This window comes from Ursidibacter arcticus (assembly GCF_009761375.1).
GTDB lineage: Bacteria > Pseudomonadota > Gammaproteobacteria > Enterobacterales > Pasteurellaceae > Ursidibacter > Ursidibacter arcticus.
In genome coordinates this window covers 1-54873 of record NZ_LEKM01000194.1, presented here as the reverse complement: position 1 = coordinate 54873, position 54873 = coordinate 1, and the positions used below count along the sequence as shown (strand labels likewise).

Annotated in this window: 50 protein-coding genes, 3 tRNA genes and 1 rRNA gene; 21 read left to right on the top strand and 33 right to left on the bottom strand. The window is 37.6% G+C overall.

The genetic code is table 11. The features are described from left to right. Positions 1–197 precede the first annotated feature (197 nt). The 11 genes from murI to folB all read right to left on the bottom strand — a co-directional run bounded on the left by murI (position 198) and on the right by folB (position 9859). Positions 198–995, bottom strand: coding sequence for a glutamate racemase (murI, locus tag A1D25_RS08980; RefSeq protein WP_157395345.1), 798 nt, complete (start codon positions 993–995; stop codon positions 198–200). A 31-nt stretch (positions 996–1026) separates the two neighbouring features. After that, the gene (locus tag A1D25_RS08975) at positions 1027–1548 is read right to left on the bottom strand and encodes a chorismate--pyruvate lyase family protein (protein ID WP_157395344.1); all 522 of its coding nucleotides are present in this window, start codon (positions 1546–1548) and stop codon (positions 1027–1029) included. Between the two features lie 4 nt (positions 1549–1552). Next, entirely contained in the window at positions 1553–2146 is a 594-nt protein-coding gene (locus A1D25_RS08970) for an SGNH/GDSL hydrolase family protein (RefSeq protein ID WP_157395343.1), read from the bottom strand. 41 nt (positions 2147–2187) lie between these two features. Further along, entirely contained in the window at positions 2188–4269 is a 2082-nt protein-coding gene (recG, locus tag A1D25_RS08965; RefSeq protein ID WP_157395342.1) for an ATP-dependent DNA helicase RecG, read from the bottom strand. 71 nt (positions 4270–4340) lie between these two features. Further along, positions 4341–4646, bottom strand: a complete 306-nt coding sequence (locus A1D25_RS08960) for a type II toxin-antitoxin system RelE/ParE family toxin (RefSeq protein ID WP_420825114.1) — start codon at positions 4644–4646, stop codon at positions 4341–4343. Beyond that, positions 4630–4809 carry a hypothetical protein gene (locus A1D25_RS08955; RefSeq protein WP_157395341.1) on the bottom strand — a complete coding sequence of 60 codons (180 nt, stop codon included), beginning with the start codon at positions 4807–4809 and terminating at the stop codon, positions 4630–4632. Before A1D25_RS08955 ends, A1D25_RS08960 begins: the two co-directional genes overlap by 17 nt. Positions 4810–4910: 101 nt before the next feature. After that, on the bottom strand, positions 4911–7019 hold the full coding sequence (gene spoT, locus A1D25_RS08950; RefSeq protein WP_157395340.1) for a bifunctional GTP diphosphokinase/guanosine-3',5'-bis pyrophosphate 3'-pyrophosphohydrolase: 2109 nt from the start codon (positions 7017–7019) through the stop codon (positions 4911–4913). A gap of 101 nt (positions 7020–7120) precedes the next feature. Further along, positions 7121–7402 (bottom strand): DNA-directed RNA polymerase subunit omega, encoded by a 282-nt coding sequence (gene rpoZ / locus A1D25_RS08945; RefSeq protein WP_157395339.1) that lies wholly within the window; start codon positions 7400–7402, stop codon positions 7121–7123. A 288-nt stretch (positions 7403–7690) separates the two neighbouring features. Then, the gene (gene arcA / locus A1D25_RS08940) at positions 7691–8407 is read right to left on the bottom strand and encodes a two-component system response regulator ArcA (protein ID WP_157395338.1); all 717 of its coding nucleotides are present in this window, start codon (positions 8405–8407) and stop codon (positions 7691–7693) included. A gap of 177 nt (positions 8408–8584) precedes the next feature. Continuing rightward, positions 8585–9478, bottom strand: a complete 894-nt coding sequence (gene cdd / locus A1D25_RS08935) for a cytidine deaminase (protein ID WP_157395337.1) — start codon at positions 9476–9478, stop codon at positions 8585–8587. Between the two features lie 30 nt (positions 9479–9508). After that, positions 9509–9859 (bottom strand): dihydroneopterin aldolase, encoded by a 351-nt coding sequence (gene folB / locus A1D25_RS08930; protein ID WP_157395336.1) that lies wholly within the window; start codon positions 9857–9859, stop codon positions 9509–9511. A gap of 77 nt (positions 9860–9936) precedes the next feature. Between folB and plsY the strand changes: the two genes are divergently transcribed. The 5 genes from plsY (at position 9937) to bioB (ending at position 14093) form a co-directional block, all read left to right on the top strand. Then, positions 9937–10533 (top strand): glycerol-3-phosphate 1-O-acyltransferase PlsY, encoded by a 597-nt coding sequence (gene plsY / locus A1D25_RS08925; RefSeq protein WP_157395335.1) that lies wholly within the window; start codon positions 9937–9939, stop codon positions 10531–10533. A gap of 184 nt (positions 10534–10717) precedes the next feature. Continuing rightward, on the top strand, positions 10718–11203 hold the full coding sequence (locus tag A1D25_RS08920; RefSeq protein WP_157395334.1) for a Dps family protein: 486 nt from the start codon (positions 10718–10720) through the stop codon (positions 11201–11203). Positions 11204–11355: 152 nt separating this feature from the next. Continuing rightward, entirely contained in the window at positions 11356–11973 is a 618-nt protein-coding gene (locus A1D25_RS08915; protein ID WP_157395333.1) for an L-threonylcarbamoyladenylate synthase, read from the top strand. 56 nt (positions 11974–12029) lie between these two features. Then, on the top strand, positions 12030–13040 hold the full coding sequence (rluB, locus tag A1D25_RS08910; protein ID WP_157395332.1) for a 23S rRNA pseudouridine(2605) synthase RluB: 1011 nt from the start codon (positions 12030–12032) through the stop codon (positions 13038–13040). A 48-nt stretch (positions 13041–13088) separates the two neighbouring features. Next, entirely contained in the window at positions 13089–14093 is a 1005-nt protein-coding gene (gene bioB / locus A1D25_RS08905) for a biotin synthase BioB (RefSeq protein WP_157395331.1), read from the top strand. Between the two features lie 57 nt (positions 14094–14150). Here bioB and ung read toward each other — a convergent pair whose 3' ends face one another. Then, positions 14151–14834, bottom strand: coding sequence for a uracil-DNA glycosylase (ung, locus tag A1D25_RS08900; protein WP_157395330.1), 684 nt, complete (start codon positions 14832–14834; stop codon positions 14151–14153). A gap of 214 nt (positions 14835–15048) precedes the next feature. On the opposite strand from ung, the gene grcA reads away from it, so the two are divergent. Beyond that, positions 15049–15432, top strand: coding sequence for an autonomous glycyl radical cofactor GrcA (gene grcA, locus A1D25_RS08895; protein WP_157395329.1), 384 nt, complete (start codon positions 15049–15051; stop codon positions 15430–15432). Between the two features lie 414 nt (positions 15433–15846). Here the strand turns inward: grcA and A1D25_RS08890 are convergent. From A1D25_RS08890 to gloA, 5 genes are all read right to left on the bottom strand, one after another. Beyond that, positions 15847–15933: transfer RNA gene (locus A1D25_RS08890), tRNA-Leu, on the bottom strand. Positions 15934–15947: 14 nt separating this feature from the next. Continuing rightward, positions 15948–16023 (bottom strand) — tRNA-Gly (locus A1D25_RS08885). Positions 16024–16184: 161 nt separating this feature from the next. After that, a complete protein-coding gene (gene mfd / locus A1D25_RS08880; RefSeq protein WP_157395328.1) occupies positions 16185–19646 on the bottom strand; it encodes a transcription-repair coupling factor in 3462 nt (1153 codons plus the stop codon). A 187-nt stretch (positions 19647–19833) separates the two neighbouring features. Next, positions 19834–20475 carry a ribonuclease T gene (rnt, locus tag A1D25_RS08875; RefSeq protein ID WP_157395327.1) on the bottom strand — a complete coding sequence of 214 codons (642 nt, stop codon included), beginning with the start codon at positions 20473–20475 and terminating at the stop codon, positions 19834–19836. Between the two features lie 55 nt (positions 20476–20530). Continuing rightward, positions 20531–20935 carry a lactoylglutathione lyase gene (gene gloA, locus A1D25_RS08870; RefSeq protein ID WP_157395326.1) on the bottom strand — a complete coding sequence of 135 codons (405 nt, stop codon included), beginning with the start codon at positions 20933–20935 and terminating at the stop codon, positions 20531–20533. Between the two features lie 92 nt (positions 20936–21027). Between gloA and A1D25_RS08865 the strand changes: the two genes are divergently transcribed. From A1D25_RS08865 to A1D25_RS08855, 3 genes are read left to right on the top strand one after another with little or no spacing between them, the layout of a single operon-like run. After that, entirely contained in the window at positions 21028–21840 is an 813-nt protein-coding gene (locus A1D25_RS08865) for a hypothetical protein (protein WP_157395325.1), read from the top strand. Between the two features lie 2 nt (positions 21841–21842). After that, positions 21843–24554 (top strand): YdbH family protein, encoded by a 2712-nt coding sequence (locus A1D25_RS08860; protein ID WP_157395324.1) that lies wholly within the window; start codon positions 21843–21845, stop codon positions 24552–24554. A gap of 10 nt (positions 24555–24564) precedes the next feature. Beyond that, the gene (locus A1D25_RS08855) at positions 24565–24780 is read left to right on the top strand and encodes a YnbE family lipoprotein (RefSeq protein ID WP_157395323.1); all 216 of its coding nucleotides are present in this window, start codon (positions 24565–24567) and stop codon (positions 24778–24780) included. Positions 24781–24888: 108 nt separating this feature from the next. Here A1D25_RS08855 and dcuC read toward each other — a convergent pair whose 3' ends face one another. Together dcuC and pepT are read right to left on the bottom strand one after the other, a co-directional pair. Next, positions 24889–26250, bottom strand: a complete 1362-nt coding sequence (gene dcuC / locus A1D25_RS08850; RefSeq protein WP_157395322.1) for an anaerobic C4-dicarboxylate transporter DcuC — start codon at positions 26248–26250, stop codon at positions 24889–24891. Further along, complete coding sequence (gene pepT / locus A1D25_RS08845; RefSeq protein WP_157395321.1) at positions 26247–27512, bottom strand: peptidase T; 1266 nt, start codon at positions 27510–27512, stop codon at positions 26247–26249. Before pepT ends, dcuC begins: the two co-directional genes overlap by 4 nt. Positions 27513–28031: 519 nt before the next feature. On the opposite strand from pepT, the gene ompA reads away from it, so the two are divergent. Further along, positions 28032–29126, top strand: a complete 1095-nt coding sequence (ompA, locus tag A1D25_RS08840; RefSeq protein ID WP_157395320.1) for a porin OmpA — start codon at positions 28032–28034, stop codon at positions 29124–29126. A 68-nt stretch (positions 29127–29194) separates the two neighbouring features. Here ompA and selA read toward each other — a convergent pair whose 3' ends face one another. Further along, entirely contained in the window at positions 29195–30577 is a 1383-nt protein-coding gene (gene selA / locus A1D25_RS08835) for an L-seryl-tRNA(Sec) selenium transferase (protein WP_157395319.1), read from the bottom strand. A 66-nt stretch (positions 30578–30643) separates the two neighbouring features. Between selA and A1D25_RS08830 the strand changes: the two genes are divergently transcribed. Further along, positions 30644–30738: transfer RNA gene (locus A1D25_RS08830), tRNA-Sec, on the top strand. Positions 30739–31411: 673 nt separating this feature from the next. Here the strand turns inward: A1D25_RS08830 and A1D25_RS08825 are convergent. From A1D25_RS08825 to acpP, 4 genes are all read right to left on the bottom strand, one after another. Beyond that, complete coding sequence (locus A1D25_RS08825; RefSeq protein WP_157395318.1) at positions 31412–32422, bottom strand: YeiH family putative sulfate export transporter; 1011 nt, start codon at positions 32420–32422, stop codon at positions 31412–31414. 68 nt (positions 32423–32490) lie between these two features. After that, positions 32491–33075 (bottom strand): porin family protein, encoded by a 585-nt coding sequence (locus A1D25_RS08820; protein WP_157395317.1) that lies wholly within the window; start codon positions 33073–33075, stop codon positions 32491–32493. A gap of 108 nt (positions 33076–33183) precedes the next feature. Next, positions 33184–35523 carry a ribonuclease R gene (gene rnr / locus A1D25_RS08815; RefSeq protein WP_157395316.1) on the bottom strand — a complete coding sequence of 780 codons (2340 nt, stop codon included), beginning with the start codon at positions 35521–35523 and terminating at the stop codon, positions 33184–33186. 223 nt (positions 35524–35746) lie between these two features. Further along, a complete protein-coding gene (gene acpP, locus A1D25_RS08810) occupies positions 35747–35977 on the bottom strand; it encodes an acyl carrier protein (RefSeq protein WP_006249478.1) in 231 nt (76 codons plus the stop codon). 356 nt (positions 35978–36333) lie between these two features. Between acpP and proS the strand changes: the two genes are divergently transcribed. Next, positions 36334–38049 (top strand): proline--tRNA ligase, encoded by a 1716-nt coding sequence (proS, locus tag A1D25_RS08805; protein ID WP_157395315.1) that lies wholly within the window; start codon positions 36334–36336, stop codon positions 38047–38049. A gap of 61 nt (positions 38050–38110) precedes the next feature. On the opposite strand, the gene A1D25_RS08800 is transcribed toward proS, so the two are convergent. From A1D25_RS08800 to A1D25_RS08780, 5 genes are all read right to left on the bottom strand, one after another. Then, positions 38111–39409: a sulfate adenylyltransferase subunit 1 gene (locus A1D25_RS08800; protein ID WP_157395314.1), complete on the bottom strand. Its 1299-nt coding sequence runs from the start codon at positions 39407–39409 to the stop codon at positions 38111–38113. A 29-nt stretch (positions 39410–39438) separates the two neighbouring features. Then, positions 39439–40359: a sulfate adenylyltransferase subunit CysD gene (cysD, locus tag A1D25_RS08795; protein WP_157395313.1), complete on the bottom strand. Its 921-nt coding sequence runs from the start codon at positions 40357–40359 to the stop codon at positions 39439–39441. Between the two features lie 11 nt (positions 40360–40370). Continuing rightward, positions 40371–41105: a phosphoadenylyl-sulfate reductase gene (locus A1D25_RS08790; protein ID WP_157395346.1), complete on the bottom strand. Its 735-nt coding sequence runs from the start codon at positions 41103–41105 to the stop codon at positions 40371–40373. A 244-nt stretch (positions 41106–41349) separates the two neighbouring features. Next, positions 41350–42813: a siroheme synthase CysG gene (gene cysG / locus A1D25_RS08785; protein WP_157395312.1), complete on the bottom strand. Its 1464-nt coding sequence runs from the start codon at positions 42811–42813 to the stop codon at positions 41350–41352. After that, positions 42810–43802, bottom strand: coding sequence for a sulfate ABC transporter substrate-binding protein (locus A1D25_RS08780; protein ID WP_157395311.1), 993 nt, complete (start codon positions 43800–43802; stop codon positions 42810–42812). Before A1D25_RS08780 ends, cysG begins: the two co-directional genes overlap by 4 nt. A gap of 287 nt (positions 43803–44089) precedes the next feature. On the opposite strand from A1D25_RS08780, the gene cysT reads away from it, so the two are divergent. From cysT to A1D25_RS08740, 8 genes are all read left to right on the top strand, one after another. Then, positions 44090–44920: a sulfate ABC transporter permease subunit CysT gene (gene cysT, locus A1D25_RS08775; protein WP_157395310.1), complete on the top strand. Its 831-nt coding sequence runs from the start codon at positions 44090–44092 to the stop codon at positions 44918–44920. An 18-nt stretch (positions 44921–44938) separates the two neighbouring features. Next, positions 44939–45805 carry a sulfate ABC transporter permease subunit CysW gene (gene cysW, locus A1D25_RS08770; protein ID WP_157395309.1) on the top strand — a complete coding sequence of 289 codons (867 nt, stop codon included), beginning with the start codon at positions 44939–44941 and terminating at the stop codon, positions 45803–45805. Position 45806: 1 nt separating this feature from the next. After that, on the top strand, positions 45807–46877 hold the full coding sequence (locus tag A1D25_RS11300) for a sulfate/molybdate ABC transporter ATP-binding protein (RefSeq protein WP_157395308.1): 1071 nt from the start codon (positions 45807–45809) through the stop codon (positions 46875–46877). 243 nt (positions 46878–47120) lie between these two features. Further along, a complete protein-coding gene (frdA, locus tag A1D25_RS08760; protein WP_157395307.1) occupies positions 47121–48908 on the top strand; it encodes a fumarate reductase (quinol) flavoprotein subunit in 1788 nt (595 codons plus the stop codon). 6 nt (positions 48909–48914) lie between these two features. Further along, a complete protein-coding gene (locus tag A1D25_RS08755) occupies positions 48915–49685 on the top strand; it encodes a succinate dehydrogenase/fumarate reductase iron-sulfur subunit (protein ID WP_157395306.1) in 771 nt (256 codons plus the stop codon). A gap of 10 nt (positions 49686–49695) precedes the next feature. After that, positions 49696–50088, top strand: coding sequence for a fumarate reductase subunit FrdC (frdC, locus tag A1D25_RS08750; protein WP_157395305.1), 393 nt, complete (start codon positions 49696–49698; stop codon positions 50086–50088). 10 nt (positions 50089–50098) lie between these two features. Continuing rightward, positions 50099–50443, top strand: a complete 345-nt coding sequence (gene frdD / locus A1D25_RS08745; RefSeq protein ID WP_157395304.1) for a fumarate reductase subunit FrdD — start codon at positions 50099–50101, stop codon at positions 50441–50443. Positions 50444–50591: 148 nt separating this feature from the next. Continuing rightward, positions 50592–51032: a ComEA family DNA-binding protein gene (locus tag A1D25_RS08740; protein ID WP_157395303.1), complete on the top strand. Its 441-nt coding sequence runs from the start codon at positions 50592–50594 to the stop codon at positions 51030–51032. A gap of 104 nt (positions 51033–51136) precedes the next feature. On the opposite strand, the gene hemH is transcribed toward A1D25_RS08740, so the two are convergent. From hemH to A1D25_RS08725, 3 genes are all read right to left on the bottom strand, one after another. Continuing rightward, positions 51137–52096: a ferrochelatase gene (gene hemH, locus A1D25_RS08735; RefSeq protein ID WP_157395302.1), complete on the bottom strand. Its 960-nt coding sequence runs from the start codon at positions 52094–52096 to the stop codon at positions 51137–51139. A gap of 147 nt (positions 52097–52243) precedes the next feature. Then, positions 52244–52882 carry a thiol:disulfide interchange protein DsbA gene (gene dsbA, locus A1D25_RS08730; protein WP_157395301.1) on the bottom strand — a complete coding sequence of 213 codons (639 nt, stop codon included), beginning with the start codon at positions 52880–52882 and terminating at the stop codon, positions 52244–52246. A 50-nt stretch (positions 52883–52932) separates the two neighbouring features. Continuing rightward, the gene (locus tag A1D25_RS08725) at positions 52933–53202 is read right to left on the bottom strand and encodes a DUF1040 family protein (RefSeq protein ID WP_157395300.1); all 270 of its coding nucleotides are present in this window, start codon (positions 53200–53202) and stop codon (positions 52933–52935) included. Between the two features lie 80 nt (positions 53203–53282). Between A1D25_RS08725 and mobA the strand changes: the two genes are divergently transcribed. Continuing rightward, positions 53283–54377: a molybdenum cofactor guanylyltransferase MobA gene (mobA, locus tag A1D25_RS08720; protein ID WP_157395299.1), complete on the top strand. Its 1095-nt coding sequence runs from the start codon at positions 53283–53285 to the stop codon at positions 54375–54377. A gap of 224 nt (positions 54378–54601) precedes the next feature. Here mobA and rrf read toward each other — a convergent pair. Further along, positions 54602–54717, bottom strand: a 5S ribosomal RNA gene (rrf, locus tag A1D25_RS08715). Between the last annotated feature and the right edge of the window lie 156 nt (positions 54718–54873).

The window sequence follows — 54873 nt, the reverse complement described above, 5'->3', positions numbered from 1 at the left end:
CAAAAAAGAACGACGCACCGCATAACTTAATTCGTTCACAACAGTGCGTCGTTGTGTGGTGTGCATTATAGGGAAATCCGAAAACAACGCAAGTACTTTTTTCAGAAAAATTGCAAAAAACTTAAAAAAAACGACCGCTTGATGAAAAACAGAACAAAACAAAGAAAAAACATTCAAATAGCGGTCAGATTTTATCTCTACTCTAAATCTAGCACTTTTAAAGTCTTAAATCCCCAATATTGCATTACCTTCTCACGAACTTCCAAATTATCAATCTCCGCAGTACAAAAAGCTTGATTAATTTTTTCCATATCATTTTCTTGATATATTTTATTTTCCAATAATGTTATTACTCGTTTCGCAATCCCATTACCTGGATCAATAAAAAACTTCACGTTAGGTAACAGCTGCTGTAATTCTTGTTTCACTAATGGAAAATGGGTACACCCTAAAATAACGGTATCTAATGTAGGATGATCCTGCCATTGAGCAATTACTTTTTGTAATCTCTGCATATCAACTTTGCCTGTTTGCTGTTTGTACTCAACAATCTCAACTAAATCGGTTGTTCCTATTTTTTCCACAACACACTCACTCGCATATTGGGATATAAGGTCATCTACATAAGTACGAGAAACCGTCCCTTTAGTTGCCAACAGCCCAATTGTCTTGGTCTGGGAAATTATCGCAGCTGGTTTAATCGCAGGCACCGTCCCAACAATATAAAAAGGAAATTTCTCTCTCAATGCAGGTAATACGACTGTACTTGCGGTATTACAGGCAACCACCACCATATCAAGCGGGTAGATTTGTGTAATTTTTTGCACAATCTGCTTTGCCCGCTCAATTAGAGTCTCTTCTGATTTTTCTGAATAAGGAAAATAAGCATTATCAAAACAGTAAAGGTAGTGAGCATCAGGCAAACTTTGGCGAATAGCATCATAGATCGTCAATCCGCCCATTCCTGAGTCATATAAAAGAATTGTTGGTTTCATAAATTGGTACAGCAAATAAATTTGCTCAATGCTACTCCTTTATATCACAAGGTTCAAACGAAAATTTCGGTAAAAAAAGCTCATAAATAGCCAAGGGGTAGCCGTTTAAAGATAACAGTGAACGCCTTGCATATAATTTAGTCGCAGTATCAAAACACCATTCCAATGAAATGCGTGCGGGTTGCTGTGGGAATAGCCATAAGCCAATAGGGTTTTCTCCCAATTCTAAAACTGGGCTAGCCACCATTTCAATCGTCTGCTTCGGCAAAATTGTTTGAGCAAAAATCCAATCTTGCTCATCACCTTTTAATATCACTTCACGCAGCCAAGCGGTATGATTTTCGTCATTTTTTGCAAATGCCTGTGAAGATCTCACAGCTTGCCAACCCTGCTGAGTAATTTCAACCTTTAGATTATCACAAATGCTCTGTAACTTTTGCGTTAAAGAATCCGAATGTAGCAACCAATTCGCAACCTTCTTAGGTAAATTTTTCTCGCCTGTTTGCCAATTTCCATTTTCTAGCAATTTGCGATATAAAGAGAGCTTATCCATCTTATTACAAATAATTTGTCAGAATTCGGCTTAGCACATCATACCCTTTCTGAGTAAAATGCAGACCATCGTGACAAAATTCCAAATCCAATTTACCTTCCGCATTTTCAAAATACTGCCACGTTTTTACATAGATAACATCGCTTGCACAATGATTCTCAAGATACTGATTCAACTCTAGAATTTGTGGATTATCAACTGTGGCAATATTATTGACTGGCGTAGCTTCTAATAAATAAAAACGAGATGTTGGTGATATTTGGCGAAACACTGCAATCATATCATTGAGCCAATCCAACACCTGTTTCGGTGAATAATCAGGTTCTTTAACAATATCATTGACACCAAGAAAGATAAAAACATCTTTACCTAGTGAATGAATATGCTTTGGCTTCACAATAACATCTAAATATTGGCGAGTGCTAGTTCCAGATAAACCTAAATTCGCCACACTTTTACCCACAAGGCTTGGCGTTCCATCTGGCATATCACCCCACATATCAAATAGAGAATGCCCTATAAGAGAAATCTCTGCACATTTATCAAATTCTGTTTTTTTCGCTTGATAGCGATTAAAAATATCTTGGTCACTTAACATTATTTGTCTCCTCTAAAAAATTTATAAAATCGCCCCGCCTATTAAGCGTTACTGTACATCGTTTTGCTATTCAACCAACGGTGAATAAGCTGTTGAGCGAGTTCTGGATCTTGGGTAATTATCTGTTTTGCATAATTTTGCACTAATGGAATCATTTTTCGATCTCGCATCAGATTAGCCACTTTAAATTCAGCCATTCCTGTCTGTTTTGTGCCTAGAATTTCTCCTGTACCACGAATTTCGAGATCTTTTTCTGCAATCACAAACCCATCTTGACTATCTCGCATTACTTGTAAACGCTTACTGGAAATCTTACCTAACGGAGCTTTATACATTAGTACGCAATGAGACGCTGTTGCACCACGCCCGACACGTCCACGCAGTTGGTGCAACTGTGCTAAACCTAATCTTTCGGAATTTTCAATAATCATCAAACTGGCATTTGGTACATCAACCCCTACTTCAATCACTGTTGTCGCAACCAATAAATCAATATTTGCTTGCTTAAATTCCGCCATAATTGCTTGTTTTTCTTGTGGTTTCATTCTACCGTGCACCAAACCAATGCGTAAATCGGGCAAGGCTCTTTGCAAATCTTCTGCCATTGCTTCTGCTGCTTGAGCTTCTAGGACTTCCGATTCATCTATCAAAGTACAAACCCAATAAGCCTGCCGATGCTCATTTTTACAGGCTTGATATACTCGGCGAACAATTTCATCACGACGTTCTTCTGAGATAGCAACTGTTGTAATCGGTGTTCTACCTGGTGGTAATTCATCAATAATAGATGTATCTAAATCGGCATAAACCGTCATTGCTAATGTGCGGGGAATAGGTGTTGCTGTCATAATCAGCTGATGTGGATAAACATCGCCTTTAGCCCCTTTTTCTCGTAGTGTCAGCCGTTGATGCACGCCAAATCGGTGTTGTTCATCAATAATGACTAATGCCAAATTATGAAATTCAACTTGTTCTTGGAAAAGTGCGTGAGTTCCGATGATCATCTGCACATTGCCATTTTTTATTGCTTCAAGTTGTGCAGTGCGTGCTTTTCCCTTTACTTTTCCCGCTAACCAACCAACTTCAATGCCAAAAGGTTGTAGCCAATTTGCAAAATTAGTAGCGTGTTGCTCCGCCAAAATTTCAGTTGGTGCCATTAACGCAACTTGTTTACCATTATCAATGGCTAATAATGCCGCTAATGCAGCCACAAGGGTCTTTCCTGAACCAACATCACCTTGCACTAACCGCATCATCGGAAATGGCTTGGCTAAATCCTGTTCAATTTCACAAGTAACCCGTTGCTGTGCTTTGGTTGGTTGAAAAGGTAAGCTAGCTAAAAAACGTTGTTTTAAATCACTTTGATAACGTAATGATTCCGCATAATGTTGTTGCACACCAATTCTAATCTGCTGCATTGCTAAATTGTGTGCCAGTAGCTCTTCAAAAATAAGCCTTTTTTGTGCGGAATGTTCGCCTTTTTCCAATAATTCGACAGGAACATCAGGGGTTGGGCGATGTAAAAATTTTAAAGCGTCCTTTAAACTATATGGATACGGATTGAATTGATCAGGCAATAATTCTTGAACCTGTACTTTATCCAACAACGCGAGAGCTTGATCGGTTAATTTTCTGAGTGATGCCTGTTTTAATCCTTCAGTGGTTGAATAAATAGGCGTAAGCGTTTCTGCTAATACAAGCGGTTGGTTTCCCCGAATAATTTGATATTCAGGGTGATGAATCTCTGCCATATAACGCCCACGTCGAATTTCGCCAAAGGCTTTTACTCTTGTTCCAGCCACAAGGCTATTTTTCATTCCAGCATTAAAATTAAAAAATTTCAGGGTGATTTTACTTGTGCCGTCAGATAACGTTGTAGAAAGAATAGGGCGTTTACCAAATTGCACTTCAGTGAGTTGGACAATGCCTTCAATAGTGGCATAAGATTCTGGACGGAGATCAATAATCGGCGTGATCCTTGTACGATCTTCATAACGCATCGGTAAATGGAAAAGCAGATCTTGCACATTGTTGATCCCAATTCGGCTCAGCCTTTCAGCTATTGCAGATCCTACACCTGAAAGCGTAGTTAAAGGAACACCATCTAATAATTGCTGGCTCATTGGTAAAATTCCTGAAGAAATAAACTTATAAAAAGTGCTAACAAAAATAAGAGGAAATTCAAAATTATCTTTTAGTTTATGGGCTGTGGGTACAATCTTCGGGAATGGATCACAGTAATAATCAAAATAACGTCATCAAACTCTTGATAAACAATACGATAAGAACGAGCAAACATTTCCCTTAATGCATTATTTTCTTGTCGCATTCGCCCAGCTTTTGGAAGTAAGCTAATTAACTCTAAGGTTTCAAAAATTTCATTATAGAGCTTAATTCCACTTGCTGTATATGAAGTAAACTCAATTACATTTTCAATAATTTCATCAATATCTTTTAAAGCCTGATCGGAAATAATATAAGGCTTACGCATAACTTGCATTATTCATCTGCTCTTGAAGTTCTCGTTCTTTTCTTATTAACGTTTGCTCAATATGCTGCTTAGCTTGCTCGGCAGTATGAAATCGCCCTTGCTTATAGTCTTGTAAGCCTTTTGCAATTTTATCTGCTAAAAATTCATCATAACCTTTTTGTTTCATTAACATACATCTTCTCCGCTCGCTTTTAAATTATATAGATCCGACTCCCGAACCTCATTCGGGTGTTTCCCGTAAATGAGCAAAATTTAAATAATATTTGCAAAAAATTAAACAGATCTTACCGCTTTAACCACTCCAACTAGGTAAGAAAGTTTATGTAGGATAGTATCTAAATGTGCTTTATCTTTTACGCTCACCAACATTTTTACTTGGTAAACACCACCTGCTCTTGCTTCACTTTGGATACTCAAAATATTACTTTGCATTTTCGCAACGGCGGTTGTAATGTCTGCCAATACACCTTGTTGATTTAAAATATCAATCCAAATTTCTGCTTCAAACTCAATCGCTTTTTCTTTAGCAATTTCCCAACTGACTGGCATGTAGTGACGCTGATCTTGTGCATAATCTTTGACATTTCGACAACCAATGTGATGAATACTTAGTCCTTTTCCTGAGCTAATATGGGCAATAATCTCATCGCCAGGCACAGGTAAACAGCATTTTGCAAAGCTAATGAGGCTACTATCAACCCCTTGAATTGCCAATGGCTGATTATTTTCAGGATTTCCATCTGTATCAATTTCTAATTTTTGCCCTGATAAACGTTGTGCCACTACACCACTAATTTGATTACCCAAGCCTATTTCTGCAAGGAGATCATCAAAGTTAGTTAATTTTAATTCATCAAGTAAATTTTGTTTTACAAGCGGGTCGATTTGCTCAAAGTTTTGCGAATTTAGCGAGAGTAATAATTGTCGTTTACCTAAAGAAACCGCTGAATCACGTTCTTGGCGTTTTAAAGTGCTACGAATACAAGAGCGAGCTTTTGCTGTTACCACAAAGTTTAGCCATAGTGCATTCAAACGTACAGTTTCCGCCGTTTGAATTTCAATGGTTTGTCCAGATTGTAATGGCTGAGAAAGCGGATAAGGATTGCGGTCAACCACCGCACCAATACAGCGATCACCAATATCTGTATGTAACGCATACGCAAAATCTACTGCTGTCGCATTTGCAGGAAGTTGAACAATACGCCCCTTAGGCGTAAATACATAAATATCACTAGAGAATAGATCTGATTTAACATTCTCAATAAACTCAGCTGAATTTCCTGCACTTTGTTGCATCTCAACAATGCTTTTTAGCCATTGCTGTGTACGAACTTGAACGCTAGTGCTTGCGTGATCTTGATATCCCCAATGTGCAGCGACCCCAAGTCGAGCCATTTGATCCATCTCTTCCGTACGAATTAACACATCAACAGGCACACCTTTCGGTCCAATCATCGAAGTATGAAGAGATTGATAACCATTGGTTTTCGGTACGGCAATATAATCTTTAACTTGGAAAGGACGAGGTTTATATAGTGAATGCATCTGCCCAAGTACTCGATAGCAGTTATCCACACTCTCAACCACAACACGAAATGAATAAATATCTAAAATAGAATTAAAATGTTGCGTTTTTTCACGAATTTTTTGATAAAGATAATAAAGTGGGCGTTCTTTACCATACACTCGGCATTTGATCCCCACTTCATCTAAGCGAGCTTTAATTTCAGCAGAAATGCGTAAAATCATCTCTTGCAAATTTCCCCTTGCCGTTTCGATAGAGCGTTTAATTACTTCATAGCGGTAGGGATACATCGCCTTAAAGCAGAGATCTTCCAACTCATTTTTCAGGGATTCCATTCCTAAGCGATGAGCCAATGGCGTATAAATTTCAAGGGTTTCTTTCGCAATTCGCAAACGTTTATCTGGACGCAATGCCCCCAATGTTTGCATATTGTGTGTACGGTCAGCTAACTTAATTAACACCACGCGCACATCTTTGGTCATTGCCAAAATCATTTTACGGAAATTTTCCACCTGTGCTTCTTGGCGAGTACGAAATTTTAACTTATCGAGCTTAGAAACGCCCTGTACAATTTCTGCCACACTTGCCCCAAATTCTTCGGCAAGTTGCCCTTCCGTATAAGGCGTATCTTCGATCACATCGTGCAACAATGCAGCAATAACTGCTTCGTGATCGAGCTTCATTTCAGCAATAATACAAGCTACTGCAACAGGGTGAGTAATGTACGGTTCACCACTTGAGCGAAATTGACCTTCGTGAGCATCTCGTGCCACTACAAAGGCACGCTTTACTCGCTCGATCTGCTCTGCGGGTAGATAACCTTGAATAATGGAATTGAGAGGTTCAAAAAGATCCACGTTACACCTTTCCTTGAATAAAATTTAGATACAAAAATGGACAATTCACTTGTAAATTGAGTGAGAGATCTCACCGCTTACATTGAATTGCCCATTTAAAATTATGAATTTGCTTGGACATCCGCAAGGAAAGAAATAGCTTCTCTTTCAACCACTTCTTGATGAAGTGCATCAATTTTTTCTTGCTGATCCATAATCTGGTTATTGATTAAACCTTCTTCAATCTCACGCAATGCAATTACTGTTGGTTTATCGCCTTCTTCTGCCACTAACGCTTCACGCGTATGTAACTGTAATTGTCTTGCTCGGCGAGCTGCAGTTAAAATTAAATCAAAGCGGTTACCAATTTTATCTACTGCATCTTGAACGGTTACACGAGCCATTGTTTACTCCAAATTTTGCAAAATTTTCAATTTATAAAAGGATAGGGATTATACAGAAGTTAGATAATACTGACAATAGTTGGGAAAATGGTTGAAATTTGAAATTTTTAAAAACACAATTAGAATAGCAGGAAAAGTTGCGGAAAAGTAGATAAGGAATGAGAGTAAGTTGACATAGATGTAAAACAGGTTATTAGCAAACAACCACTTGTCTCATTTAGGGAGACAAGAAAAACCGATTTTATAACTTAATAAGTTACAAATCGGTTTTTTATAAGAGTTTTCTATCTACTCCAATTCTCCACAAAAACGATACCCTTCACCGTGAATAGTTACAATGATTTCTGGGGTATTAGGATGATCTTCAAAATGCTTACGAATACGGCGGATAGTAACATCAACAGTTCTATCGTGTGGTTTTAACTCACGTCCTGTCATTCGTTTAAGTAAATCATCACGAGTCTGAATTTTGCCTGGGTTTTCACAGAAATGAAGTAATGCTCTAAACTCACTACGAGGTAGTTTAATAATATCGCCTTCAGGGTTAATTAAACTACGGCTATTTACATCAAGCACCCAGTTATTAAAACGATAGCAATCAACTTGTTCATTTTCTTTAACTGATTTTTCTTTTTCTGACATCGTGCGTTGTAATAAATTTCTTGCACGAATGGTTAATTCTCTAGGGTTAAACGGCTTAGTGATATAATCATCAGCACCAATTTCAAGCCCAAGAATTTTATCCACTTCATTATCACGTCCAGTTAAAAACATTAAAGCGATATCAGTATTCTCACGTAATTCTCGAGCCAACATTAAGCCATTTTTACCTGGCAAATTGATGTCCATAATGACTAAATGAATAGGATTTTGTGCAAGTATTGAATGCATTTCTACCCCATCGGCAGCTTCAAAGACATCATAACCTTCCGCTTCAAACACATTTTTCAGAGTGTTGCGAGTTACAGCTTCATCTTCAACAATTAAAATTTGTGGATTTTCCATTTTGTTACTCTTATTAAATCATTATGTTATGTATCGCAATGCATATAAATGTTGCAAACTTGTGCCATTTTACTTGGTATTGTTATAATTAGAAAACATCTATTTTTACATTTAATTGGCTTTAATCAAATTTTAGCAAAAAAGTTCTAAAATGTTACCTATAAGATACTATTTCTGCTACAAGCTAATATATTCAATAGATATATCAAATAAATTTTTTGCCAAAGAAGTTGTTATATTTCTATGACTTAATATAGATTGTTTTTCTGCTAATACTATGCGACTAACAGGAACATCAATTAGTCCCAACATTCTGCGTTGATTTAAGGCACTCTGTAAAGGCAGAAAACTCGGGTTAAATGCTGCATTTTCAGCATATCGTCCTGTAATAATTTGCTCGCCAACCTGTAATGCAATTCCACTTACTGCTTGACTATAAGGTGCATAAGCATTTTCAGCCGCACTAATTGCCGCTTGAATTAAGACATCATTATGCTTTTTAAAAGCGTGATTTTGTGGATCAAATAGAACGTTATCAATGTTTAAGTTTGTTGGTCCAAAAGCATCAGGTAAATAACTGTGTAGTAAATTATGTTGGCTATGAGGTAAATGAATATGTAGCGTAGAGGCGGTATTCAGCTCGTTCATAAACTGGCGACAATGTCCACAAGGTGTATAATTTACCACCATATCGGTTAATGCGGTTTCACCAGATAACCAAGCGTGAGAAATTGCACTTTGTTCTGCGTGAACAGATTGAGCAATCGCATCACTTGCAAACTCATAATTTGCTCCGAAGTAGAATGTCCCTGATTTACCTATGGCTACTGCACCAACATAAAAATTAGAGACAGGCACAACAGCATAGCAAGCGGCAATAGGTAAGCAATGTAAAGCGAGCTGTACTGGAGATAAGTTAAATTCTACACACAATTGCTCAACGGTTTCAGCAGATATTTTGGCATTGTATTTTTGCAAAAAAAGTTGCTCAACTACCCGCTTGATTATATTTTTATGCTCAATATCAGAGTCTTGTTCTATTAGCTGTGTTAAACGTTGTTGTAAGTTCATTATTTTTCTCCTTTTAAATATTTAAAAACCTTACCCCCGAGCCACAATGACCCCAACACTATTCGCTTGAGCCACTGCTTTCGGTTTATGTAATTCAATTCTCAATGTTTTAATACCAAATTCATTTTGTAATAAATCAGCAACCTTATATGCCACAGTTTCCACCAATTTAAATGGTGTTTTCTCAACAAAATCAAGGATCTTTTGAGAAACATCTGCATAATTTAAGCAATGTTCTACATTATCTTCAGCAACAGCTTGGCTAAAATCCCACTCCATTTCGATATTAAAAATTAAACGCTGTTTAATCGTATGCTCCCAATCATAAGCACCTATTGAAGCAAAGGCAGTTAATTCATTAATAAAAACTTTATCAGTCATCGGATCTTTCCTTATTTTTCTTTTTCAAACTTCAGCGTAGAATATCACATAATTTATCGAAGAAATAAGGGGAAAATATGAGCGTAATCGCTTACGGTATCATTTTAGCAGCCTATTTATTTGGCTCTATTTCGAGTGCGATCCTTTTTTGTCGTCTTGCTGGCTTACCAGATCCAAGAGAACACGGTTCACATAACCCTGGTGCAACAAATGTTTTACGCATAGGGGGGAAATTATCGGCAATTGGAGTATTGCTATTTGACATTTTAAAAGGGCTACTTCCCGTGTCAGTCGGCTTTTATTTGAATCTATCTCCATCAGAAATTGGCTTTATTGCTCTTGCTGCTTGCTTAGGACACGTTTTCCCTATTTTCTTCGGCTTTCGTGGTGGTAAAGGTGTGGCAACCGCATTTGGCATACTTATCCCAATGGGCTATGCGATTTCAGGATTAGCTTTAGCTAGTTGGCTACTCGTATTTTTAATTTCAGGCTATTCATCTCTCAGTGCTGTGATAACAGCCCTTACACTCCCTTTCTATGTATGGTGGTTTAAGCCAGAATTTACTTTTCCTGTGGCTTTGGTTTGTTGTTTATTGGTTTATCGTCACCACGATAATATCCAGCGTTTATGGCGAGGGCAAGAGGATAAAGTATGGAAGAAAAAGAAGTCATAGCCCTTAATTCCACAAAAGTAAATAAGAAAAATTCTCAATCAAAATAGTCAATGCAAATCAATCTTATTTATTTGATAGGTATTTTCTATTTGATGGATAAATTATATTCATTTCACAGGGCAGATTTTTTTATTTATACTTTGTCTCGTTGAAATAATTCAGTTACACATATAGGAGAAAAGTAATGACAAATTCAATCGGTTTAAATGTTGCATCATCTGAAAAATTAGCAGCAGAACTTAATAAATTATTAGCAAGCTACCAAGTATTTTACACAAACGTGCGTGGTTACCACTGGAACATCAAAGGTGTTAGTTTCTTTGAATTACACGCTAAATTTGAAGAAATCTATGATGATTTAGTAGTAAAAGTAGATGAAATTGCAGAACGTATCTTAACTTTAGGTCACGTTCCAGCTAACGCATTCAGCCAATACTTAAAAGAATCGCAAATTGAAGAGCATATTGGTATTAGCTCTGCACAACAATGCTTAACTGGTACAGTTGAAGGCTTAAAAACGTTATTAAAACAACAACGTGAAATTTTAAATTTTGCAAATGAGTTAGATGATGAAGGTACAGCATCACAAATGAGCGACTACATTAAAGAACAAGAAAAACTTGTTTGGATGTTCTCTGCTGCTGCAACTTGTGGTGTTTGCCAACAATAATAGCTTAGTAATTCAGAGATACACTAAAAATAGCACCTTCGTGGTGCTATTTTCTTATAAATTCCACACAATTCTGATAAATCCTACCTCTCAAAAGCTAAACAGCGTATAATTGCTACTTTCGTTTTATACAGAAGTCAAAGGGCAATATAATGAGTCAATTTTTTTATATTCATCCAGATAATCCCCAATCTCGCTTGATTAACCAAGCGGTTGAAATTATCAAAAAAGGCGGTGTAATTGTTTACCCAACAGATTCTGGCTATGCTCTTGGTTGTGGATTAGGTGAAAAGCACGCAATGGATAAAATTGTGGCGATTCGTAAACTACCTGAGAATCATAATTTTACTTTAGTATGTAGTGATTTATCAGAACTTTCGACTTATGCTTTGGTAACAAACCAATCTTATCGCTTAATCAAAAATAATGTGCCAAACCCTTACACTTTTATTTTGCCTGCAACGAAAGATGTGCCACGCCGTTTACTGACGAAACGAAAAACTATCGGTATTAGAGTACCTGATAATGCGATTGCCTTAGCGTTAATTTCTGCACTGGGAGAACCCATTCTCTCTTGCTCATTAATGCTTCCCGATGAAGAGATTACACAGTCAGATCCTGATGTAATTCGAGATTATCTTGAACATCAAGTAGATTTAATTATTCACGGTGGTTATTTAGGCCAAGATCCGACAACTGTGATTGACTTAACCCAAGATAGCCCTGAAATTATTCGAGTTGGTTCAGGTGATCCGACTCCATTTAACTAATTTCCTAATTTAACCCAAATAATCGACGCTTGTGAAAGCGACAATAAGGAACAAAAATGACAACATTTCGTAAATCAAACAGCCCTAAGCGGTCAGATTCTACAAAAAATACACAAAACTCAAGCTCAAGTCGCCAAGGAGTTGCACGTCCAAAGCTTGCAAAAAAAGTTGAAAAACCCACCGCTATCAATGAAGTAAATGTAGCGAAAACAACCAAAGTTTCTGGAGAGAAATTACAAAAAGTATTAGCTAGAGCGGGTCAAGGGTCTCGCCGTGAAATTGAAGAAGTGATTGCGGCAGGACGAGTCAGTGTTGATGGCAAAATTGCAACCTTAGGCGACCGAGTTCAAGTCAGCTCAAGTACCAAAATTCGTATTGACGGGCATTTAGTTAATCTAATCCCAACACAGAAAGAAATTTGTCGAGTATTGATGTACTACAAACCAGAGGGAGAACTTTGTACTCGCTCTGATCCTGAAGGTAGAGCAACGGTATTTGATCGATTACCACGCATTAGTGGCTCTCGTTGGATTGCTGTCGGACGTTTAGATATCAATACATCGGGCTTACTATTATTTACGACCGATGGTGAATTAGCCAACCGCTTAATGCACCCAAGTCGTGAAGTTGAACGTGAATATTCAGTACGCGTTTTTGGGGAAGTTGATGATGCAATGCTACAACGCTTACGCAAAGGTGTTCAACTGGAAGATGGTCCAGCAAGTTTCAAACAAATTAAAGTTGTCGGTGGAACAGGACTTAACCAATGGTTTGATGTTACCTTAACCGAAGGTCGTAATCGTGAAGTCCGCCGTTTATGGGAATCTCAAGGCATTCAAGTAAGTCGTTTAATTCGTATCCGCTACGGCAACATTAAACTTGAAAAAAGCTTACCTCGCGGTGGCTGGGAAGAAATGGGATTAGAGCAGGTAAACTATCTACGAGAATTAGTCGGATTATCTGCCGAAACAGAAACAAAAGTTGATGTCACCAAAAACCGTCGTCGTACCAGTGCAAGACAGATCAGAAAAGCGGTAAAACAGCATACTAAATACCGTAAAAACTAATAAAATAGTGCTAGGTATTTTTGCCTAGCTATTTTTTAAGGATCATCAATGACTACTTTCAATCTTCGTTTAAAAGCGAAAAGTGAATTAACGCCACATCCAACAGCACAATACTGGCGTAAATGCCAAGTCGAAGAGTTATTTGAAATGCCGTTTATGGAGCTAGTTTTTAAAGCAGCTCAAGTTCATCGCGAGCATTTTAATCCGCAAGAAATTCAGCTCTCAACTTTACTCTCAATTAAAACAGGTGGTTGCCCTGAAGATTGCGAATATTGTCCACAATCTGCCCGCTATGATACAGGGCTAGAACGCCAAACAATGCTTGAAGTTGAAGAAATTTTAGAAAAAGCCAAAATAGCAAAAGCTCGTGGGGCAAGCCGTTTTTGTATGGGGGCTGCGTGGCGAGGTCCAAAACCAAAAGATATTGATACGGTATCTAAGATCATTTCGGCAGTCAAAGATCTTGGCTTAGAAACTTGTGGTACTTTTGGTATGTTAGAAGATGGAATGGCAGAAGATCTCAAAAATGCAGGATTAGATTACTACAACCATAATTTAGATACCGATCCTGAACGCTACCATAAAGTGATTCATACTCGTAGCCACGATGATCGAATGGATACATTAGGCAAAGTACGCAATGCAGGCTTAAAAGTCTGCTGTGGTGGTATTGTGGGAATGAATGAAACTCGCCCAGAGCGAGCAGGGTTAATCGCAAGTCTTGCAAATCTAGATCCACAACCTGAAAGTGTTCCGATCAATCAACTGGTTAAAGTTGAAGGTACCCCGCTAGCAGAAGCGGAAGATCTTGATTGGACTGAATTTGTTCGCACTATTGCAGTTGCTCGAATCACAATGCCAACAAGCTATGTCCGTTTATCTGCTGGGCGTGGTAATATGCCAGAGGCAATGCAAGCTCTCTGCTTTATGGCAGGAGCAAATTCCATTTTCTATGGTGATAAACTACTCACTACCGAAAATCCTGAAGAAGATCACGATAGGCAATTAATGGATAAGTTGGATCTCTACCCATTAAACTATCAAGTAGCCTAATACTTAGTAAATGCCACCCAGAAGTGGCATTTCATATAATATGAATTTGCAAAAAATCTAACTTATCTCACCGCTTATCACCAATGGTAATTGCCAATCTATTGCTGTTAATCCCTGTTGGTGTAAATAGTGATTAGTTTGAGAGAAATGTTTGCAGCCTAAAAAACCACGATGAGCAGATAATGGCGATGGGTGTGGTGCAGTAAGTACACAATGGCGGGAGCGATCGATAAATTGCCCTTTTTTCTGTGCGTGACTTCCCCAAAGTAAGAAAACAAGATGCTCTCTATGTTGATTTAATTGTTCAATAACTTTATCGGTAAAACGTTCCCAGCCGATATTTGCGTGGGAATGTGCTTTTCCGTGTTCTACGGTTAATACGGTGTTCAACAATAGCACGCCTTGTTTTGCCCAATCGACTAAATAACCGTGTTTAGGAATCTGGAAATCAACATCTTGTGCTAACTCTTTATATATATTGACGAGTGATGGAGGAGGAACAACACCAGGTTTGACCGAAAAAGAGAGCCCGTGTGCTTGATTTACATTGTGATAAGGGTCTTGTCCTAAAATCACGACCTTAACATCTGAAAATTCAGTTAAAGCGAAAGCACTAAAAACTTCATTTTGCGGGGGATAAATTACCTTTCCTGTCGCTCGTTCTTGATAGATGTACTGTAAAATATGCTGAAAGTAATCTTGTTCTTTTTCTTCGCCAATGGCTTCTTTCCACGTTTTCATTATTATTCCTTGTTAATGAATAGTTAATAATCAATTTTAGTTGTTAAAATGTGCTTGTTATTTGAGCTATAAAGCCAATTTTATCAAAAAATAGACAAAAATTTCTCGCTTTTTGTTGAATAGCGGTTAGAATAATCAAAATTTTTTGAAATATTCAAATTTTTTTATAGTTTCATTGTTCAACACATTATTTAATTTAGATTAGGAGTCTCAAATGATCAAAGGTGTACAAATTACCGAATCTGCAAACAGCAACTTATTAAACTCTTTCTGGTTATTAGACGAAGAAAAAAATGAAGCTCGTTGCTTAGTTGCTAAAGGTGATTTCAAAGAAGACCAAATCGTTGCAATCAGCGAATTAGGTCAAATCGCATATCGTGAAGTACCAGTAAACGTAGCACCAACTATCAAAGTAGAAGGTGGTCAGCACTTAAACGTAAACGTATTACGTCGTGAAACATTAGAAGATGCGGTTAAAAATCCTGAAAAATATCCACAATTAACTATTCGTGTTTCTGGCTACGCAGTTCGTTTCAACTCATTAACTCCAGAACAACAACGTGATGTAATCACTCGTACTTTCACCGAAAGTTTATAATTTATATTGGTGTAATAGACAAATTTGTTACTGTTCTACCAAAAACTATTTTGTCCATTACACCTTTTATACACTATCCTAGATTATCTAAAGAGAATCCATAAGGGTGTTCCAAACGCCATCACATTTTGATTAATACCAAGTGTTTATGAGAGTTAAAAAATTTTCCATTTAATTGCTCCTTTTCATTTTATTATTTCCTTGCAAATCTCTCTTATCTTTTATTTTATAATCCATTTCTAGAGAGGTATAGCGTTAGTGAAAATATGGCTTCTCCCTAATCCTTTTTGATAAAATACTGGAGGAGGAATTTAAACAGAATGGCATAGAAACGAAACTAGAAATTGCGACCTTAACTTTAGTAAGGTTATATTCTGCATTAGAATTGTTTTTTGAAATTGTTTGAATTTTAAATGGTGCCCGAGGCCAGACTTGAACTGGCACGCCCCGAAAGGCGAGGGATTTTAAATCCCTTGCGTCTACCGATTCCGCCACTCGGGCACAACGCTTTAAAATGGAGCGGGAAACGAGGCTCGAACTCGCGACCCCGACCTTGGCAAGGTCGTGCTCTACCAACTGAGCTATTCCCGCAAAAAAACGCTACATTTCAGTAGCGTTTCGATGTGGTGCATTTTAGCGATTTCTTAGATTGTGTCAAACGGAATTTTAAAAATCTTTTCTATTAGACTAAAATTCACGCTTTTTGCTGAATTTTTGCAAAATTTTCCTAAAATCTAACCGCTTAACCTATACTACATTTCATCTTGACTAAGATCTTCAATCAAATTACTAACGAATGCTAATCTCTCTGCTGAATTTTCCATAGGTTTACTAAAACGGAACTTATGTGGCCCATCAAATTTATAGGTTTGTTTATCTGATTGAATAAGTTTTAAGAACTTCATCGGATCAGGTTGAGCCGTTGGTTTAAATTCTAAATAACCACCGCTAATGCCTGCATCAACTTTTTTCAACCCTAACCCTTTCGCCAAATGACGTAATTGTGTGATTTGAAATAGGTTTTTCGTGGCATCTGGCAGTAAACCAAAGCGATCGATCAATTCAATTTTAAGATCTTTTAGTCCTTCCACATTTTCACAACTTGCGATACGTTTATAGAAAGACAAACGCATATTAACATCAGGCACATAATCATCAGGCAATAATGCAGGCACTCGTAGCTCGATCTCAACTTGTTGTTGAGTAATTTCATCTAAAGTCGGTTCACGCCCTTCTTGTAGGGCTTTTACGGCACTTTCAAGCAAATCCATATAGAGCGAAAAGCCGATAGACTCAATCTGTCCGCTCTGCTCACTTCCGAGTAATTCGCCTGCTCCACGAATTTCTAAATCGTGGGTCGCCAACACAAAACCAGCCCCAAGATTATCAATACTACTCATTGCTTCCAAGCGTTGCTGTGCATCTTTGGTTAATGTTTTCGGGTGTGGCGTGAGCATATAAGCATAAGCTTGATGATGAGAACGCCCAACACGTCCACGCAATTGGTGTAACTGTGCAAGTCCGAACTTATCTGCTCGTTCAATAATAATGGTATTCGCTGTTGGGACATCAATCCCTGTTTCAATAATGGTTGAGCAAACCAACAAATTAAAACGCTGATGATAGAAATCGGACATTACTCGCTCTAAATCACGCTCTCGTATTTGCCCGTGTCCAATCACAATACGGGCTTCAGGCACAAGCTCTGATAATTTTTGAGCTGTATTTTCGATAGTCGCAACATCATTATGTAGATAATAAACTTGTCCGCCACGCAGAATTTCACGCAAAATAGCTTCTCGAATAAGCAGATCATCACTTTGTCTGACAAAGGTTTTAATCGACAAACGGCGGGCTGGAGGGCTTGCAATGATAGAGAGATCACGCATTCCATTTAGTGCCATATTTAAGGTTCTAGGGATAGGTGTCGCAGTGAGCGTTAAAATATCCACATTCGCTCTTAGCTGTTTAATTCGCTCTTTTTGTCGAACCCCAAAGCGATGCTCTTCATCAATCACCAACAAACCTAAATCTCGGAACTGCACATCATCTTGTAATAGCTTATGCGTACCAACCAAAATATCGACTTTACCTTCGGCTGTTCGTTCTAAAATCTCTTTTTGTTCTTTTGCTGTTTTAAAACGAGATAATACTTCAACATTAACAGGCTGATTTGCAAAGCGATCTTTAAAATTTTCATAATGTTGCTGTGCTAACAACGTAGTTGGGGCAAGAATAGCAACTTGTTTTTGGTTCATTACTGCCAAAAAAGTCGCCCGCATTGCTACTTCTGTTTTACCGAAACCAACATCACCGCACACAAGACGATCCATTGCTTTAGGCAAACACATATCACTAATTACCGCATTGATCGCTATTTTCTGATCTTCAGTTTCTTCAAACGGGAAAGTTGCACTAAATTGCTGGAAAGCCTCTCTATCATATTGAAATGCAAAGCCTTTTTGAGATTCACGTTTGGCATACACATCAAGTAATTCGGCAGCGACATCACGAATTTTCTCCGCCGCTTTCTGACGTGTTTTCGCCCACGCTTCGCTACCTAATTTATGTAAAGGAGCAGTTTCATCAGCCCCACCAATATAACGACTAATCAGGTGTAATGAGGCAACAGGCACATATAATTTGGCATCGTTGGCATAATTTAAAACTAAATATTCTGCTTTAATACCGCCTGCATCTAAGGTTGTTAGCCCTGCATAACGCCCAACTCCATTTTCTAAATGTACAACGGCTTGCCCTATTTTCAGCTCTGCCAGATTACGAATTAAAGTATCGGGATTAACGGTTTTTCGTTGCTTCTCTCGGCTACGGTTCTGTTGAACTTTTTCACCAAGCAGATCCGTTTCGCAAATGATTGCAAGAATCTCACCGCTTGCTTGTTCGATCATAAACCCTTGATCTAAATTCCCGATCATCAAATTAAACGGATCTGATACTTGCTCTAGCTTTTTGATTTGCTTAGGTTTAATACCCAGTGGCGAAAGTAGCTCTAATAAGGTTTCCCGTCTGCCTTCCGTTTCTACCGAAAAGAGTATCTGCCCCGTCAGCTTTTGGCAAAATTGCTGGAATTGAGCAAAAGGCTCTTTACTGCTTGATTGAATCGCAATATCGGGCAAAGGTTGTAAATTGGCATTCTGTTTTGCCGCAGATTTTCTAACTTTCTCGCTGGTTAAACTCAAGCGTGGATAACATTTAAGCTGTTGATTTATTTCATCAATCGCAAACCATAACTTATTTGGTGCAAGCAATGGACGCATTGGATCAACTCTACGGCTTTCATAACGCTGTTCGGTATCTCGATGAAACTGCTCTGCCTTAGCTTGAATATCATTGAAAGTGATGAACAACGTATTTTCAAGCAAGTAGTCAAATAAACTCGCCATTTGCTCAAAAAAGAGCGGCTGCCAATACTCAATACCAGCGTTCAAAATGCCTTTACTGACTTGCTGATAAATATGTTCTGGCTCTCGGCGAATTTCACCAAACTGCTCACGAAATTGGCCACGAAAAAACTCAATGCCTTTACTGTCAGTTGGAAATTCGTGAGCAGGCAATAAATTGATTTCTGCAATCTCGGCAATAGTGCGTTGATTATCCACATCAAAAGTACGAATTGAATCAATTTCATCATCAAAAAAATCTAAGCGATAAGGTTGCTCTGCCCCCATAGGATAGAGATCAAGCAACGCCCCACGCACAGCATATTCACCATATTCTAAAACTTGCTCGACAGCTCGATACCCCGCATTTTCAAGTTGTAAGCGTAATTTATCTATTGAGAACGTATCTCCTTTTTTGATCAATAGCACATTATTCGATAAATAACTCGGCGGACATACCTTTTGCAATAACGTACTTATCGGCAGCAATAAAATCTGTTTTCTGCCTTGTTGTAATTGGAAAAGTGCAGAAAGACGAGCTGAAATAATATCTTGATGGGGCGAAAAATTATCATAAGGCAACGTTTCCCAATCAGGGAAAAGCTGCACTGGCAATGGCGTAAATTGCGATAAACTTTTTTCTAAACGCAATGCAGTGCGAGTATCGGGCGTAACAACCACACTCAAGCCATTAAATTGCTGACTCGCTTCGGCAATGGCAAGCGTATCGGAATGCCCCACAAGATTACCTAACGTTTGGTGATCTTGATGAGTGCTGTCTATTTTGGGTAAGGTAAATTGAAGTAATGACATAAGCGGTTTGATTGATGTGAAAAGATGTAATTTTAGTATTAATAACCAATTTATAGTAAATAAATCACCTAGTACTTTCAGTAAAACCTGCTACGAATAAATGATTCATAACACTTTTTATTTTCATAGAGATATTAATTATAATTTTTAGCAAAATTATAATTAATGGAAAGTACTTAATATTCATTTACTTAAACCCACCTAAATCTTTTAGTTTATTAACCATTGTGCAGAAAAGCTCAGCGGTACGCTCTGTATCGTATAAAGCGGAATGCGCCTGTTTACCATCAAAAGGAATTTGTGCCATTTGGCAAGCCTTTACCAGAACAGTTTGCCCATACATAAAACCTGCAAGGGTTGCGGTATCAAACATTGCAAAAGGGTGAAATGGATCGCGTTTTGCATTGATTCGTTTTACTGCTGCTTGTAAAAATGCTTGGTCAAAAGTTGCATTATGTGCCACGATAACTGCTCGCTGACAGCCATTGTCCTTTACTGCCTTTCTAATCATTTTAAACATTTCAGGAATAGCAATAACCTCGGGAATCGCACCACGTTCAGGGTTATCAATATCAATACCATTGACTTTCAATGACTCTGGGTTAATGTTCGCTCCTTCAAAAGGCTGAATATGACAATGAAATTTTTCATCAAGTTGTAGATAGCCTTGTTCGTCCATCTTTAAAGTAATGGCGGCAATTTCAAGTAAGGCATCTGTTTGTGCATTTAGCCCTGCGGTTTCAACATCAATTACGACTGGCAAATAACCACGAAAGCGGTTTTTTAATAATCGATAATCTTGTGCTTGGTTATCAGTTTGTGTTGTCATTGTGGTAAAAATAGAAAGGTGGGGAAATCCCACCTAAAATTAAATGGAAATATAATTAACCTAACGCTTTTTGAGCATCTTTATTTTCAATAAATTCGATTTTATAGCCATCAGGATCTTCAACAAAGGCGATAATCGTCTTTCCGCCTAGTACTGGGCCTGCTTCACGAGTCACTTTTCCACCCGCTTGGCGAACAGCTTCAACCGTTGCATAAATATCATCAACCCCTAACGCAATATGACCATAAGCTGTGCCTAATTCGTAGCTTTCTACGCCCCAGTTATACGTTAATTCAATCACTGCACTTTCACTTTCATCAGCATAGCCTAAAAAAGCTAAGGTATATTTATATTGTTCATTCTCGCTGGTGCGAAGTAAACGCATTCCAAGTACTTCAGTATAGAACTTAATTGAACGTTCTAAATTCCCCACGCGTAACATTGTATGTAAAATTCGCATATAACACCTCGTAAAAATAGAAAAAAGGTCGGCTATTATGGCATAATCTCTAACTAAAATCATTTTTCATCAATCTATTTCTTAAAGATATTATGTCGCACGATCACAACTCCGCTAAATTTGAAACGGCAACTTATGCCTTATTACCTGTAATGCTAATGGTCTTTATAGAAATGTGCCTTAATCATTTCTTTGCACCGCAAAATGCCATTTTTATTTCGCCTTACTTATTAGCCTTTTTTATTTGCGTCATCATCAGTTTTATTGTGCTATGGAAAGGGCAAATCTGCCCGGGGCAGAAAGGGCGTTTAACCTTTGTATTGCCTTTTTTATTGGTGTTTGCCTTAGGGAATTTTTTATATACATTGGGTTTTACGCCTAAACATTCGCCAATGTTAATTCCAATGTCTGCATCATTATTTCTGCCTTTTATTTACTGGAAATTGCCTGATGACGAAAAACTCCATAACACAATGATTTTTTGTGGGCTTGCCATTGCGAGTATTGGCATTATTCAATATTTAGCTATCTATTGGTATGAACTGCCTTCACTGTTTAACGGTATCCGAGCAAATAACTTTGCCCAGCTTTTATTAGGCATTTTATTGGCAGGCTGGTATTTGGTATTAGCGAAAAGCCGATTAGAAGGATTTTTAAAATTATTAGTTCTTCTTGCATTGGTTGCTTTAGTCTTTAATTATCTTTGGACTGCATTTGTACTCTACCAACAGCTACAAATTATGCCTGAGATGCTCATCTACCCTTATTTTATTTTCTTTGGGGTGCAATTTGTCATTTTTGCAATGTTAGCTTGGCTACTCCTTGCAAAAAATATTAAAAATCCAACCGCTTGGACAGTCGCGACCTTTTTAGCGATGTTATATCCATTTACGAATATTCTTTAAAGATGATCCGCCGAACGTTATTGATTTCAGCGACACTGTTTGCAATTTTACTTGCAAGCGGTGTTGCTTTGATGAGTGGCGGTCGTTTGGCACACACAATAAACTGGGTATTGCCAACAGATTGGAAAGTTGAGATCCCTCAAGGATTTCATACGGATTGGCGTGGCACTTCTCTTGCTCACTTTTCACTTTCCTATCAGCAATGTCCTATCTTGAAGACTGATGGATTTAAACTGCAATGGGCAGAGCAACAACGCATTCAGTTTGAAAAAGCGATTATTGACTATCATTGCTTATCTTTGTTACCTAAAGAAGAAAATAGCACATCAAGTGAATTTTCACTGAGTGAGCTACTTCCTTTACTACCGAATGGAACAGCAAACATTCAACAATTGATTTGGAAAAATTTACCTGCCGATCTACCACATCGAGCCAATGCGTTATTACTTCAGCCTACATCAGTAAAAGTTGCAAAAATTGAGCAACAACTCACCGCTTCTATCCATAACCAAGCAGTAAGATTATCAGCACAATTTGCAAAAGGCGAATTAACAGGTGATCTTCATTATTCACCAAGCGATGAGGAACAGCACCAACTTAATTTTTCCACTCAGCTCCAAGATTTAGCACAGCTTCCTGCGGTTTTGTCTATTCACTACCGTTGGCAACTACCTAATGATGTGATTACAGATAAAGCCTTGCAACAGGGTTCTAGCCAGTTGGAATGGCAGAAAGAAAGCAGTCATTTACTTGGTTCATTCAAACTGCAATCAACAAATTTCCCTGAAAATAAACTCGCATTTCCATTTCGGATAGAAAACGGTAGCCTTGCGATTGAGCAAGGGCGTTTTGATTGGGCAATGAGTGAAGATTTTCCCCTGCGTGGTTTTCTTACCACCCGAATTAGCCCAAATGAGCTAAGTATAGAAAACCTTTTTCCAATCAAAACCGCCATAAGAATTAGTTTATTGTCAGAAAATGCTAAAGGAAAAGGTAATGTGGTGATCAGTAGCCCCGAAGGCGAATTGCAAAAAACTAGCCTTAAACTACCGCTTCAAATCACAGGAAATGTTAAGCAAGGCAATTTTATTTTATATAGTGCAGTGCCAATGGAGCTAAATGGTGAGTATCAAGATTTAACTCTACGCTTTCTACCATCTGCATTATTACGTTTAACAGGTACAGAACGTTTTTTAACTATTCACGATTTACGTTTCCCATTAGCAGGATTGCAACTGAATAAATATGGTTTAACAGGGCGGTTACACGCTATTTTTCGTGGGGAAAGCCCTGATTTTAAAAATATAGAACTCCATTTAGATGGCTTTGCACGCAATTTTAAAATGGGGGCATTGCAGGTTTTCCAAGATCCAGACGAGCCTGATGCAATCATTGATCGCTGGCAATGGAAATTATGGGGAACATCACAACTCAATGCGTTTAAAACCCCATTGAACATTGCAGGGCGTGGAAACTGGCATCGCAATTTAGTGGAATTATCCGAATTTAATAGCACACTCGGCAAAATTCAGCAAAATGGCGTACTCATTCCCCATTTAACACTCAATTTAACCGAACCAATCAAGTTTGCCTATGAACAATTTCATCTAAACGGTGGGGTAAAATTGATTGCTCCCAAAGCACAATTTAGCTACGGGGGAGAATTAGAAAAACTCAGTGCCACATTAAATGTAGAAGGTGAAGTAGAAAATTTACGGCTAAAAGGCGAAGTCAGTGCAGGTAAACTTGGGCCTATTCGTCTTTTTGCTCGCAGACAATTAACGGAAAAATCCAGTGAATTGATTGGTCGATTATATTGGTCGGAACAACCTGCCAATGTATTCCAACCGCTTTTGCCATTTCGTTCCAACTGGGTAATTACTAACGGTACAATTCGTGGTGAAACCGCTTTTAGTGCAACTGCGGATAAGGGGCTGATTGCTGGCGGGCATTTTGCGATTCGTAATGGTGCAGTGTCATTGCCTGACGGCGAATTAAAAGGCATTGAATTTTCTCTCCCTTACCAATATCAACATAATCAAGTAAATATTGGTACAAAGCGAGCATTAGATGTCAGCATTGCAGAAATCAATATCGGTATTCCGCTTACGAATGCCAAAATGAAGGTGCAAGGGCATTATCCCTATACAAAAAAACGTCCGCTGTTCTTACGAGAACTCTCATTCAATCTCTTAGGAGGGAATTTACATATTGAACGTTTTGCACTGCCTCAAACCAAAATTGCCTATGTAAAATTAACAGGGATTGATTTTGCGGAAGTATTATCCCTTGCCCAATACCATCAGCTTGATTTACAAGGCAGATCCAATGCAGTATTACCTTTTTGGCTGAGTGGAAAACCTTGCTATATTTGTGATGGAAATGTTACACAAGTTGCCCCTTCTCACCTAAAATTTAGCCCAGAGCTTTTAGATGCGATGAAACAAAGCGGTTATACCGAACAAATCCTAACTTACTTGGTCAATGATAGTCATATTGACGAGCTACAAGCCAAGATAAATCTCTCCACAGAAGGCAATATGCATTTAAAAACCGCTTTAAAAATGCACTTATCAGAGCACCAAAAAGCAAAAATAAACCTAAATTATCAACACCAAGAAAATCTATTTGATCTCTGGAAACTAATCAATTATGGTTCGCAAGTCGAACAAAATATTGAACACTCAATTTATCAACAATTAGATAAACGCTAACGGGAAAAAAATGATACGAACCTTATTTTTTGCAATATGTTGTTATTATCTCACCGCTTGTACTCCAAAAATTCAGCTAGAAACACCAGCAGAAGGGATCACTATCAATATGAATGTGATTGTTGATCATAAAATTGAAGTTTCAATGGACGAAAAATCCCGAGCGGTTATAAAAACCGTAGATAAGGCTGAAAATACAGAAAAAGGAGCAGGGGGTAAAAAATAAAAGCACCCTGTGATCTGCCCCCCCAAAAGTTAGACTGATTTAATTCAAGGATTGAGTGCTATACTGCACAGGACTCAATCCTTTTAATTTGAATTGATATTTAGATAATTATTGTGGAATTAACACCATTGTATAAATAACAATAACCGCAACACCCACTAGCGATGGCACTGAAATACGTTTTGCTAAGAGTAATGGTGATAAGTTTGCAGCACCAGCAACCGCAACAGTAACGCCAGAAACAGGTGACATTGCACGTCCGATATTAGATACTTGCATCATTGGAGCAATTAAGTAGATTGGGTTAATACCCATTTGTGCAGCAAGTTTTGGTGCAATCTCTACGAATGCGAAGAATGCTGCATTACCCGAACCTGATGCAATGGCAACTAATAACGTGATAATCACTAATGCAAACATCATTAAGGTTGCGGCATTACCCACATTTTGTACAGAGTCAATCAATGCTTCAATAAAGCCGATACTACTTAAACTGTGAGCGAAAATACCTGCTGCAACTAAGAGTACCACAACCGCAGAGAATGCTTCTGCCATTCCTTTATAGCAAACTTCTAATCCTTCATATACTTTTGCTGCACTAAATGTACGGAAAAATTCGATAATAGCTGAAAGAATAATGGTGAGAATAATCAATCCGCCTAATGAGATTTTTGCAGCAATTTCACCATTAAAGATAAACAAACCAATAATTGGTAGGAAAGGTAGCACAAAGTAGAAAAGTGGTGCATTGGTATTTAAGTTTAGATTTTCTACATTGATTGTTTGATTAGATGTTTGAGCAATTAACCCTTCTTGTTTATCGCAGAAACGTTGCCAGAAGAAGTGAGCAACTGCAACAAATACCATCGCCACTAATGACATCGGTAAAATTACACCAAATGAGAAACCAATTAATTCGGCATTAGCTTTTTCTGCTGCCAAGATAATATCTGCTGCGGTTGGTGAAAGATTTAAAATAGCGGTGGTTGCACAAACAGCTGCGGCAGATGGTGCACTAATTCCGAGACGGGTCATAATCGGGAAAAGCGTCGCCATTAAAAATACGCCAAGAGCTGTGGCTGAGTGAATAGCAAATGCCATCATTGAACCAATTAAATATCCTCCAATCATCAATAGATAAGGGGAACGAATGTAGCGAAGTGGTTTGTAAAGAACTCGAATAATAACATCATTGGCTCCAATATGAGACATATATGCCGAGAAACCGATTAACGCCATAATAATCATTCCAAGATTACCACCACGAGATTCAAAAAGCCCGTAAATATAGTTATTTAGGTCACTAATAAGATTACCAGATGGGGCTTTAATAATCGGTTTTCCCATAAAGAAAGCAATGACCAGTAATAAGATACCCATACCAAATAACACACCTTTGGCATTGTACCCCTTAATAATTAACCACCCTAAGGCGATAAGTGCTAAAGCACCAATAATTAAGCTAATCATAATGATTCTCCTGAATGAAATGGATAAGTTGTAAATTGTTGGGCAATGTTGATAACAACATTCGCAGATTGGTTCATTGTATCGACAGAGATAAATTCAAAAGGCCCGTGGAAGTTTTCTCCCCCTGTGAATAGATTAGGGGTTGGTAATCCCATAAATGATAAACGGGCACCATCAGTTCCACCACGAATAGGATCGATATTTGGTGTGATACCTTGAGCTTCCATTACCTGTTTAGCAATATCTATTAAGTATAAATAATGGACTAAAACTTCTCCCATATTGCGATAATGCTCTTTAATTTCTACCTTTCCACACTGTTCGCCATATTTTTGTTGCATTTTTTCCATCGTTTCAAACAACATTTTCTGATAGTTTTCGATCTCAGTACGCTCAAAACTTCTTAATGCGTAATGAATACGACACTCATCAGTTGATCCTTCCATATTACGTAAGAAAATAAAACCTTGGCGAGCTTCACTGGTTGGCGGAGTAAGATGTGGTGGAAGTAAATGTTGGTATTCGCAAGCTCTTGTCCACGCATTGATCATTGTATCTTTTGCATAACCAGGGTGAACACTGCGACCATATAGTGTGACAGTTGCTTCATCTGCATTAAAGGTTTCATATTGTAGCTCTCCCACAGGTCCACCATCTAAGGTATAAGCTACATCAGCACCAAATTTTGCAACATCAAAGTGCTTCGCTCCACGCCCGATTTCTTCATCAGGAGTAAAACCAATACGAATTTTTCCGTGTGGAATTTCGGGGTGAGCAAGTAAGTATTCAACAACAGACAGAATAATTGCAATGCCCGATTTGTCATCAGCCCCAAGTAATGATGTTCCATCTGTCGTCACTAAAGTGTGTCCAATTAACTTATTGAGCGAAGGGAACACTTTTGCTGAAAGTTTATCGCCACTCCCAGCGAGTAAAATATCATTACCATCATACCGCTCAATAACTTGTGGTTTCACATTTTTACCATTAAATGCAGGTGCGGTATCAACGTGAGCCAATAATCCTAGTACTGGGACTGGTTTATCTATGGTTGCAGGCAAGGTAGCAAAGAGATACCCTTTATCATCTAAGCTAATATCAGATAATCCAAGAGCTTGCATTTCTTCTTTAAGAAGATGAAGTAAGTCCCACTGTTGTGGTGTGCTAGGTACAGTTTGGCTTGACGCATCAGAAGTGGTATAAATTTGAGTATAACGCAATAAGCGTGCTAGAAGGGCTTTATTTAAAGAAATATTCGCCATATAAACTCTCCATTCATAAATAATCTTAATAAAATAGTAAGAAAAACAATGCAATGAGCATAACAAAAAGTATGGTGTAATCGTACTTTAAAAAAGAAAGAATGAAGAAAATTTGTCAAGAATGTAGAGCTTGTCACAAAACATATTTTTTGTGCTGTCGGTAATGAGGTATTTTGTGGTAAAATGTTAGTTTATTAAGCAATGACCTAATTCTAAACAGCAGGATGTGTAAATATTTTGAATCGTAGGTATTGGGTTGTTTGTTAAATAAGAGAAAATAAGGTATAATTAACAACCAACTTTGGTAGGGTTCACATCGAAAACTAATGCAACATTACACTTTTTTACAAAAGTTCCATTTGCATTAGGGTATTTTTTGATAGAATAACCAAGAATTCTAGCCCTTCTTAAAATCTTTGTGTGGGTTTAGAAGGCTGTTTAACCTCAACATTAATTATATTAGGTAATGAGTGTTGAATTTTTTTATCTCGTAATGACGATAATATGAGGATTATTAAAATGAAAAAATCTGTAATTGCATTAGCAGTTTCTGGTTTAGCAATCGCTTCTGTTCAGGCAGCTCCACAAGCAAATACTTTCTATGCTGGTGCTAAAGCTGGTTGGGCTTCATTCCACGATGGTTTAACTCAATTTGATGCTAAGAAAAATCAAGGTGATGGTTTTGGTATTAACCGTAACTCTGTAACTTACGGCGTATTCGGTGGTTATCAAATTACTTCTAACTTAGCGGTTGAAGCAGGCTATGACTATTTCGGTCGTGTACGTGGCAATACAACATTCCCAGGTGAAACTAAAGATAAACGTGCTGCTAAACATTCAGCTCACGGTGCACACATCAGCTTAAAAGGTAGCTATCCAATCGTTGATGGTTTAGACGCTTACGCTCGTGTTGGTGCTGCATTAGTTCGTTCAGACTACTATGTTCAACCTGAAGTGGCTACTAAATCACGTGAGAAAGCTCACAACTTAAAAACTTCTTTAGTATTAGCAGGTGGTTTAGAGTACGCAATTACTCCAGCATTAGCAGCTCGTGTTGAATACCAATGGTTAAGCCGTGTTGGTAACTTAGATAAAGCTGTTCGTAAAGAAGGTGGTTCATCTAACTTCCAATATAGCCCAGATATCGGTTCTGTATCTGCAGGTTTAAGCTACCGTTTCGGTCAAGGTCCAGCTCCAGTTGTTGAGCCAGAAATCGTAACTAAGAACTTCTCTTTCAGCTCTGATGTATTATTTGCTTTCGGTAAAGCAGACTTAAAACCAGCTGCAGCTGCAACATTAGATGCTGCTCAAGAAGAAATCAATAAGTTAGGTTTAGCATCAGCTGCAATCCAAGTAAATGGTTATACAGACCGTATTGGTGGTGAAGCATTTAACGTAAAACTTTCACAACGTCGTGCTGAATCTGTAGCAAACTACATCGTTTCTAAAGGTGTAAACCCAGCTAACGTAACTGCAGTAGGTTACGGTAAAGCTAACCCTGTAACAGGCAACACTTGTGATGCGGTTAAAGGTCGTAAAGCGTTAATCGCTTGTTTAGCACCAGATCGTCGTGTTGAATTACAAGTTCAAGGTTCAAAAGAAGTTGCTATGTAATAGCCTCTTAAAGTAGAATCTGATGAGTCTAATAAAGCCCATACTTATAAAAAGTATGGGCTTTATTGTTATATTTCTAATTGTTTTAATAATTCCTCAAACTGCCCTACTGATCGTAAATCTAACCATATTTTTTGTTGCGATATACGAGTAATCATTGGATTTGGATAATTCTTAAATTGTTGTTCCAATTCTAATAAATCACGCTGATTTTCACTTGAAATAGTTACTGCAATAGATGGGATTTGTTCTGTTGGTAAAGCTCCACTTCCTATTTGAGCGAGAGAAGACTCAATTTGCAAAATATAACGAGAATCTAACCGCTTGCATAAACAGGCTTTTAATTGTTCAGCCTTTTGCTTAAGTTCATCTAAGGTTTGTGTGAGTAACTGCAAAGTGGGTAATGAACGAGTGAGTTGTTCGGGGAATAGATACTGGCGTAAAGTTGCTTCTAGCCCAGATAAAATAACTTTATCACAGCGTAAAACTCGTTTTAATGGGTGCTGTTGTAGTTGAGAAATGAGAGATTTTTTTCCAACGATAATGCCAGCTTGTGGTCCTCCAAGTAGTTTATCTCCTGAGAAAGAGATAAGATCGACACCAGACAACACCTTATCTTGCACCATTGGTTCTGCTGGTAAATTTAGTGTTTGCATATTAACAAGAGAGCCACTACCTAAATCACTAATAACAGGTAAATTAAACTCTTTTCCTAATGCCACTAACTCTTCTTCGCTGACACTTGCCGTAAACCCTTGAATTTGATAATTGCTAGTGTGCACTTTCATTAAAAAAGCAGTATTTTCAGTGATAGCATTACGGTAGTCTTTTAGATGCGTTCTATTAGTTGTGCCGACTTCGACTAATTTACAACCTGCTTGTTGCATAATATCTGGAATACGAAATGCCCCGCCAATTTCAATCAATTCACCACGAGAAATAATGACTTCTTTACCTTGAGCAAAAGTAGCTAATATCAGTAATACGGCTGCTGCATTATTATTAACAATGCAAGCGGCTTCAGCCCCTGTAATTTGTGAAAGTAATTGAGAAACATAATGATCTCTATGGCTTCTTTTTCCTGCTTCAATATCAAATTCTAACGCAACATTATGTTTCATCGCTTGAGTGGCTGCTTGTATTGCATTTTCAGACCACAATCCTCGCCCTAAATTTGTATGTAGAACTGTTCCAGTTAAATTAAAAACTTGTTTTATGGCGACATTGGTTTGCTGAGACAGTTGTTCTCTAACTTGAGCTAATAATTTCTCATCTGATCGGCAAATATCAGGTAAGGTGTGAGTTTGATGAATTTCTTGACGAATTTGTGTAAGTAAGACACGAATTTGTTTAACTACTGCTTGATGTCCAAATTTTAAAATAAGCTGTTCGCCTTGATCTGTTTTTAATAATTTATCTAGTGCAGGAATAGAGCGGAATAAATGTTGCATAAAAGAAAATCCATTGAGATATTTTGCACAATTCTAATAAATTCAGTAGAATAGTGCTACTTTTTCGGAAGTGAGTCGTCTCCGGTGAGGCGGTAGGACTTCAAATCCTATTGAGGACGCCAGCGTTCTCGGGTGGGTTCAACTCCCATTCACTTCCGCCAATCCATATAAACCGCCATAAACCCACATAAATAAACCACACAAAAAGTCCTTATAAATCAATCATTCTGTTTGGAATATTTGTACTGGCGTATTAAATAAATCTTTTATCAAGCCTCATCCACCATCACAGGTAATTGATTGAATTATACAACCTTTTTCTCTTAACCTGTTCAGGGCAAGTTTAGAGTAAATATATTTTTAGGTTCGCACAAAATAATGAGAAATCACATTAGTTGAATTTGAATTCATTAGTACTAACACGCCAAAATAACGACTAAATAACGTTGTATCCATAATGATGTTCAGATATCGATTTAAAGACCGTTTTAAAGATATTTTAGGGGCTTTATCAATATATCTTTGAATCGTTCTGACTGAAAATGATATTTAATGGTAAGTTGTTGGTCTGTTTACCAGATATGTAATTAGGTCCAAACTTTAATTGACTCTAATTTATTCTTGAAGAAAAACGTTTTATGGCATTTATGACAAAAATATCGCTAAACATTATTTAATGCACTATGTTTTTTTATTTTAGCACTTTGACAATGGGCAATTTTTATTCGTATTTCAAAAAGGGTATTAAACCCTTGTATTATAAGGCTTTAATACCCATTTTTAGCAACAAATTTGTCTATTACACCCCAAATGTTTTTGTTTTCCAATAGGTTATTATCTAAACAGAAATTGCATTACCAAGTTAATAAAAAATCCCCCTACAATAAGCCACAGACAGATAATACCACCTAATAGCAAAGGTTTTATACCCGCTTGTTTAATTGAGCTAATGCGAGTGGTTAGCCCTAATGCTGACATTGCCATCATTAGTAAGAATGTGTCAATTTGGATCAGTATATTCACCATTTTTTCTGGTATTAAATCAAATGAATTAAATACTGCAACAGCAATAAACAATACCGCAAACCAAGGAATCGTAATTTTCTGTTTTTCATCATTTCCTTGTTGTAAAGAGTAAGCTAAACTGATTAAAAATGGAGCAAGCATCATTACTCGAATCATTTTAGTAATCACCGCAGTATCTGCAATGGTACTATTGATATTTCCACCTGCTGCATATACTTGAGCAACTTCGTGAACGGTTGAGCCGATATAAATCCCAAACTGATGTTCATTTAATATTCCATTCAAATAAGGATAAAACGCAGGGTATAAGAACATACAAAGTGTGCCAAAAATTACAATAAGTGCAACCGCTACCGACACTTTATGCGATTCCGCTTTCACAATTGAGGTAGTAGCCATAATGGCTGCAGCACCACAAATACTACATCCAGCAGCGGTAAGTTGCACAATCTGTTTATCTATTTTCAGTAACCGAATACCAATCCAGCAAGTCAGAAAAAATGTGGTTACCAGTAAAAGTGCATCGCTGATTACCGCATTTACGCCAACCGAATGAATATCTTGTAAAGTAATCCTAAAGCCATACAGCACAATACCTGTTCTTAATAGGATAGTTTTAGCAAATTGAATACCCTGTGCTGTTTCTTTTTCGATATGCACATAAAATGTATTGCCTAATATAAGTCCAATTAGAATTGCAATAGTTAGTGCACTAAGTTGTAAATTGTTAGCAATTACAGTGTGTGAAACATAGAAAGAAAGAGCTGTTAAGAAAGCAACTAAAGTTAGCCCTGAAAGTAGGTTTGGGTTAATTTTCATTTTTATAATAAAAAGGCATAATAGAACCCATCTATTATGCCTTAAATTGAATAAGATTTTAACTAAAATTAGAAACGATAAGTTGCGTTAGCACCAAAGGTATTGCCTTTTACACGCTCACCATCAAATTTTGTACTCGTTCTTAGATACTCTGCGCCCAATTCAAAGTTTGAAGAAACCGCATACTTAGCACCGACACCGAATCCAAGACCAGTTTTCGTTTCTGATGCGGATAGATAATCAACTCCGCCATTCAAACCAACTTCTCGGTCTTTTGCTTCAAATTTAGTCGCTACATAACCTACTTTCACATAAGGTAAGAAATCAGCGGACACACGATAACCTTGTAAATAACTAACACTTGCTCTCCACTTTTCATCAATTTTGGTATATGAGCCATCAGTTTCTGTAGCATCAACTAATTTAGAACTATTAAGTTTAACTTTACCTTCAATGACGCCAACAAGGTTATTGCCATAGTCAATACCATAGTCTGCAATGATACCTACACCAGTTGCACGTTTAGCATCTTCATATTTAGTTGAAGTTAAATCAACACCTGCACCAAAACCTGTAAAAGTTTGACCAACTGGTGCTGCAAATGCAGATACTGACACTAAGCTAACAAGAGTTGCTAAAGCTAATTTTTTCATAAAATGCTCCTATATGAGTGTAAAAAATGGAGCCAGTGTACTGGCTCACCGTAAAAAAGCAAGTAAAGGATTCACTTTTGTAAATTTTTTGCAAAAAGTCACCGCTTGTTATCTTTTTTTCGTTTTACTGGTTGTAGCTTTCTTCTTTTTAGCCGTTTTCTTTTTATCCGCTTTCTTTTTAGATACACTTTTTATCGTTGCGATCTCTTTAAAGACCGGTTCTCCTTTTTTCGCTTTTTGTTTTGCAGTTTTACCTGCTGCTTTAGGTTTGCGTAAGCTAGTTGTCAAAGCAAAATCGATTTTCTTGTCATCTAAGTTCACTCCGTTCACTCTCACTTTTACAGGATCACCTAAACGATACATTACGCCATTAGCACCTACAAGACGTTGGCGGTCGCTATCAAAGTGATAGTACCCATTATCTAGACTTGAAATATGAACCAAGCCATCAATCAGCAATTCGTTGAGTTTAACAAATAGTCCAAAGCCCGTTACGCTTGAAATAACGCCCATAAACTCTTCGCCAATATGATCTTGCATATATTCACATTTCAGCCAATCTGCAACTTCTCGGGTTGCATCGTCTGCTCTACGCTCAGTGGCAGAGCATTTTTCCCCGAACTGATCCATATCATCAAGTTTGTAGTGATAGCCACCGCCATTAGTATAGTGACGAGTATTACCTTGCTGTTTTTCAATTAAATATTTAATTGCTCGATGTAGCAATAAGTCAGGGTAACGGCGAATTGGCGATGTAAAGTGTGCGTATTCAGTCAGTGCTAAACCAAAATGCCCTTCATTATCAGGGGAATAAATTGCTTGTTTTAATGAACGCAATAACATCGTTTGAATGAGTTCTTTATCTGGACGCTCTCTAACCGTATCCAGTAATGTAGCATAGTCTTTCGGTGTTGGATTTAACCCACCATCTAAAAAGAGCCCACATTCTTTTAAGAATGTACGGAAACTTGTCAATTTTTCTTCACTTGGTTGAGCGTGAATACGATATAGCGAAGGCTCATCGGCTTTCTCAACAAAACGAGCAGCAGCAATGTTGGCAAGGATCATACATTCTTCAATAATTTTATGAGCATCATTACGAATAACTGGCTCAATACGTTCAATACGCCCTTGTGGATTGAAAATAAACTGATTTTCAATGGTTTCAAATTCAATCGCCCCACGTTTTTGGCGAGCATCAACAAGTACTTGGTACATTTTATGTAACTCTTCCAAATGGGGGACAAGAGCAGAATAACGCTCTCTTAATGTCTCATTTCCTTCCAAGATATGCCATACTTTCGTGTAAGTTAGGCGAGCGTGAGAATTCATCACCGCTTCATAAAATTGGAAATCACCTAGTTGTCCAGCCTCGGATACTTGCATTTCTGCAACCAAACATAAACGATCCACTTGTGGATTGAGTGAACACAACCCATTCGATAATACTTCAGGTAACATTGGGATCACCCTATTTGGAAAATAAACAGAGTTCCCCCGTTGTTGAGCGTCTAAATCAAGTGCTGTTTTCGGGCGAACATAGTAACTGACATCAGCAATCGCCACCCACAAACGCCAACCATTTTCTTCTCGTTGGCAGAAAACAGCATCATCAAAATCTCTAGCACTTTCACCATCAATCGTTACAAGGGGAAGATGACGTAAATCCACTCTACCTTGTTTGGCTTCTTCGGGTACTTCTTCACTAAATTGGCGGATCTGTTTTTCAACACCTTCACTCCAAATATGTGGAATTTCGTGATTGCGTAAAGCAATCTCAATTTCCATACCGGGTGCAAGGTTGTCGCCTAAAATTTCAGTAATAAAACCAACAGGGCGTTTAAAATCAGCTTTGCGTGGTTGTAATTCTACAACCACTACTTGCCCCATTCTTGCCCCAAGACGCTGATCTTCTGGAATGAGAATATCGTGCTGAATACGACTGTCATCAGGAACAACATAATTGATCCCCGACTCAGTGAAAAATCGTCCGACAATCTGTTTTTTACGAGCTTCCAATACTCTTACAATACGAACTTCTTTACGACCACGGCGATCTGTTCCATTCGGTTGAGCTAGGACAAAATCCCCGTGTAATACACGCACCATTTGGTTATTTGGAATAAACCAATCGTCATCATCTTCGACTTGTAAAAAGCCATAACCATCACGATGCCCGATAACCGTCCCTTTTAATAAATCCATCTTTTCGGGTAAGGCGTAGCGGCGACGTTTGGTAAAGACTAATTGCCCATCATTTTCCATTGCTCGTAATCGACGGCGAATAGCTTCTTGGCGGTCTTCATCATCAATGTTAAAGGTAGCAAGCAGCTCTTCTTTACTCATTGGTGCCTCATAATTTCGGATTGTTTGTAAAATAAACTCCCTGCTTGGCACAGGGTTTTCATATTTTTCTAATTCTTGTTGATAATTTGGATCTTGTTTCATTTTTTATTTTTCTCTTATATGTTTAAGGAAGGCATTTGCCTTATTTTTATTCTGTTTGTTTATGATTAAATTTGTGAATAAGACAAAACTTATTCAGGTTCAATGATGTATGTAAAATTACAAAGGTTAAATTAAAGCTAGATAGGATATAACGGATAGAAGGGCGTGATAGTCAGCTAACTAAATAAAAAGGCGACTAAATGTCGCCTCTCAAGAACAAATCTTATTGATTGTTTTGAACGTAATCAATCGCAGATTGTACAGTTGTGATTTTTTCTGCTTCTTCATCAGGAATTTCGATATCGAATTCTTCTTCTAAAGCCATCACTAACTCTACTGTATCAAGAGAGTCTGCGCCTAAATCTTCGATGAAAGAAGCTTCAGGTTTAACATCTTCTGCTTTTGCGCCAAGTTGATCAACGATGATTTTTTTTACGCGTTCTTCAATGCTCATTTTGTGTTTCCTATTTGTGAATTCGCTTAAGTGCGAGAGTTGTATAGTGTAAAGAAAATTCGCATAAATTCAACCTTTTTATGAGAAGTCAAACCAGCCTTGAGTTTTCTTATACACTTGAACCGATTGTTTTGCTTTTATAAAGCAAAAAGCGAGGTGAATTCTAACATTATGAATAGGGTTTATCCATAGCCGATTTTAGCCTGAGATTGAATTTCATCAAACAAGCGGTCGAATTTTTAAGAAATTTTGCAAATTTTTGCAAAAATCTTACCGCTTATGCTTTCCTGAATGGCTCTTGAGCTCTACAATAGCAAAATTTTCATATTTAAAAATTATAAAGATAGGATAAAACAATGCGTACCAGCCAATATTTATTTTCTACACTCAAAGAAACACCAAATGATGCTCAAGTCGTTAGTCATCAGCTAATGCTTCGAGCAGGAATGATCCGCCCGCTTGCATCAGGTTTATATAACTGGCTTCCAACGGGTTTGCGTGTATTAAAGAAAGTTGAAAATATTATTCGTGAAGAGATGAATAAAAGTGGGGCATTAGAAGTTGAAATGCCTGTGGTACAACCTGCGGACTTGTGGATCGAATCAGAACGTTGGGAAGATTATGGTCCTGAACTACTACGTTTTAAAGATCGTGGTGATCGCCCGTTTGTATTAGGCCCAACACACGAAGAAGTTATTACCGATTTAGTTCGTCGTGAAGTGAGTTCTTATAAACAGTTACCACTCAATTTATATCAAATCCAAACCAAATTCCGCGATGAAGTTCGCCCGCGTTTTGGAGTAATGCGTGGACGTGAATTTTTGATGAAAGATGCTTATTCTTTCCACACGACCAAAGAATCATTACAAGAAACCTATGATGTAATGCACCAAACATATAGCAACATTTTTACGCGTTTAGGTTTAGATTTCCGCCCTGTTGCTGCGGATACAGGTTCAATCGGAGGATCAGCATCTCACGAATTCCAAGTATTAGCGGCAAGCGGTGAAGATGATGTGGTATTCTCAACAGAATCTGATTATGCGGCTAACATTGAACTGGCAGAAGCTATCGCTGTTGGCGAACGCCAAGCTCCAACTGCTGAGTTGCAATTAGTGGATACACCAAATGCAAAAACGATCAATGAATTAGTTGAACAGTTTAATTTACCTATCGAAAAAACGGTGAAAACGCTGATTGTAAAAGGGGTAAGTGAAGAAAATCCATTAGTTGCATTAGTCATTCGTGGCGATCACGATTTGAATGAAATTAAAGCAGAAAAATTAGCAGAAGTTGCAGAACCCTTTGAGTTTGCTGACGAAGCAGAAATCAAAGCTAAAATCGGTGCTGGTGTTGGCTCGTTAGGCCCTGTCAATCTTAATATTCCAGTGATTATTGATAGAAGTGTTGCCATTATGAATGATTTTAGTGCAGGGGCGAATATTGACGGAAAACACTATTTCAACATCAACTGGGAACGTGATGTCGCCTTACCAAAAGTAGCCGATTTACGTAATGTTGTAGAAGGTGATCCAAGCCCAGATGGCAAAGGGACATTACTCATCAAGCGTGGTATTGAAGTGGGGCATATCTTCCAACTTGGCACAAAATATTCAGAAGCAATGAAAGCCACTGTACAAGGCGAAGATGGACGCCCACAAACGATGATTATGGGTTGTTATGGTATCGGGGTAACTCGTGTTGTGGCGGCAGCTATTGAACAACATCACGATGAACGCGGTATTATTTGGCCAACAGATGCAATTGCGCCTTTCACCGTAGCGGTTGTTCCGATGAATATGCATAAATCAGAAAAAGTCCAAACTTTTGCGGAAGATCTTTATAAAACACTACGCACACAAGGTGTCGATGTTATTTTTGATGATCGTAAAGAACGCCCAGGGGTGATGTTTGCCGATATGGAATTGATTGGCGTACCACATATGGTTGTTATTGGTGAGAAAAACCTAGAAAACGGTGAAATTGAATATAAAAATCGCCGTACAGGTGAAAAACAGATGATTAACAAAGATCAATTATTAGATTTCTTGCGCTCACAAATTAAAGCCTAATCTAAATAAAAGGGTGTAATGGGTAAATCAGCAACTATTTCGTCCATTACACCCTCTATTTTTATTCGTCTTCAATCTCTAAAATCATTCCTGCTGCAACAGTATGATACGTTGCTTCATCAATTAAAATAAAAGAGCCAGTGGCTATATTTTGTTGATAAGGGGTACAAACAATCGGTTTTTGTAAGGTTAATTTGACTTCGCCAATATCATTTAATTTTAGTACATCGGCATTTTCAAATTTACTTAACGTTTGTACATCTAAAATATGGCTAATTTCATTTACTTTTGCAAAAACAGTTTGAGTTGTGTGTTTAAGCAAATATTTACGAGCTGTATTCAACGGACGTTGATCAAACCAGCAAATTGTTGCGTGAATACGTTTTGCTGTATGAATAGTGGAATGCTCTGCAACAAAACTATCTCCACGAGAAACATCAATATCATCGTTTAAACGAAGAGTAACTTGTTCCCCTACTTTAGCTTGCTCAACAATACCGTTCGGGCTAATAATTTCTTTTATCGTAGAATAATAACCTGCAGGTTCTATTCTGACCTTATCACCAACTTTAATACCCCCCGCTTCAATTCGCCCTTGATAACCACGAAAATCATCTTGTTTATCGCTATCTAATCGGCTAACTAATTGAACAGGGAAGTGAAAATCTGCATAGGTTTCGGATAAGTTATCATCACTCGGTAAATTTTCTAAAATGGCAAGCAATGGTTCGCCTTGATACCAAGTTGTTCTTTCACTGGAATGAACGATGTTATCACCTTGTAAAGCAGATACAGGTACAAAATAAATATGTTCTAAGCCAATCTGTTGAGCGAATTGGCGGTAAGATTGCACAATACGTTCAAATTTTTCTTGGCTAAACTCAAGCAAATCCATTTTGTTAATCGCAACAATAATATGTTGGCAATTTAACTGTTTGAGAATAATCGAATGGCGTTTGGTTTGTGGTAGTAGTGCTAACTGCTCAGTTGTAAAGTCAAGCTGTGATGCGTCAATTAAAATAATGGCAGCGTGTGCTGTTGATGCTCCCGTTACCATATTTCGCGTGTATTGTTCGTGTCCTGGGGTATCTGCAATGATAAATTTGCGTTTTGCCGTAGAGAAATAGCGGTATGCAACATCAATGGTAATGCCTTGCTCTCTTTCCGCTTCTAAACCGTCCGTTAAAATTGAAAAATCAATCACTTCACCGTTATTTTTAGATTTATTTAAACTTAGTAACTGATCACTTAATAATGCTTTGCTATCGTATAATAAACGCCCAATTAACGTACTTTTTCCATCATCAACACTGCCAGCAGTAATAAAGCGAAGTGGTGCATATTGATTTAAATTACTCATAAATTTGTCCTTTTATCGTATCCGTCAAATTAAAAATAACCCTGTTTTTTACGCTGTTCCATCGCTGCTTCACTCACTTGATCATCCATTCGAGTGGCACTGCGTTCTGAAATTTCCGCCACTGCGGTTTCTTTAATAATATCCAGTGGATCTTTTGCATCACTGGCAACAGGGCAAGTACAACTAATATCACCGACTGTTCTAAAGCGAACAGATAAAATTTCACTTTCTTCATTCGGTAGTTTCGGTGTTAATGGCGTAACAGGGACAAGTAATCCTTTGCGTTTTACAACTTCTCGTTGATGAGCATAATAAATTGATGGAAGAGCTAAACCTTCTCGGGCAATATATTGCCAAATATCTAGTTCCGTCCAGTTTGAAATAGGGAATACTCGCATATTTTCGCCTTTATGTAATTTGGCGTTATATAGCGACCATAATTCAGGCCGTTGAGCTTTTGGATCCCATTGTCCAAATTCATCACGAAAAGAGAAAATTCGCTCCTTCGCTCGTGCTTTTTCTTCATCACGTCTTGCTCCGCCCATTAAAGCATCAAAGCCATATTCTGCAATAGTTTCTAATAAAGTTACCGCTTGTGCTGCATTACGAGAATCTGTTTCTTTGCGTAATACCACTGTGCCTTTTTCAATGGAATCTTCTACTTTTCCGACAACTAATTTAGCGTTTAGCTTTTTGACTAATTCATCTCGAAATTGAATGACTTCAGGGTAATTATGCCCCGTATCAATATGGACGAGCGGAAAAGGGAGGGACAATTTTCGTCCTTCTAACTTAAATGCTTTACAAGCCAACGCTAAAAGAACAACGGAATCTTTACCGCCAGAAAAAAGCAATGCAGGATTTTGACATTCTGCAATAACTTCTCGAATAATATAAATCGACTCCGCTTCTAACCAATCTAAATGGCGATTTTGTAACTGTTGCGTCATTTTCATTCCCCCTATTTATGTAAACCGCATTCTTTACTATCTTTATTTTCCCACCACCAACGTCCAGCTCGAATATCCTCTTCCGCTTTAACAGGGCGGGTACAAGGCTCACAACCAATACTTGGGAAACCTTGTTTATATAAGGCGTTATATGGAATGCCATATTTTAAAATATACGCCCACACATCTTGTTCTGACCAATCAAAAATCGGGTTGTATTTGTCCATTTGGCGACTAGTATCATATTCGTGAAATTCAAGCTCTGTTCGAGTAACGGACTGTTCTCGTCTTTGTCCTGTAAGCCAAGCATCTGCCCCTTTTAATGCACGATTAAGCGGTTCGATTTTACGGATAAAACAACATTTGCGACGTAATTCTACGCTGTCATAAAAAGCATATTTGCCAAATTCTTGTTGATATTGTTCCGCACTTTCTCGCTCTGGATAATAAAACTGCAACGTCAGCTCAGGATAAAAACGTCTTATTTCATCTGTGAGTGCTAATGTTTCATTATTTAGCTTGCCTGTTTCTAACGTGAATATTTCAATATCTACCCCGCTTTGTACAATAGCATCAGTAATCACCATATCTTCTACGGCTAAGCTATTGGCAAATTTAATTTGCGTGTGTTGGCTAGCAATTTCTCTTAAACGTTCAAATAAGGTTTCTCGTAAGCACTCGACACTTTTTAGAATAACTTCATTCGGCTGTGGAATTTCCCAAAGTTTTGGTCGAATAAAACTCATCATCTATCCCCCAATAAATAACAATATCTTATTTATAGCTGATGAATTACAGAATGAAAAATAATAAGAGAATATAGTTTAGAACCGCTAGGAATATATTTATTCAAAAGAGAACTATTCTCAAATGATTAAAATATAGTATTAGGAAATTTTTAGAATTTATTGATATAGAATGGAAAAATAAGGAATAGATTGTGAAATTGGGCTAATGTGTGATATTAACCCCACAGTTGGTATATTTAACTTATGATGCTAATTGTAGCTCTTCAACTGGTGCTATATATTGGGAATGTTGTTTCCATAACGTATCGTGTGTAGAAATAAATTGCCCTTCTTGTTTACCAAACCAAGCAAGTTTATTGTGTAGTTTAACCACTTCGCCAATGACAATGAGAGCTGGTGTTTCAGCCTGTTCGGCAAGCTCTGCTAAATTTTCTAATACGCCTGTTCTTACTGTTTGATTTGGTAGCGTTCCATTACTCACGACAGCGACAGGTGTGTCTTTTGCTCGTCCATAACGTTGTAGTTTCTCGCTTAATTCACGAGCTTTAATTGTTCCCATATATACCACTAAAGTTTGATTACCTTGAGCTAAGGTTTCCCACTTGAGCTTATTTCCATCAGGTTTCTGATGTCCTGTGATAAAGAGTGCTGTTTGGGAATGATCTCGATGAGTTAAAGGAATACCTGCGTAGGCGGTTGCTCCTAATGCGGCAGTAATTCCTGGTACAACAGAGTAAGGAATATTCTCTGATTTTAAAACTTCCAATTCTTCCCCTCCACGTCCGAATACAAATGGATCACCACCTTTTAAGCGTACAACTCGTTTGCCTTGTTTGGCATATTTAACTAATAGTTGGTTAGTTTCTTCCTGTAATACACTATGGTTACCTGCCCTTTTACCTACAAAGACTTTATCTGCATCACGGCGGACTAATTCTAAAATAGCATCTGATACTAGGGCATCATATAACACAACATCAGCTTGCTGGATAGATTGTAAGCCCTTTAAAGTCAATAAACCTGCATCACCAGGGCCTGCACCGACTAACGACACTTCACCAATAATTGGATTATCTTGTTCAAGCTCTCGATGTAAAAATAATTCGGCTTGTTCAATTTGATGATTTTCAGTTAGACGTTGGAAGGTTTGATGGGTAAATAATTTTTCCCAAAAACGACGACGTTGTGTTAAATCGGCAAATTTTTCTTTGACGACATTACGCCAACGCGCTGCAATATCTGACATTGCTCCGATATTATGTGGAATTAAGGCTTCTAATTTTTCTCTGAGTAAGCGAATTAATACAGGCGATGCACCACCACTAGAGATCGCAATTTGGATAGGTGAACGATCAACAATAGATGGAAAAATATAGCTACAATGAGGCTGGTCATCTACCACATTTACTAAACGTTGTTGAGCTTCTGCACTGTTAAAAACGAATTGATTTAATTCTGCATCATCGGTTGCAGCAATAATTAAATAAGCTTGACTAACTTGCGATGGCTCAAACTGTTTCGCAATCCATTCTACTTTTTCTTCTGCTAGTAATTGTTGCAGTTCTTTATGCAGTTTTTCTGCTACGATACGAACTTTAGCTTGAGCTTTTAATAGTGCGGTAATTTTACGCAATGCGATATGTCCACCGCCCACAACAAGCACTGGACGCTGTTTTACATCGACAAAAATAGGTAGGTAATTCATTTTTTTTCTCCCAAATACAACTGATCGAATAATGCCCCATCAGCAAAATGCTGTTTAGTAATCTGTTTCCAATCTCCAAATAATTCATTCACATTAAAGGTTTCAACTTCTGGAAAACGCTGTGCGAATGTTTTTAATACAGATGGATGAGTCGGTCTAAAATAATTTTCGGCAGCGACTTGCTGTGCCGTTTCTTGCCATAATGATGCAATGAAATCTTGCGTTAGATTCTGGTTTTTATGTTTTCTAGTATTTTTATCCACTTCTGCGACCAGCACTTCTGCTGCAGCACTATAACTGGGGTAAATGACTTCAAATTTATCTTCCCCTAACGCTTTTGCAGCTAAGCTAGCTTCATTTTCAGGTGCAATCAACACATCGCCTATTTCACGCTGTACAAATGTAATGGTTGCGGCTCTTGCTCCTGCATCGAAAAGCGGTACGTTTTGTAGAACTTTTTGCAAAAATACGTTGCCTTGTTGTTCATCAGCATAGTGTTTACGAGCAAAGCCAAACAGTGAGAGATAAGCATATCGTCCATTTCCTGATGTTTTGGGATTTGCGAAAACGACTTTCACCCCATCTTTTGCAAGATCATCCCAATCTCGAATTTGTTTTGGATTACCTTTTCTAACTAATAACACAATAGTGGTATAAAAAGGCACTGCATTGTTGGGATATTTTTGTTGCCAATCAGGAGAAACCCAACCATTTTTAACCAATAATTCAATATCATTACGTTGATTTAGTGTAACAACATCTGCAGGCAATCCATTTTGAACTGCTATTGCTTGTTTACTTGCTCCACCAAAAGAGAGTCCAACATTTAAGTTACCGTGTTGGTTAATATAAATCGGTAAATATTGTTTGTAGTAATCACGAATAACATCGTAGGCAACTAATAGCATTTGTTCTTTTGCTTCTGCATTTTTTATACCGATTGATAATGACGATATACCAAATAGAAATATCAATAATATCCTTTTCATTTTATCCCCCTGAATGTTTTTCGTAATATTTATACGCAAGAATGATTTTGATGAAAAATAATAAGGGAATATACGTTAGAAAATTTTGGAATAACGCCCTAAAGATAAGCCTTATATATTCTTTTGAAATAGCAAGATGATAATTATTATCAACAATCTTGTGTTTTTAGATCTTTAAGTTATATCTGAAATAATTCTGTTCTTTCTCTATAAAATAAATTTAGCGATAGTGTAATTAGAACACTTTTATTTATTATGAGTTGAATGAAACATTATAAGGGGGAAAAATGGGGTTATTTTCCACAAGAAAAACCTTACCTGCATTTAGGTTAAGTTTAGGGATCACATCTTTTTGGATTATTTCAATGGTTATTCTACCATTTATTATGTTATTTCTAACAACAATACAATTAGAATGGCAGAGTATTTGGGAAACAGTTACGAATAAAAGGGTTATTTATTCTATTTTATTATCTTTTAAACTCGCATTTATTTCAGCTCTCATTAACATCATTTTCGGCACAATTACTGCTTGGGTGTTAGTGCGATATGAATTTAAAGGAAAAAATATTCTTAATGCTTTAATTGATTTACCTTTTGCTTTACCAACAGCAGTAGCAGGAATTGTTCTTGCTACGCTATATGCACCTAATGGATTATTTGGGCAGTTTTTTCATCAATTTGATATAAAAATTGCCTTCACACCAGTGGGTATTCTCATTGCATTAATTTTTGTGAGTTTTCCTTTTACAGTGAGAGCTATTCAACCTGTATTAAAAGATCTTGATCCATCTTTAGAAGAAGCAGCTTCAATCTTAGGTGCTAGTAAATTTACCATTTTATATAAAGTTATTTTACCTACTTTATATCCAGCTATTATTAGTGGAGCAGGAATGGGGTTTGCTAGAGCATTAAGTGAGTATGGTTCAGTTATTTTTATTGCCGGTAATATTCCCCTTGTATCTGAAATTACGCCGCTGATTATTATGTCTAAATTAGATATTTATGATATTCAAGGTGCATCTGCTATTGCTTTTTTAATGTTGTTACTCTCATTTTTAGTATTGTTAGCGATTAACTTCATTGAAGGTTATTTTAGCCGTCATATTACAAAATAATAAGCAAAGGAGAATAAAATGAATACTATAAATCGATCTAATCATTATTTGGCTAAATATCTATTGATTTCTATTACAGTTGTTTTCTTAACAATATTATTGATTATTCCATTAGGTGCAATTTTTTATGAAGCACTAAAATCTGGTTGGGATAATTTTTCCAATGCACTGTATCAAACAGAAGCGATAAATGCGATTAAATTAACGTTAATTGTTGCTATTATTTCTCTACCATTAAATTTATTTTTTGGTGTAATGATGGCGTGGCTATTAGCTAATTTTGAATTTAAAGGAAAAAAGATCATACTTACCTTTATTGATTTACCTTTAACAGTTTCTCCTGTTGTTGCAGGATTAATGTTAATTTTACTGTTTGGCATTGATGGGCTATTTGGTGATGTGCTTGATGCGCTTAATTTAGAAATTATATTTGCATTACCTGGAATTATTATTGCGACTTTATTTGTTACCTTCCCGATTGTGGTGAAATCATTATTACCCGCAATGAAAAATTTAGGTAATAGCGAAGAACAAGTCGCATTAACTTTAGGGGCTAATTTTTGGCATATTCTATTTAAAGTAACATTGCCTAAAATAAAATGGCCGCTTTTATACGGCATTATTTTAGCAAATGCTCGAACAATCGGAGAATTTGGGGCTGTTAGTGTCGTTTCAGGTCATATTCGTAATCAAACAAATACTATTCCACTTCACGTAGAGATTTTATATAACGAATATCAATTTACAGCCGCTTTTGCCTGTGCCAGTTTACTTGCTTTAATTGCTATTTCAACATTGTTATTACAAAACTTAATTGAATATATGCAGAAACAAAAACATAAGAATATTCAACCGCAAAGTGATTATATAAATGAAGGAGTTTAAGATGTCTGTTGTTATTGAAAACTTAAATAAACATTTTGGAAAATATCAAGCCCTACATAACATCAATTTATCATTAGAAAAAGGCGAGTTAATCTCTTTATTAGGCCCTAGTGGTTGTGGAAAAACATCATTACTGCGGATAATTGCTGGTTTAGATACCAGCGATACGGGAAAGATCTTTTTCTCTGGCAAAGATGTTACTCATTTGAATGCGGCTGAACGAAAAGTTGGATTTGTATTTCAGCACTACGCACTCTTTCGCCATATGACCATTTTTGACAATGTCGCCTTTGGGTTGAATGTACAGCCCCGTAGTAAGCGGTTAAATAAGCAAGAAATTTTGCAACGGGTGATGGAATTATTAAAACTAGTTAAGTTAGAACACCTAGCTCATTCCTTCCCTGATCAACTCTCAGGCGGGCAAAGACAGCGAGTTGCTCTTGCACGAGCATTAGCTGTTAAGCCAGAAGTGTTATTGTTAGATGAACCTTTTGGTGCTTTAGATGCACAAGTGCGTAAAACCTTACGTCGTTGGCTGAAAACGTTACATAAAGAGCTAAATATTACTTCGATTTTCGTTACTCACGATCAGGAAGAAGCATTAGAAGTCTCCGACCGAATTGTTGTTATCAATCACGGCAAAATAGAGCAAGTGGATATTCCACAGAATATTTATTATGCACCGCAAACTGAATTTGTCAGCGGGTTTGTCGGTGATACCAATAAATTCCAAGGGTATGTTGAAGAAAATAACTTAGTGGTGGGGGAGTTTGCTCATAAATTAGCGGATCATTCCAGTGAGAAAGCGAATAGTGGAAATATCACTGCCTATGTAAGACCTTATGAACTTACATTATCACGTTCAGCTGAAAATGCGTTAGCGAAAGGGAAAATTAGTCATATTCACTCTATCGGTTTTTTAACTCGTATTGAAATTCATAGCGAACAATCTGAAGATCCGATTGAAGTGCTTTTAACTAAAGATGCTTTTCAACGTGGTAATTATCAGATTAACGAAGAAGTCTTTTTAATTCCTGATAATTTAAGTTTATTCCAACATTTGAATGTGTAACCAACAGCATATTGGAAAAGAGTGAAAAAATGCCGTTGATTCAATGAAATTTCTTATAAAATCACATACTTAATAAGAGCGATTATCAATACATTGAAATGGTTTGATCTGTTTTTTGAGGTAGATCACAAAACTACTTTTTTTATGTTAATAAATTGTAAAAAGTGGTTATAAACCATAAGAAATAATGGCAAAATACCTACAAATTTCAGTTGATGTATTTATATTCCCAAGGAGGAAATTGTGCAAACTATCAATGTTGATGTTGCCATTGTGGGCGCTGGTGGTGGCGGTTTACGAGCTGCAATTGCAGCTGCGGAAGCGAATCCAAATCTAAAAATAGCTTTAATTTCAAAAGTTTATCCAATGCGTAGCCATACTGTTGCGGCAGAAGGAGGAGCGGCTGCGGTAGTCAAAGAAACTGACTCTTATGATAAACACTTCCACGATACCGTAGGTGGTGGCGACTGGTTATGCGAACAAGATGTAGTAGAGTACTTCGTAGAGCATTCTCCAGTTGAAATGACTCAACTTGAGCGTTGGGGTTGTCCTTGGAGTCGTAAAGAAGACGGTGATGTAAACGTACGCCGTTTCGGTGGTATGAAAATCGAACGTACTTGGTTTGCAGCCGATAAAACAGGTTTCCACTTATTACATACCCTTTTCCAAACTTCAATTAAATACCCGCAGATTATTCGTTTTGATGAGCATTTTGTGGTAGATATTTTAGTTGATGATGGTCACGCTCGTGGCTGTGTTGCAATGAATATGATGGAAGGAACTTTCGTACAAATCAATGCAAACGCAGTTGTCATTGCCACCGGTGGTGGTTGCCGAGCATATCGTTTCAATACCAATGGCGGTATTGTAACGGGTGATGGTTTATCAATGGCTTATCGCCACGGTGTGCCATTGCGTGATATGGAATTTGTACAGTATCACCCAACAGGCCTACCAAACACAGGTATTTTGATGACAGAAGGTTGCCGTGGTGAAGGCGGTATCTTAGTGAATAAAGATGGTTATCGTTATTTACAAGATTACGGTTTAGGGCCAGAAACACCAATCGGTAAGCCAGAAAATAAATATATGGAATTAGGTCCGCGTGACAAAGTTTCGCAAGCATTCTGGCAAGAATGGCGTAAAGGTAATACATTAAAAACAGCAAAAGGTGTTGATGTTGTACATTTAGACCTACGTCATTTAGGCGAAAAATACTTACACGAACGTTTACCATTTATTTGTGAATTAGCAAAAGCTTATGAGGGCGTAGATCCAGCTAAAGCTCCAATCCCTGTTCGTCCAGTTGTTCACTATACAATGGGTGGTATTGAAGTTGATCAACAAGCAGAAACCTGCATTAAAGGCTTATTTGCGGTGGGTGAGTGTGCATCATCAGGCTTGCACGGAGCAAACCGTTTAGGTTCAAACTCATTAGCTGAATTAGTCGTGTTCGGTAAAGTTGCAGGTGAGATGGCAGCTCAACGTGCAGTGGAAGCTAGCCCACGCAATCAAGCAGTCATTGATGCACAAGCTCAAGACGTGTTAGAGCGTGTTTATGCATTAGCTCGTCAAGAAGGCGAAGAATCTTGGTCACAAATTCGTAATGAAATGGGTGATTCAATGGAAGAAGGCTGTGGTATTTATCGTACACAAGAGAGTATGGAAAAAACAGTCGCTAAAATTGCAGAGTTAAAAGAACGTTATAAACGTATTAAAGTAAAAGACACTTCAAGTGTATTTAATACTGATTTACTCTATAAAATTGAGTTGGGATACATTCTTGATGTTGCTCAATCTATTTCATCATCAGCAGTTGAACGTAAAGAATCTCGTGGTGCTCACCAACGTTTAGACTATGTAGAACGTGATGATGTAAATTACTTAAAACACACTCAAGCATTCTACAATGCAGATGGTGCACCAACGATCAAATATAGCGATGTGAAAATTACCAAATCACAACCTGCAAAACGTGTGTATGGTGCGGAAGCAGAAGCACAAGAAAAAGCGGCAGCAAACAAGGAGTAACAGAAGATGACTAACCAAAGTAAAATGACAGTCGAAGTGCTTCGTTATAACCCTGAACAAGATAACGAACCATTCTTAGCCAAATATGAAGTACCTTACGATAGCCAAACTTCATTACTTGATGCACTTGGCTATATTAAAGATGAATTAGAGCCAGAGCTATCTTATCGTTGGTCTTGCCGTATGGCGATCTGTGGCTCTTGCGGTATGATGGTAAATGGCAAGCCAAAATTAGCTTGTAAGACATTCTTACGTGATTATAGTGGTTATATGCGAATTGAACCGCTTGCAAACTTCCCGATTGAACGTGATTTAGTGGTTGATTTAAGCCACTTTATTGAAAGTCTGGAATCTATCAAGCCATATATCATTGATAATAAAGCACCAGAGTTAGATGGCAAACCACACCCATCAGCAGAATTAGCGAAAAGTCGTACAAAACAAACTCCAGCACAGTTGGAGAAATATCGTACATTCTCAATGTGTATTAACTGTGGTTTATGCTATGCAGCTTGTCCACAATTTGGTCTAAACCCTGAATTTGTTGGTCCTGCCGCACTAACTCTTGCTCACCGTTATAATTTAGATAACCGTGATAATGGTAAAGCGGAACGTATGAAAATTCTAAACGGCAAAAATGGTGTTTGGAGTTGTACTTTCGTGGGTTACTGTTCAGAAGTTTGTCCAAAACACGTTGGACCAGCATCTGCCGTAAACCAAGGCAAGATTGAAAGTGCGAAAGACTATGTATTTGCAATGTTAAAACCGCAGAAGTAAGGAGAGTAAGATGACAACAACAGCCAGTAAACGCAAAAAATATGTGCGTGAAATTAAACCAACGTGGTGGAAAAAGTTAGATTTTTACAAATTCTATGTTTTGCGTGAAAGTACGTCAGTACCAACCGTTTGGTTCTGCTTAGTTTTACTCTACGGATTAGTTTCTTTAGGTAAAGGCACTTTTGCAACTGATTTCGTAGGCTTTTTACAAAACCCAGTGGTAGTTATTCTAAATATTATTACCTTAGGGGCGGTATTATTAAATAGCTTTACTTTCTTTGGTATGGCACCACAAATGATGAACGTGATTGTGAAAAATGAACGCATCAATGTTACCTTAGTTTCTCGAGCTTTTTGGGGAATAACCGCATTTGTGAGCTTACTTGCTTTAATTTTAGTATAAGGGGAATAAAATGGATAAACTTAACCCAAAACGTTCGAATGAACCAGCAGTATGGTTATTATTCGGTGCTGGTGGTGCAATTAGTGCGATCTTTTTCCCTGTGTTAGTGCTAATTCTCGGTTTTTTATTACCGTTTGGGATTATCACACCAGATAATATTATTGCATTTGCCCATACTTGGATCGGAAAATTAGCCATCTTAGCATTTCTAATCTTCCCAATGTGGTGTGGTATGCACCGTATCCATTTAGGATTACACGATTTTAAAGTACACGTTCCTGCTGGTGCTTGGATTTTCTACGGATTATCAGCCCTTTATAGCGTGCTTGTATTCTTTGCTGTAATCAATTTATAGTTTTTGATTAAATAAGAATTTAAGGCTATTCTTTTCATAAAGGATAGCCTTTTTTATTTTCTGGAACTTTAATTTTAACTATATGTCCTATGCTCGGCTCTAGGCTTTTCCTAGTATAAACATTATTTATTTTTATAAGGATTCTTCAATGAAATCATTAAAATCGTTAGTTGCACTTGGTATTGCGATCGCTGTTTCTTCTACTACATTTGCGGAAACAACCAATCCTATGACAGCAATTAAAGAGAGTGCAACCAACCAAGCGGTAACATCAGCGAAAGATTCTGCAAAATCAGCGGTAACAGAAAAAACTTCAGCAGTAAAACAGAGTGCTGAAACAAAAGTAGCTAACGCAAAAGAAGCGGTAACTTCTACTAAAAATAGTGTCAAAAAGGCAGCTAAAGTGAACATTAATACTGCTGATGAGAAAACATTACAAACATTAGATGGAATTGGTGAAGCTAAAGCCAAAGCGATTGTTGAATACCGTAAACAAAACGGAAAAATCAAAAATATGGCTGAGCTATCAAAAGTATCAGGAATTGGTGAAAGTACTTTAGAAAAATTAAACGGATTTATTCGTTTCTGATTTATTGGGTGTAATGGAAATATCTTTAATGATTTTATCCATTACACCCAATAATTACTTTCACACAGTGTTATTAGCAACCATTTCCATTACACCTAATAAAATTATAGCTTATCTTCAATCAATTTCACCAACGCTTGAATATGATCGGCATTTGCATTAAGCGCAGGAATGTAGCGATAGCTTTCGCCACCTGCGTTTTCAAAGTTTTCACGATTTTCTTCTGCGATTTCTTCTAAGGTTTCAAGGCAATCAGCCGAAAAACCTGCACAAATTACCGCAACTTTTTTCACATTTTGGCTTGGGAAATTTACTAAGGTTTCATCAGTGTAGGGTTGTAGCCACTCTTCATCGCCGAAACGAGATTGAAACGATAAAAACCACTGTTTTTCGGTTAAACCCAGTTTTTCTGCCACGAGTTTGGCGGTTTCTCGGCAATGTGATGCGTAAAAATCCCCTTCGGTTTCATAACGTTTGGGAATACCGTGAAAAGAGAACAACAGTAATTCATCATCAGCTAATTCAATGCTATTTGCTAAGGCTTGAATATAGTGGGGGTTGTTGTGGTAGCTATGAATAAACTCAAAAGGCACAACCTTTTTATGTGAAGTCAAGGCATTGGCAAACGCATCAAACACTGAAGCAGTGGTAGTTGAGCTATATTGTGGGTAAAGGGGTAACACAATAATTTTCTCCACGCCTTGAGCAATTAGGCTATCTACCGCACTTTGCATACTTGGATTACCGTAGCTCATTCCCAGTTCCATCACGATATTTTTGCCTTTTACATCAAAATATTTCTGAATAATGTGCTGTTGCTGACGAGAAATTGCCAATAGGGGGGAGCCGTTTTCCGTCCAAATAGATTGATAGGCGTGAGCCACTTTAGGCGAGCGTTTTGGCAACACCATAAAGTTTAAAATGGGCAACCATTTCCAACGGGGTAAATCAATTACACGCGGGTCGCTTAAAAACTGTTTTAAATAGCGTTTTACCGCAGGGGCAGTAGGTTCATCTGGCGTACCTAAGTTGGCAAGTAATACACCAATTTTGCTTGAGTTCATTAACATTCTCCAAAAGAATAAGATAGCCTAGTGTAGCAAGCAAATTCCACCAGAAAAAGCCCCCTTTAGCTATTGCAAAAATTTAATTAAAACAGACCGCTTGCGAAACTGTGAGTGTAGTATAAATATTACCCCCATATAACCATATTATTTTTTCACCAAAAATAACACTGCGTCAATGTAGCGTTGTACAAATTCAGACGTTGAACGGGAATCTGAGAAACCATCTAAATTTAACTGATATTGCTCATTCACATAAAAAGCTGGCACGCCACGCACATTAAACTCTTTAAGCGCTTGAGCTTGTTTATTCACTAAGCCACTCACTGCAAAGCTGTTAATACCGCCATCAAACTGTTCAGCAGTAATACCATTTGCTAAGAAAATAGCACGAATGTCCTCCATTGATTTAATGCTATCTTGCTGTGCTGCTTCAAATAATGGAGTTTTTACCTTATCTTCCACGCCAAGTGCCATTGCCAATGCCCACGCTCTTGTTAGGCTTTCTGACTGACGACCTAAGAAATCAACGTGATATTGTTTAAATACCACATCTTTATCTAATCCAGCCTTAATGGTAGATGGAATTTTATACTGAAATTCAAAATCGTAGCAGTGCGGACAATAAAATGAGAAAAACTCTAACACTTCTTTCTGTGCAGATGGTGTTTCTTTAACTTGAATATACTCTTTATTTGCCACTGGAGCAGACGTATTTGCGTTAGCATTTAAAGTAAAAAGTGCAGAAAGTGCAACAAATGCCGTTTTTAAAACTAATTTTTTCATAAATAACCTTAATAAAATATCACGAGTAAATGGAGTTGAGTTGGACAATATTACTCACTTAAAATTCCGCGAGCTTTTAATAATGCGGTTTTAAAATCATCTTCATAATCTTTTTTAAGCCCAGGGATCACTTCTGATTTATCTTTACCACGCATTTTAAGCTGATAAATGAGTACTTCATCTCGCAACGCATCTAAATTGTTTGACTCACCTACTTCTTCAGCAATCTTGTGGAGTAGATCCAATAGGTGTAAATCTGGCTCTTTACGCCAATGTTCGCCTAATAATTCAAGGACTTCTTCTAAACGTTTACATTTCATCTTAAAACCTTAAAAAAATGTGGAAAAATTGGGGGAAATCATATACTTTTCATCACTATTTTGCAAAAAAAGGACGACAAATGGCAGAAATAAATAATATAACAGCAGTTATTCTTTCTGGGGGGCTTGCTCGCCGTTTTAATGGCGTAGAAAAAGGTTTGCAACACTTTGCTGGCAAAGCCTTAATTTCCCATATTATTGAGCGTCTTGAACCCCAAACTTGCAAAATTTTCTTGAATATAAACCGCTTGCACCACGAATATGCTCAAAAATACCCGAACATTCCTCACTATTCCGATAAATTAAACAATTTCCAAGGTCCATTGAGTGGAATGTTGTCGGGCTTTGAGCAGATTGAAAGTGAATACTTGCTATTTGTACCTTGTGATAGCCCTTTTGTACCGCATAATTTATGCCAAAAGCTCGCCACTGCATTACGCATTAACCAAGCACAAATTGCTTACGCTCACGATGGAGAACGAGCTCACCCTACATTTTGCCTGATACATCGTTCTATTTTACCCAGCCTAATAAGTTATCTCGCTTGTGGTGAACGTAGAGTATTGCAATTTTTCCACTCACAGCGTTATGTCGCTGTTGATTTTTCTGAGCAGCCAGAGTCATTCCAAAATTTTAATTGTGCTGAAGAGTTAGCAAGCGGTCAGATTTCCCCTCATTTTTGCAAAACGCCTATTTTGGCAATCACAGGGTATAGCGGTACAGGGAAAACTACGTTGCTGGAAAAGCTGATCCCACATCTTTCAGAAAAGGGGTTGAAAGTCGGGTTAATTAAACATTCCCATCATAATGTTGATATTGATAAAGCAGGAAAAGATAGCTATCGCTTACGCCAAGCCGGAGCAAATCCAACAATGATTGCTTGTGAGCAACGTTGGGCGTTAATGACAGAAACACAAACAATGGCATCTTTTGAAACCTTAGTTGCACAGTTTGCAGATAAGGGGCTTGATCTGATTTTGGTGGAAGGATTCAAACACGAGCAATTACCTAAAATCCAATTACATCGTAAAACCATAGAAAAACCACTACCTGAAATGGACGATTTCACCATTGCCACCGCTACTGATTACCCAATAGAACGAGATAATCTATTGGATATCAATAATGTAGAACAGATTGCTAGATTTATTAGCGATTATTTGAGCCATAAATAGCAAAAATGTACCAAGAAATTAAACTGTAGAGCAAGCTTTAGGGGTGTAATGGACAAGAGTGCGGGATCCTCCATTATATTTTAAGCTAGATAAAGCACTTCTTAATCCTTTATGTTTATAAGGAAAATAAGCTGTAATAGACAACACCACCTATTACACCACCTCAATGAATAAACGCAAAAAACCGCAAGCTATCCCTAACTTGCGGTTTCCTTTTCATAATACCCTGATGGTGCCCTACTCTCACATGGCGAATCACCACACTACCATCGGCGTTACTGCGTTTCACTTCTGAGTTCGGTATGGAGTCAGGTGGGACCACAGCACTACGTCCATCAGGAAAATCCTGTTTTATCTATCTTATCTCTTAGCTATCTCTAGCCTCGTTCTTTTCATTCTTTCTTCAAAATCATAAACAAGCTGTTACCTGAGCATTCTCTTCATTTCTCGTCTCTGAGCTTCTTAGCCTTCACTCTCAACCCAAAACACTTTAGGT

Excerpts from the sequence above, each read along its gene's own strand:
- murI (WP_157395345.1), bottom strand. The coding sequence starts at position 995 with ATGAAACCAACAATTCTTTTATATGACTCAGGAATGGGCGGATTGACG.
- A1D25_RS08975 (WP_157395344.1), bottom strand. The coding sequence starts at position 1,548 with ATGGATAAGCTCTCTTTATATCGCAAATTGCTAGAAAATGGAAATTGG.
- A1D25_RS08970 (WP_157395343.1), bottom strand. The coding sequence starts at position 2,146 with ATGTTAAGTGACCAAGATATTTTTAATCGCTATCAAGCGAAAAAAACA.
- recG (WP_157395342.1), bottom strand. The coding sequence starts at position 4,269 with ATGAGCCAGCAATTATTAGATGGTGTTCCTTTAACTACGCTTTCAGGT.
- A1D25_RS08960 (WP_420825114.1), bottom strand. The coding sequence starts at position 4,646 with ATGCAAGTTATGCGTAAGCCTTATATTATTTCCGATCAGGCTTTAAAA.
- A1D25_RS08955 (WP_157395341.1), bottom strand. The coding sequence starts at position 4,809 with ATGTTAATGAAACAAAAAGGTTATGATGAATTTTTAGCAGATAAAATT.
- rpoZ (WP_157395339.1), bottom strand. The coding sequence starts at position 7,402 with ATGGCTCGTGTAACCGTTCAAGATGCAGTAGATAAAATTGGTAACCGC.
- arcA (WP_157395338.1), bottom strand. The coding sequence starts at position 8,407 with ATGGAAAATCCACAAATTTTAATTGTTGAAGATGAAGCTGTAACTCGC.
- cdd (WP_157395337.1), bottom strand. The coding sequence starts at position 9,478 with ATGAACTTACAACAACGTTTAACACAGCTAATAGAACAAGACTCTGAT.
- folB (WP_157395336.1), bottom strand. The coding sequence starts at position 9,859 with ATGACTGATAAAGTTTTTATTAATGAATTAACTGCCTTTGCTTCAATA.
- plsY (WP_157395335.1), top strand. The coding sequence starts at position 9,937 with ATGAGCGTAATCGCTTACGGTATCATTTTAGCAGCCTATTTATTTGGC.
- A1D25_RS08920 (WP_157395334.1), top strand. The coding sequence starts at position 10,718 with ATGACAAATTCAATCGGTTTAAATGTTGCATCATCTGAAAAATTAGCA.
- A1D25_RS08915 (WP_157395333.1), top strand. The coding sequence starts at position 11,356 with ATGAGTCAATTTTTTTATATTCATCCAGATAATCCCCAATCTCGCTTG.
- rluB (WP_157395332.1), top strand. The coding sequence starts at position 12,030 with ATGACAACATTTCGTAAATCAAACAGCCCTAAGCGGTCAGATTCTACA.
- bioB (WP_157395331.1), top strand. The coding sequence starts at position 13,089 with ATGACTACTTTCAATCTTCGTTTAAAAGCGAAAAGTGAATTAACGCCA.
- ung (WP_157395330.1), bottom strand. The coding sequence starts at position 14,834 with ATGAAAACGTGGAAAGAAGCCATTGGCGAAGAAAAAGAACAAGATTAC.
- grcA (WP_157395329.1), top strand. The coding sequence starts at position 15,049 with ATGATCAAAGGTGTACAAATTACCGAATCTGCAAACAGCAACTTATTA.
- mfd (WP_157395328.1), bottom strand. The coding sequence starts at position 19,646 with ATGTCATTACTTCAATTTACCTTACCCAAAATAGACAGCACTCATCAA.
- rnt (WP_157395327.1), bottom strand. The coding sequence starts at position 20,475 with ATGACAACACAAACTGATAACCAAGCACAAGATTATCGATTATTAAAA.
- gloA (WP_157395326.1), bottom strand. The coding sequence starts at position 20,935 with ATGCGAATTTTACATACAATGTTACGCGTGGGGAATTTAGAACGTTCA.
- A1D25_RS08865 (WP_157395325.1), top strand. The coding sequence starts at position 21,028 with ATGTCGCACGATCACAACTCCGCTAAATTTGAAACGGCAACTTATGCC.
- A1D25_RS08860 (WP_157395324.1), top strand. The coding sequence starts at position 21,843 with ATGATCCGCCGAACGTTATTGATTTCAGCGACACTGTTTGCAATTTTA.
- A1D25_RS08855 (WP_157395323.1), top strand. The coding sequence starts at position 24,565 with ATGATACGAACCTTATTTTTTGCAATATGTTGTTATTATCTCACCGCT.
- dcuC (WP_157395322.1), bottom strand. The coding sequence starts at position 26,250 with ATGATTAGCTTAATTATTGGTGCTTTAGCACTTATCGCCTTAGGGTGG.
- pepT (WP_157395321.1), bottom strand. The coding sequence starts at position 27,512 with ATGGCGAATATTTCTTTAAATAAAGCCCTTCTAGCACGCTTATTGCGT.
- ompA (WP_157395320.1), top strand. The coding sequence starts at position 28,032 with ATGAAAAAATCTGTAATTGCATTAGCAGTTTCTGGTTTAGCAATCGCT.
- selA (WP_157395319.1), bottom strand. The coding sequence starts at position 30,577 with ATGCAACATTTATTCCGCTCTATTCCTGCACTAGATAAATTATTAAAA.
- A1D25_RS08825 (WP_157395318.1), bottom strand. The coding sequence starts at position 32,422 with ATGAAAATTAACCCAAACCTACTTTCAGGGCTAACTTTAGTTGCTTTC.
- A1D25_RS08820 (WP_157395317.1), bottom strand. The coding sequence starts at position 33,075 with ATGAAAAAATTAGCTTTAGCAACTCTTGTTAGCTTAGTGTCAGTATCT.
- rnr (WP_157395316.1), bottom strand. The coding sequence starts at position 35,523 with ATGAAACAAGATCCAAATTATCAACAAGAATTAGAAAAATATGAAAAC.
- acpP (WP_006249478.1), bottom strand. The coding sequence starts at position 35,977 with ATGAGCATTGAAGAACGCGTAAAAAAAATCATCGTTGATCAACTTGGC.
- proS (WP_157395315.1), top strand. The coding sequence starts at position 36,334 with ATGCGTACCAGCCAATATTTATTTTCTACACTCAAAGAAACACCAAAT.
- A1D25_RS08800 (WP_157395314.1), bottom strand. The coding sequence starts at position 39,409 with ATGAGTAATTTAAATCAATATGCACCACTTCGCTTTATTACTGCTGGC.
- cysD (WP_157395313.1), bottom strand. The coding sequence starts at position 40,359 with ATGACGCAACAGTTACAAAATCGCCATTTAGATTGGTTAGAAGCGGAG.
- A1D25_RS08790 (WP_157395346.1), bottom strand. The coding sequence starts at position 41,105 with ATGAGTTTTATTCGACCAAAACTTTGGGAAATTCCACAGCCGAATGAA.
- cysG (WP_157395312.1), bottom strand. The coding sequence starts at position 42,813 with ATGAATTACCTACCTATTTTTGTCGATGTAAAACAGCGTCCAGTGCTT.
- A1D25_RS08780 (WP_157395311.1), bottom strand. The coding sequence starts at position 43,802 with ATGAAAAGGATATTATTGATATTTCTATTTGGTATATCGTCATTATCA.
- cysT (WP_157395310.1), top strand. The coding sequence starts at position 44,090 with ATGGGGTTATTTTCCACAAGAAAAACCTTACCTGCATTTAGGTTAAGT.
- cysW (WP_157395309.1), top strand. The coding sequence starts at position 44,939 with ATGAATACTATAAATCGATCTAATCATTATTTGGCTAAATATCTATTG.
- A1D25_RS11300 (WP_157395308.1), top strand. The coding sequence starts at position 45,807 with ATGTCTGTTGTTATTGAAAACTTAAATAAACATTTTGGAAAATATCAA.
- A1D25_RS08755 (WP_157395306.1), top strand. The coding sequence starts at position 48,915 with ATGACTAACCAAAGTAAAATGACAGTCGAAGTGCTTCGTTATAACCCT.
- frdC (WP_157395305.1), top strand. The coding sequence starts at position 49,696 with ATGACAACAACAGCCAGTAAACGCAAAAAATATGTGCGTGAAATTAAA.
- frdD (WP_157395304.1), top strand. The coding sequence starts at position 50,099 with ATGGATAAACTTAACCCAAAACGTTCGAATGAACCAGCAGTATGGTTA.
- A1D25_RS08740 (WP_157395303.1), top strand. The coding sequence starts at position 50,592 with ATGAAATCATTAAAATCGTTAGTTGCACTTGGTATTGCGATCGCTGTT.
- hemH (WP_157395302.1), bottom strand. The coding sequence starts at position 52,096 with ATGAACTCAAGCAAAATTGGTGTATTACTTGCCAACTTAGGTACGCCA.
- dsbA (WP_157395301.1), bottom strand. The coding sequence starts at position 52,882 with ATGAAAAAATTAGTTTTAAAAACGGCATTTGTTGCACTTTCTGCACTT.
- A1D25_RS08725 (WP_157395300.1), bottom strand. The coding sequence starts at position 53,202 with ATGAAATGTAAACGTTTAGAAGAAGTCCTTGAATTATTAGGCGAACAT.
- mobA (WP_157395299.1), top strand. The coding sequence starts at position 53,283 with ATGGCAGAAATAAATAATATAACAGCAGTTATTCTTTCTGGGGGGCTT.